Below are 57,671 nucleotides of genomic sequence, written 5' to 3' on the forward strand. Positions count from 1 at the left end.
CTCGCAGTGGGTCACCGTCGGCACCGACGGCTCGGCCGACCTGAACTACTACGCTGAGTACTACGCCACTGCCGCCGCCACCCCGGGCGACGTCACCAGCAGCGTCAAGTACACGATCATCTACAACTGATCGCAGTCGTGCCCGCACTGGCCGGCGTTCGCGCCGGCCGGTGTTCCGCGGCCCCTGGCCACACCCCTCGAGCGTAGTACTTCCGATGAAAGCACTCTTTCCCCGGGCGCTGCTGCTGGCAGCGTTCACGCTGCCCTTCTGCCAGAACGCACTGGCCGGCGTGGTGGTCAATGGCACGCGGGTGATCTACCCGGCACAGGCGCGCGAAGTCACCGTGCAGGTGGACAACGTGGGCGACTCGCCCGCACTGGTCCAGGCCTGGATCGACAGTGGCGACGCCAACCAGACCGCCGACACCAGTGATGCCCCGTTCGTGCTGACGCCGCCGATCGCGCGCGTCGAACCGGGCCGCAGCCAGGCGCTGCGCCTGATCTTCTCCGGCGCGCAGCTGCCGACCGATCGCGAGACCGTGTTCTGGCTCAACGTGCTGGACGTACCGCCGTCGCCGGACAACGCCGACAGCGGCGACCAGAATTACCTGCAGGTCGCGTTCCGTTCGCGACTGAAGCTTTTCTACCGGCCGCAGGGCCTGAAGGGCGTCGCCAACGACGCACCGGCAGCGCTGCGCTGGACCCGCGCCGGCGACCGCCTGCGGGTGGACAACCCGAGCCCCTTCCACGTCACCCTGGCCGAAGTCCATGCCGTGACCGGCAGCAGTGAAAAGGCGGTCGAGGACAAGGGCGCGATGGTCGCGCCGAAGCAGAGCCTGGAGTTCGCCGCACCGGCGGGCACGCAGCAGGTGCGCTTCATCACCATCAATGATTACGGCGGCCGGGTCGAGCACACCGTCCGCCTCGACAGCACCGGGGGCTGAACGCGCCGCGCCGGCCATGGGCCTGCGCATCCCGCCACCGCCGCCGTGCGGCGAATTGAAGGAATGTCAGTGTGATCGGAAACAGATTGACATTGTCGATCCATCAGGCGCTTTGCCTGTTGGTTGTTGGCGCGGCCTGCCCAGGATGGGCGTTGGCGGCACCGACCAATCTCGGCGAACAGGCGCTGATGGCGCAGAGCGGTGCGGCCACTGCGCGTGCACCGGAATCGGCCCAGTTCAATTCCAGCTTCCTGTCCGGCCAGGCCAAGCAGGTCGACCTGGCCGCCTTCAGCAACGGCAACCCGATGGTGGCCGGCAATTACCGCGTCGACGTCTACGTCAACGGCGCTTGGCAGGGCCGCCGCGACCTTCAGTTCAAGGCCGATGCACAGGGGCGCGTGGACGCGTGCCTGCCGCTGCCGATGCTGGAAGAAATGGGCGTGGACAGCGAGGCCGTGCTGCTGCAGCAGGACCCGACGCTGCCGACCGACACCACCAGCTGCGTGCCGGTGCAGCAGCGCATGGCCAACGCCTACGGTGTCTACGACAGCGGCAACCTGCGCTACGACCTCAGCATTCCGCAGGTGTTCCTGCGCCGTGAGGCGCGCGGCTACGTCAACCCGGCGCTGTGGGACCGCGGCATCAATGCCGGCTTCGTCGGCTACAGCTTCAATGCCATCGACAGCAACAGCCGCGTCGAAGGTGGCCAGCGCAACCGCAGCGCCTATCTCGGCCTCAATGCCGGCCTGAACCTGGGCGGCTGGCAGTTCCGCCACGATTCCAACCTGACCTGGTCCGAAGGTGACGGCCGCCATTGGCAGAGCATCGCCACCTACGCACAGCGCGGCATCCCGCAGGTGCGCGGCATGCTCACCATCGGTGAGGCCTACACCACGGGCGAGCTGTTCGACTCGATCGGCTACCGCGGTGCCAGCCTGGCCAGTGACGACCGCATGCTGCCCGATTCGCTGCGCGGCTACGCACCGGTGGTGCGCGGCATCGCCGAGACCAATGCGCGCATCGAAGTGCGCCAGAACCAGCAGCTGATCTACTCCTCCACCGTCTCGCCGGGCAGTTTCGTCATCGACGACCTGTACCCGACCGGCTACGGCGGCGACCTGGAAGTGAGCGTGATCGAGGCCGATGGCCGCCGCCGCGAATTCAAGGTGCCGTTCGGCTCGGTGCCGCAGATGCTGCGTGAGGGCGTGTCGCGCTACTCGCTGACCGCAGGCCAGGTGCGCAACAAGCTGCTGGCCGACGAACCCTGGCTGGTGCAGGGCACCTACCAGCGCGGCATCGGCAACCAGCTGACCCTGTACGGCGGCAGCGCGCTGAGCGATGGCTACCTGTCGCTGCTGTACGGTGTCGGCCTGTCGACCCGGGTCGGCGCGTTCGCTGCCGACGTCACCCATGCGCGTACCTCGTTCGACCACTACGGCAGCCACACCGGCGCCAGCGTGCGGCTGAGCTACAGCAACATGATCGGCGAGACCGGCACCAACCTGACCCTGGCCGCCTACCGTTACTCGACCGAAGGCTTCTACAGCCTGCAGGACGCCCTGTATGGCCGTGATTCGGACGCGCGCGGCATCGATCCGACCACCCGTGGCCGCCAGCGCAGCCAGTTCCAGGTCACCCTGAACCAGCCGCTCGGCCGCCGTGGCGGTGCGCTGTACGTGACCGGTTCGGTGCGTGACTTCTACGACCGTTCCGGCACCTCCAAGCAGTACCAGGTGGGCTACAACAACGCCTGGCGTTCGGTGAACTACGGCTTCTCGGCGCTGCGCACCGAAGAGGGCGTGCTCGGCCGTTCCGATACCCAGTACCTGCTGTCGATGAGCGTGCCGCTGGGCCGGGGTACCCACCCGGTGTCGTTCAGCGCCGATCTGGGCATGCGCGATCGCGGTGGCTACGACAACAGCCGCGTCGGCATCACCGGTTCGGCCGGCGTCGACAACAACTTCAGCTACGGCGTGGCCCTGTCCGATTCCCGCGAGGGTGGCACCACCGCGGTCGGCAATGCCGAGTACCGCAGCCGCTACTCCGCGTTGAACGCCACCTACAGCCACTCGCGTGATTTCCGCCAGGCGTCGGTCGGTGCCAACGGCAGCGTGGTCGTGCATCCGGGTGGCTTCACCTTCACCCCGCAGCGGGGCGACACCATGGTGCTGGTGGAAGCACCGGGCGCGCGCGATGCGATCGTCAGCAATGCCCCGGGCCTGCGCGTCGATGGCCGCGGCTATGCGGTGGTGCCGTACGTGTCGCCGTACCGCCTCAACACCGTCACCCTCGACCCGCAGGGCATGGCCCACGACGTCGAACTGGAAAGCACCAGCCAGTCGATCGCACCGTTTGCCGGCGCCATCAGCTACCTGCGCTTCGACACCCGCAAGGGCAACGCGCTGCTGATCCAGGTGCGCAACCCGGATGGCCGCAGCATGCCGTTCGGTGCGCAGGTCAAGGACGAGCAGGGCCAGCCGGTGGGCATGGTCAGCCAGGGCGGTCGCCTGTACGTGCGCAGTGAAAAGAACCAGGGCCGCCTGCTGGTGGAGTGGGGCGCCGGTGCCGAGCAGCGCTGCACCATCGATTACCAGGTTCCGGCGGGCGCCGATGCGTCCAAGACCGGCTTCATCCCGCTGGAGGCAGCATGCCGATGATCTCTTCCCGTGGCCGCACGCTGCTGGCCGCCTTGACCGTGATGGGGGGCGTGCTGCTGGCGCAGCAGGCCAGTGCATCGTGCCGCATCCAGAACAGCTGGTTCGTGGCCCAGGACGTAACCATGGACATGGGGCAGATCGTGATCCTGCCCAGCACGCCGGTCGGCGGCGTGATCAAGGAGATCAGCGAGCCGATCAACCAGCAGAACAGCGTGGCGCGCTGCGACTGGTCCGGCGGGCGTTCGATCGGTGAGTACGTCAATGCCGCGCAGAAGCGTCCGGTGGCCGGGTTCTCGAACGTCTATGAAACCGATGTGGCGGGCGTGGGCATCCGCCTGTACCGCGACTCCGGCGCGATCCAGACCTACTATCCGCACACCATCAACTTCGCCAGCAACAGCACCATCTCGCTGGTCGGAGGCACGTTCCGCATCCAGCTGATCAAGACAGCGGCACAGACCGGCTCGGGCGTGATCGCACCGAACGGTCGCTTCACCACGTATTACTTCGACGGTGATGGCGCCGGCCGACCGGTGCTGACCTCCACCTTCAAGGGCTCGGGCACCACCGTGGTCAGCCCGACCTGCGAAGTGCAGGCCGGCAGCCGCAACATCGCCGTCGACTTCGGCAGCGTGCCCAACACCACCTTCACCGGTGTCGGTTCCAGGGCCGTCGACCGCGATTTCGAGATCCGGCTGAACTGCCAGGGCAGCAATGTCGCCGCCTACCAGAGCAAGATCGGCATCCGCCTCGATGCCGACCAGGACAGCTCGAACATGCCGGGCGTGCTGAAGCTCAGCGCGGCTGCCAACAGCGCGACCCGCATCGGCATCCAGATGGTCCAGCGCGATGGCACCACCGAGCGCGAAGTGCGCTTCGGCCAGACCATCAACGTCGGCACCACGGCGCCGGGCACCAGCGTCATGGCGCTGCCGCTGCGCGCGCGCTACGTGCAGACCCAGGCCGGCACGGTCGGTGCTGGTGTCGCAAACGGCCAGGCCACGTTCACCATCCAGTACGAGTAAGGCCGCCCCGGCGGCTGCCCTTGCTGCGTTCCACCGCAACGTCGCCCGGCTCACGGGCGGCGTTGACTGCGTCTTGATCTTCCAACGATGAAGATCAGTGCCACGACGCACGTACCATCAATCGAATGTGATGTACGTCGCGATTTTGGAGTTTCCTCATGAGGTGACCGTCTCCTGCCTGCGGGCATTGGACGGTAACGCCGAAAGGATCCAGACGTGGCTACAGCTCCTGGCATTCTCCAGCACCGTCCTTCCGGAGCACCCCGGTGAAGGTCCTGTCGGTGTTCGGCACCCGACCGGAAGCGATCAAGATGGGGCCGCTGGTGCGCGCCCTGGCCCAGGCCGCGGACATCGAATCGGTGGTCTGCATCACCGGCCAGCACCGCGCGATGCTCGACCAGGTGATGTCGCTGTTCGAGATCACCGCCGACCATGACCTCGACGTCATGGTGCCCAACCAGACCCTCAATGGCCTGTGCGCCCGGCTGCTCGAGCGGCTCGATGCGCTCTACACGCAGGTCCGCCCCGACTACGTGCTGGTGCACGGCGATACCACCACGGCGATGACCGCCGCGCTGGCCGCGTTCCACCACCGCATCCCGATCGGCCATGTCGAGGCCGGCCTGCGCACCGGCGACATCCACCGGCCCTGGCCGGAGGAGATGAACCGGCGGGTGATCGATGTGGTCGCCCAGCAGCTGTATGCGCCCACCCCGGGCTCGCGTGCCAACCTGGCCCGTGAACACCTGGGGGGGCAGGTCCTGGTCACCGGCAACACCGTCATCGATGCCCTGCAGCAGACCGTGCAGCGCCTGGATGCTGATCCGGCACTGCGTGCCCGGGCCGACGAACCCTTCCACATGCTCGACCCCGGGCGCCGCCTGCTGCTGGTCACCGGCCATCGCCGCGAGAGCTTCGGCCAGGGCTTCGAGGACATCTGCCGTGCGCTGGCCGAACTGGCCCGGCGGCCGGACCTGCAGGTGCTGTACCCGGTGCACCTCAATCCGAACGTGCAGGGACCGGTCAATGCCCACCTCGGCACGCTCGACAACGTGCACCTGGTGCCGCCGCAGGATTACCTGCGCTTCGTGCGCCTGATGCAGCGCGCCGACGTCATCCTCACCGACTCCGGTGGCGTGCAGGAGGAAGCGCCGGCCCTGGCCAAGCCGGTGCTGGTGATGCGCGACGTCACCGAGCGCCCCGAGGCGGTCGAGGCCGGTGTGGTGACGCTGGTCGGCACCACGCCCTCGCGCATCGTCGCGGGCGTCAACGCGGCACTGGCCCAGCCACCGCAGCCGACCCGCTTCGACCCCGATGCCAGTCCCTACGGTGATGGCCGCGCCAGCGCGCGCATCGTCGCCGCGCTGCGCGGCATGCCCCTTCCCGAGTTCACGCCCGGTCTCCGCAGTGGCGGTGCCGCCCAGCCCCTTCCGCATGAAGTGACGCCATGACCCTGACCGGCCGCTCCTCCCTGTTTGCCTCCGCCGCTGCGTTCGTCCTGTCGGGCGTGGTCGGTACTGCCCATGCCGCTGACACCGTCGCCGGCCAGTTCACCGAATGGAGCAGCGACAGCACGGTGAACCGGCAGATGACCCTGCGCGAACTCGGTTTCCGCCAGCCACTGGTGCTGAGCGGGCAGGAAAGCCAGCGCGAGGTCTACCTGCCGGTGCCGGCCGGAGTCGCCACCCGCGACGCGCAGCTGCAGCTGGATGGGCGCTATGTACGCGGCCACGCCGGGCGTACCTCGGGGTTGTGGTCGGTCGATGGCGACCCGATCGCGGCGCGTTCGATCACCGATGCACAGGGCGATGCCAGCCAGTTGCTGGCCATCGACGGCGAACCCCGCCAGAGCGGCTTCGTGCGCGTCGGCGTCGGCTGGTGGTCGATCGTGTCCGATTACCAGTGCGCCGACCAGAGCGCGCCGGCCAACGTGCTGCGGCTGTCGCCGGACTCGCGTTTCAGCTACCGCTTCGACGGCCGCGCCGTGGATACCGTGGCCAAGGCCTGGGGGGCGCTGCCACCGCGGGTGCGCCTGCTGGTGGATGGCAAGGCGCTGCAGGCACCGGCCTACGATGCGGCCTGGCGCATCGGTACCGCGTTGCAGGCCGGTGGCAAGCAGGTGCAGGTGGTGGCCCTGCCCAAGGTCGGTGACAGCGTCGACCTGGCCGGTATCAGCATCCCGGCCAGCCTGCAGGGCGTGCCGGCCTACGCTGCGCTGGCCACGGGTGAGCGCGCGCATGCGATCAGGGATCTGGCCGAAGTCGGCGCGCTGCTGACATTGCGCGACAGCGGGCCGTTGGCTGCCGATGTGATGATCGGCAGCGATGCACTGCGCGCCGGCGTGCGCGCGGCGCTGGATGCGCTGGGCGCGCAGGTCGGCGCAGCCGGTGCGGATGCAGGCAGCGCGTTCGCCGCGTGGCGCGCGGGTGGCATGGCGGGCCTGGAAAAGCCCGCAGCCACTGCCTCGGTCGGCGTGGTGGCCGTTGCCGGGCGTCCGACGCTGGTGGTCGATCCGGCGGCGGCGGGCAAGGTCGCCGGGCTGCTCGCCGAGCAGTGGCGCAGCTATGCACTGGGCCGCAGCCTGCAGGTCAGCGCAGCGGGCACGCCCAGACTGGACGGTGACCAGGTGCTGCTGAGCCGGCTCGGCAACATCGCCGGCACCATGGATGTGGTGACCCGCGCCGACCGCAGCGCCAGCTTCGACCTCGGCGCACTGTCGGCCGATGGCCGCCTGCCCGAGCAGGTGGTGATCGATGTCTCGGCGGCCCCCAACGCGGCCGGGCAGGGCGCGGTCGCCACGATCTACCTCAACGATTACCTGCTGGGCGGCAAGGTGCTGTCGGCCAACGGCCAGCCGCAACGCCTGGTGGCCAAGGTGCCGGCCTACGCGCTGTCGGCACGCAACGAGATCCGTGTCAGCTTCCTGCGCCAGCCGGCGCGTCCCTACTGCCACGATCCGGCCACGGGCTATCCGGTCTCGATCCTGCCCAGCAGCCATCTGACCCTGGCCAAGCGATCGCTGGGCAATGATTTCGTCGGTGCCAGCAGCCAGCTGTCGCGCGGCAACCAGGTGTTCGTGCCCGGCGCGTGGCTGCAGGATGCGCCGGCCTCGCTGGGCAAGGTCATCGCCGTGACCAGTGCAGTGGGCGCCTCGCCGGAAGCGTCGGAACTGAAGGTGGTCGACGCCGGTGCCGCCGTCAGCCCGGGTACGCCGTGGCTGGCCTTCGCCGTGGCGCCGGCCGGGGTTGATGTGGCCGGCCTGAAGGACGGCCACCTGCGGATCGGTGGCACGTCGCAGCCGTTGCTGGATGTCAGCGGCCTGGATCGCGCCGCCGTGGTGCAGGTGGGCACCTCCGGCGGCCAGCTGGGCGTGCTGTACAGCGACCTGGGCGCACAGGCACCGTCGTTCGGCGCACCGTTCCGGCTGCTGAAGGGCGACCTGGCCGTGCTCGACGGCAGTGACGCCGTGCGCGAATTCGACCGCCAGGATCCCTATGGCACGCGCGTCGCGCAGGACGGCAACCCGCAATCGAAGTGGGAACGGCACATGGTCTGGTTGCTGCTGCTGGTCGGCGTGATCGTGTTCGCGCTGCTGGCCGCCCGCGTCACCCAGGTGCGCCGCCGCAAGTCCGCCAACGCAGGGCACTGATCCACCGTGGACGGTCTGTTCTGGAACATCCAGCTGGCCAACTACTACGCCGCCCTGGAAACCATGGCGGCGGCGGTGGCCGTGCTGATCCTGATCTCCAGCCTCGATGACCTGTTCATCGACGTCTGGTACTGGGTGCGCGAGAGCTGGCGGGCATTGACCATCAAGCGCCGCGACGCATACCGGCCGCTGACCCAGGACGACCTGCTGCAGCGCCCGCAGCAGCCGTTGGCGATCATGGTGCCGGCGTGGATGGAGTACGACGTCATCGCGCAGATGGTGGAGAACATGATCAACGTGCTCGATTACCGCGAGTACGTCGTGTTCGTCGGCACCTATCCCAACGACCAGCAGACCATCGATGAGGTCGAGCGCATGCGTCGCCGCTACAAGCGCCTGCGCCGCGTGGAAGTACCGCACGACGGGCCGACCAGCAAGGCCGACTGCCTGAACTGGCTGATCCTGGCGATCTTCGATTACGAGAAGCGCCACGACATCGAGTTCGCCGGGGTGATCCTGCACGACAGCGAGGACGTGCTGCACCCGATGGAGCTGCGGTTCTACAACTACCTGCTGCCACGCAAGGACATGATCCAGTTGCCGGTGACCTCGCTGGACCGCGAGTGGTACGAACTGGTGGCCGGGGTCTACATGGACGAGTTCGCCGAATGGCACGCCAAGGACCTGGTGGTGCGCGAGAGCGTTTCGGGCATGGTGCCGTCGGCCGGCGTCGGTACCTGCTTCTCGCGGCGCGCGTTGCTGGCCCTGAGTGCGCAGACCGACAACCAGCCCTTCAACACCGACAGCCTCACCGAGGATTACGACGTGGGTGCGCGGCTGGCAGCCATGGGCATGCAGTCGATCTTCGCCCGCTTCCCGGTGCAGTTCCGCGTGCGCCGCCCCTCATGGTTCGGCTGGGGGCCGGTGCGCGAGCGCACCCAGCAGATGGCCCTGTGCGTGCGCGAATACTTCCCCGACAATTTCCGCGCCTCCTACCGGCAGAAGGCGCGCTGGGTGCTGGGCATCGGCCTGCAGAGCTGGGAGTCGCTGGGCTGGCGAGGCTCGCTGGCCACCAAGTACCTGCTGGCGCGCGACCGCAAGGGCATCATCACCTCGTTTGTCAGCATCATTGCCTACCTCATCTTCCTGCAGCTGCTGCTGTTCTGGCTGTTGAAGATGACCGGGGTCTGGACGATGCAGTTTCCCAGCGTGTTCCAGGCCGGCACCTGGCAGATGACGGTGGCGCTGCTGACCACCGCAGCGCTGGCCACCCGCGTCGTGCAGCGCTTCTACTTCGTCAACCGGCTGTACGGCTGGGAGCATGCCTTGATGTCGATCCCGCGGATGGTGGTCGGCAACATGATCAACTTCATGGCCACCGCCCGCGCGTGGAAGGTGTTCCTGGCCTACCTGCTGTTCGGCAAGCGCATGGTCTGGGACAAGACCATGCACGACTTCCCGGACGCGGCGCAGCTGGTGCAGACGCGCAAGCAGCTCGGCGAACTGTTGACCACCTGGCAGGCGGTGGAGCCGGAGCGCCTGCAGCAGGCACTGGAGCAGCAGCAGGACGGCCGGCAGCAGCCGCTGGGGCGCATCCTGCTCACCCAGGGGTGGCTGGATGATGAGACCCTGGCCGAGGCGATTGCCTTCCAGGGCGACCTGCCACGTGCGGTGATCGACGTGGATTACCTGCGGGCCGGCCCGTTCCCGGTCAGCGCCGACGCCTGCGTGCAATGGCGCATGCTGCCATTGCCGCCGCGGCAGCCGGGGACCCTGCGTCTGGCCGTGGCCAGCCCGCTGCCCGAGGAGGCACTGGTGCTGCTCAAGCAGGAAACCCGCAGCGACCACATCGAACAGAGCATCGCCCGCGAGAGCGAGATCAACGCGGGGCTGCGCCTGATCGGCAGTGACCGGGACTGGCAGCTGGACAACGTGCCGCTGCTCGGGGACCTGCTGGTGGAGATGCGCCTGATCGACCACGCGCGCTTCGAGATCGCACTGGATGCCTACAAGCCGCAGCGCGATGGCCGCATCGGCGACTACCTGGTCAAGCAGGGCGTCACCACCGAGGACGCCGTCGCCCAGGCCATGCAGGAGCAGCGCCGGCGTGCGGCCGTGCTGCAGTCGCCGCCTCCCGGAGCCTTGCCGGCATGAAGACCACGCTGCTGTCCACCGTCATTGCCGTGGCACTGGCCACGGCCGCCACGCCGGTACTGGCACAGGCCGATGCGGCCCTGCCGCTGTCCGGCGCTGCATACCGCGTCGCCGAGCAGGCCTTCGCCGCTTACGAGCGCGGCGACTATCAAGCGGCTTACCAGCAGTCCACCGAAGCGATCCGGCTGCGCCCGGACGTGGTGCGGCTGCGCCTGCTGCAGATCTACGCGCTGCAGAAACTGGGCCGGCCGGCGGAGGCGCAGCAGCAGGCGCGCCGTGCACTGGATGCGGGGTTGAAGGATCCGGCCTTGCCGGCGTTGGCCGCTGCCACCGCTGCACGCAGCACGCCCCCGGATGCCAGGGGCGCGCGCGCCCTCCCCACCGCGTGCGGCCGGCAGCGGCGCAGACCGCGCCAGGCATCAGGCCTACACGCTGGCCACCGAGGCCTATGCTGCCTATGACGCCGGGCGCATGGGGGAAGCGGCCAGCAAGGCCGAGCAGGCCTTCCGCCAGCAGCCGAAGCAGGGCGCCTGGGCGATGCTGTGGGTGGCGGCGCTGGAAGCACAGCAACAGGCCGAACTGGCCGACGCGGCCATCGGCACGGCGCTGCAGCTGGGCGCACCGAACGTCGAGGAACTGCGCGCGCGGCGCGTGGCGCTGGATCGACAGCGCGCGCTGCTGCAGGCCCAGCAGGCGTATCGGTCGCTGTCCACGCAGGATGATGCCGCGGCCGTTGCGCAGGCGCGGGCCGCCGTCGAACTGGCGCCGGATGTTGCTTCGTACCGGTGGCTGTTGATCACCGCGCAGCTGCAGCAGGGGCAGCTGGCCGACGCCGAGCGCAGCGCCGACCAGGCACTGCAGGCCGACGGCGGGAATCTCAATGCCCGCGTGATGCGTGGTTATCTGCGCCAGCGCCAGGGCAAGACCCTGCTGGCCAATGAAGACTTCGACGCCGCACTCGCCGCGCCGGGGTCAACCATGCAGCAGCGCAACGTGCGCCTGCTGGCCGTGGATGCGGCCCTGGCCGCTGGGGACCGCACACGTGCGGCTGCACTGCTGGCGCCACTGCAGGGGGCGTCGCCTGCGGATGCGGGCGACGCACGCGCGCAGCAGCTTCTGCAGCAGGGCATCGAACAGCGCGCCAGGGCGATCCGGTCCAGTCGTGCGCCTGCGGGTTTGAGTGCGCAGGCGTATCCGGCGCCGTTCCAGCACTGCCCGCCTGCTGACACCGGTGATGCCTGCACGCTGATGCCGGTCGACCTGCAGGGCGACGGTGGTGCCGCACAGCGCGCGTATGCGGCCTACGCGCGGCAGGACTACGCCGAGGCCATCGGCGAGGCGCGGCAGGCCGTGCAGCTCGCACCGGAGGACGCGAGCCTGCAGGGGCTGCTGACCACCACGCTGGCGGCAGGCAACCGCAGCCAGCAGGACGAAGCACGGCTGCGCCTGGACGCGGCACTGGCGCAACGCCCTGATGACGCCGGGCTGCTGATGCAGCGCGGCTACCTCAACCAGAAGGCCCACGAACCGGCGCGCGCACTGGCCGACTTCCGTGCCGCCGAGTCCACCGGCAGGGCACCGAAGAGCGTGGTGCTTGACCAGGCCTACGCCAGCGCGGCCGGCGGCGATCACCCGCAGGCGGTGGCGCTGCTGCGGACGGCCATTGATCGTGCCGACGCCGGCGAGCTGCCGCTGGATGAGCGCCAGCGCTACAACCTGCGCAGTGCCATCGCCAGTTACTCGCGCGAGTGGGGCGTGATCGCCTCGGCGGGTTTCCGCGGTGCGCGCCAGGCGGCGACCAATGTCGGCGGCGCCGCGATCAGCACGCCGGGCGATTCGGTGTTCAGCACGCTCGAGGCGTTCTGGCGACCGCCGGCCTTCAACGATGCCCATGGCACGCTGGAACTCTACGCGCGCCTGCTCAACACGCTGTACGACCAGGGCGGCACTTATGAATCGATCCGCGCGGTGGACCCGTGCACCGGCGAATCGACGCCCGATGCACGCGCACGCGCCGAACGGCTCAGCCGCTCGCGTTCCACCACCGGCTGGCCGTCCACCATCGCCTCGTTCGGCCTGCGCTATGCCTTCGGCCAGACCGGCCTGAGCGCCGGCATCGAGCGTCGCCAGTTCCTCGGCAGTGCCACCCGTTCGGGTGATGTCTATCCGGCATCGGCGGCCGTGCAGTGCCGCCTGCAGCTGGCCCTGAACCCGCCACTGGAAGCCAGCACGCTGGCCCGCTACCGCCTGGCCAGCGGTTCTGGCGGCTGGATGTCCTACCTGACCTACGGCTATTACCACGGCACCGACCTGCGCACCGACGTCAACCAGTGGTGGATGGTCAGCGGCTACGCGCAGGGCGGTTACACCTGGGACGACAACAGCGCGCATTTCACCCTCGACGCGCTGGATGCCAACGGCACGCCGGTGCGTCGGATCGGCGATGCCCACGGGCGGTTGCATCGCGAGCAGTGGTTCGCGGCCGCTGAACTGCGCGCCGGCCGCAGCGTCCGCTTTGGTGCCGGGCAGACCCACTGGGTGGTCACGCCGTATGTGGTGGTGGGGGCAGACTGGCTCGACCAGCGCTCGCGCGTGCGCGACATCCGTTACCCGCTGTTCCCGGTGCAGTCGTTCGCGCTCAACGATACGCAGCGCAGCTGGTCACTCGGCGCAGGACCGGGCGTGGGCGTGCGCTACTGGTTCCGCGAGGACCACTACAACACCCCGCGTTCCTACCTCGACCTGACCGTGCAGTACCGCTTCGCGATCGGCGGCGGAGATACGCAGCGCGCGAAGGGCCTGTTCGCCACCGCCATCCTGTACTACTGAGCCAGCCCCCAGCGTCGCCGCAGCGCCGCCGCCTGCGGCGTGTCCTGGGTCAGCCAGGGCTCCAGCGCATAGACCAGCACGTGCTGTGCGCCGCTGCCGCGTGCCCATGCCAGCTGCCGCTGGATGCGTGCGGCATCGGCGGTTTCGCCCTTGAATCCGCTGCCATCGGCCGGGCCGCCGGGCAGTTCGCGGAACAGTTCGACGATCGCATCGAAACCGATGCCCTGTGCCTGGAAATGGTCGAGCAGGGGTTGCAGCTGCTGCACGTTGCCGGCGCCGGCCACACCCACCCCGTCCTGCACCATCGGCCGCAGCGTGGCCTGGGCCAGTACCGCCTGCCATAGCGTGACCAGGTTGCCATCGGACTGCAGGCGGCTGAAGTAGCAGGAGATCGCACAGTCACCGCCGCGCGCGCTGGCGGCCTGCGCCAGCCCGTGCAGCCACTGCGCCAGCCATTGCTGGCGGGCCGGATCGGCCCAGTGGAACTGCTCCAGTTCGTAGGGCAGGTACCAGCCGCCGAAGGCCGGCTGCTGCGCCCACGGCGCCTGCGCCAACCAGCTGCGCGCGTGCGCCAGGCTGTCGGCCAGGAACGCCTGCAGCGTGGCGTCGTCGGCGCCGATGGCCTGCCACCAGCGTTGCTGGAAGGGCAGGCCGACGCGGATGCGGAGGTCATTCTCGCGGGCCGCAGTGAACAGCTGCTGCAGGCTGCCGTCGGGCAGTGACCAGTCGCCATCGCTGCCACCGACGATGCCGGTCCATTGCAGCACCAGCTGCCGGCACCCCAGCGCATGGGCCAGCTTCAACGAGCGTTGCCAGTCGGCCAGGCCCCATTGCAGATGGCTGCGCCACGGTTGCAGGAAGGTGCCATCGACGTGCACCGGCAGCGAGCAGCCGGGCAGGGTGGCGAGCGTACCGGCCAGCGGCGCCAGCAACGCCGCGCGCAACAGCCGGCGGCGCAATGGCGAAGACGGATCCGTGGGAAGGCCAGGCCGGAGCATGCCCGCATCATCCCAGAGCACCGTGGCTGGAAGGTGAACCCCGCACCAGGTAGTACCGGCCGCTGGCCACCGCGTGCTCTGGTAGTGCCGGCCGCTGGCCGGCATCGCCTCCGGGTGGCAGGTGAATCACCACCCGGTAGTGCCGGCCGCTGGCCGGCATGGCGCCCCGGATGGCAGGTGAATCACCACCCGGTAGTGCCGGCCGCTGGCCGGCATCGCGCCCCCGATTATTCCAACGCGTAGCGCAGCGCGAACAGCACCGCCACCAGCCACACCGCCGGATGCACCTCGCGCCAGCGCCCGGTGCCGGCCTTCAGCGCGGCATACGCAATGAAGCCGAACGCCAGGCCGTTGGCAATCGAATAGGTGAACGGCATCGCCAGCGCACACAGGGCGGCCGGCACCGATTCGGTCAGGTCGCTCCAGTCCACGTCCACCAGTTCGCGCAACATCAGGCCGGCCACGAACAGCAGCGCCGGTGCGGTGGCATAGCCGGGCACCATCGCCGCCAGCGGCGAGAACAGCAGTGCGGCCAGGAACAGTGCCGACACCACCAGTGCGGTCAGGCCGGTGCGGCCGCCCACCTGCACGCCCGAGGCGCTTTCAGCGAACGCGGTGGTGCTGCTGGTGCCCAGCAGCGAACCGGCCACGATCGCCGTGCTGTCGGCCAGCAGCGCGCGGCCGAAGCGCTTCTGCGCGCCCGGCAGCTTCAGCAGTCCGGCGCGACCGACCACGCCATACAGGGTGCCGGTGGCATCGAACACTTCCACCAGCACGAACACCAGCACCACCTGCAGCAACACGGCGATCGGCGCGCCACCGTTGTGGTGCAGCAGGCCCGGCAGGTCCAGCTGCAGGAAGGTCGGCGCCAGGCTCGGCGGCAGCGAGACCAGGCCCTGGTACTGCACGTCGCCCAATGCCCAGCCCGCGCCGGTCACCGCCAGGATGCCGATCAGGATCGCGCCGCGGATACGGCGCGCTTCCAGCACGGCAATCAGCAGGAAGCCGGCCAGCGCCAGCAGCGGCGGCGCCGTGTTCAACGGGCCCAGCGCCACCAGCGTGTCTTCATTGCCGACGATCACGCCGGATTTCTGCAGCGCGATGATCGCCAGGAACAGGCCGATGCCGGCCACGATCGCCGAACGCAGCGAGGCCGGGATGCCCGACACCAGCCACGCCCGCACACCGGTCAGCGACAGCACCAGGAACACCAGGCCGGAGATGAACACCGCAGCCAGTGCCTGCTGCCACGGCAGGCCAGCGGCACCGACCACGGTGAAGGCGAAGAACGCGTTCAGGCCCATGCCCGGTGCCATGCCCACCGGGAAGTTGGCCGCCAGCGCCATGACCGCCGAACCCAGCGCAGCGGCCAGGCAGGTGGCCACGAACACCGCACCCGCATCCATGCCGGTGGTGCCGAGGATTTCCGGGTTGACGAAGACGATGTAGGACATCGTCAGGAAGGTGGTGACACCGGCCAGCAGCTCGGTGCGCACGGTGGTGCCGTGCTGCTGCAGCTGGAACAGGCGTTCGAACAGGGACATGGGGCGTCTCGCAACAATAAGGTGTCACGACCAACGGTCGTGACCTACCCGAATGCAGAACGGCCGCGCAGAGCGCGGCCGTTCTTCCTTTCTTACTTCAGCGCCTTGAAGCGCAGGCGCTTCGGCGCGGCATCGTCGCCCATGCGGCGCTTCTTGTCTTCCTCGTACTCGCGGTAGTTGCCCTGGAAGAACTCCACGTGCGAGTCGCCTTCGAACGCGATGATGTGCGTGGCGATGCGGTCCAGGAACCAGCGGTCGTGCGAGATCACGAAGGTGTTGCCCGGGAACTCCAGCAGCGCGTCTTCCAGCGCACGCAGCGTTTCGATGTCCAGGTCGTTGGACGGTTCGTCGAGCAGCAGCACGTTGCCGCCCTGCAGCAGGGTCTTGGCCATGTGCAGGCGGCCACGCTCACCACCGGACAGCGAGCCGACCATCTTCTGCTGGTCCTGGCCCTTGAAGTTGAAGCGGCCGATGTAGGCGCGCGACTGGATCTCGATGCCGTTGATGTTGAGGATGTCCAGGCCACCGGCGATTTCCTGGAAGACGTTGTGGTTGCCTTCCAGCTTGTCGCGGCTCTGGTCCACGTAGGACAGCTGCACGGTCGGGCCGATCACGATCTCGCCCGAATCCGGCTTCTCCTGGCCGGTGATCATCTTGAACAGCGTCGACTTGCCGGCGCCGTTCGGGCCGATGATGCCGACGATTGCGCCCGGCGGAATCAGCATCGACAGGTTGTCGATCAGCAGGCGGTCGCCGAACTTCTTGGAGACGTTCTTGAACTCCATCACCATGTTGCCCAGGCGCTCGCCCGGCGGGATGAAGATTTCGTTGGTCTCGTTGCGCTTCTGGTAATCCTGCGACTGCAGCTCTTCCAGGCGGGCCAGACGGGCCTTGCCCTTGGAGCGGCCGCCCTTGGCGTTCTGGCGCGACCACTCCAGTTCCTTCTGGATCGCCTTCTGGCGGGCCTTTTCCTGGTTCTCTTCCTGCTTCAGGCGCTCATCCTTCTGCACCAGCCATTCGGTGTAGTTGCCCTTCCACGGAATGCCGCGGCCGCGGTCCAGTTCCAGGATCCACTCGGCGGCGTTGTCCAGGAAGTAGCGATCGTGGGTGACGGCCACCACGGTGCCGGTATAGCGCGCCAGGAACTGTTCCAGCCATTCCACCGACTCGGCGTCGAGGTGGTTGGTCGGTTCGTCGAGCAGCAGCATGTCCGGCTTCTGCAGCAGCAGGCGGCACAGTGCGACGCGGCGCTTTTCACCGCCGGACAGGTTGGCGATCTTGGCATCCCACGGCGGCAGGCGCAGTGCATCGGCGGCCACGTCCAGCTGGTTTTCCAGGGTGTGCGCGTCGCCGGCGGCCAGGATCGCCTCCAGGCGCTCCTGTTCCTTGGCCAGCGCGTCGAAGTCGGCGCCTTCCTCGGCGTAGGCGGCATACACCGCCTCCAGCGCAGCCTGGGCCTGCAGCACTTCGCCCACGCCTTCCTCGACCGACTCGCGCACGGTCTTGTTCGGGTCCAGTTCCGGTTCCTGCGCCAGGTAACCGACCTTGATGCCGGGCTGCGGACGGGCTTCACCCTCGAAATCGGTGTCCACGCCGGCCATGATCTTCAGCACGGTGGACTTGCCGGCGCCGTTCAGGCCCAGCAGGCCGATCTTCGCGCCCGGGAAGAAGGACAGGGAAATGTCCTTGATGATCTGCCGCTTGGGCGGGACCACCTTGGACACGCGGTTCATGGTGTAGATGTATTGCGAGGACATGCGGTCTCCGTAGGCGCGGCCCTGCGCCCGACCCGTCACGGGAACATCCCGTTGCGGCAGCGGGCACAGACTGGAATGGAATACCGCCAATTATAGCCGGAACCGGTTCCGGCCCGCGCCCGGCCGGAGCCGCGCAGGCTGGCCGTGGCCTGAATACTCCGTCACAGTCCTGCAGCGGGAAGCGTTTCCAGCCGGAAACGGTTCAGATCGGTTGCGCAATATGGGCTCACCACCCACCCAAGCAGAGGTCTGACATGCGCATCAATCGAGTAATGGCCGGAGCCGTGGCCTCTGTGCTGGCGCTCGGCGCGGTGGCCCCCGCCTTCGCCGACAACGACCACCGTGACCGCCGCGAATGGCGGGAAGATCGCCGCGAGTGGCGCCAGGACCGCCGTGACTGGGAACGCGACCGCCGTGAGGCCCGGCGCGACTGGGAACGCGACCGCCGCGACTGGCACCGCGACCACGACCGCTACTACCGCCCGGCACCGCCGCCGCCGCGCGTGGTCTACCGCCCGGCCTATGGCCCGGGCTACGGCTGGAAGGTCGGACACCGCTACCGTGATTACTACCGCGGCCCGATCTACGTGGTGAACGACTACCCGCGCTACCACCTGCGCCGCCCGCCGTACGGCCACCAGTGGATCCGCGATGACCGCGGCAACATGCTGCTGGTGGCCATCGCCAGCGGGATCATCGCCGACTATATCGTCAGCAGCCGCTGACGATCGCGGCCGGGGTCGGATCCCTTTCCAACGGAAAGGGCTCTGACCCCACAACTGTCGATTGAAACCATACGGGGCCGGATTCCTTCGGGAATGCCGGCCCCGTCTGTTTCGGCCCCGGCAGGCCGGTGCGGGGCTACAATCAGGGGCTGAGTCGTACCCCTTTCCCTGCCTGCTGGAGTACCCGATGTTCCCGCGTGACGTCCGCATCGAAACCTACGATCCCGAACTGGCCAAGGCCATCGCCGCCGAAACCCAGCGCCAGGAAGACCATGTCGAGCTGATCGCCAGCGAGAACTACACCAGCCCGGCGGTGATGGAAGCGCAGGGCAGCCAGCTGACCAACAAGTACGCCGAAGGCTACCCGGGCAAGCGCTACTACGGTGGCTGCGAATACGTGGACATCGCCGAGCAGCTGGCGATCGACCGCCTGAAGCAGCTGTTCGGCGCCGACTACGCCAACGTGCAGCCGCACAGCGGCTCGCAGGCCAACCAGGCCGTGTACTTCGCCCTGCTGCAGCCGGGCGACACCATCCTCGGCATGAGCCTGGCCCACGGCGGCCACCTCACCCACGGTGCCAAGGTCAATGCGTCGGGCAAGCTGTTCAACGCCGTGCAGTACGGCGTCAACGACCAGGGCCTGATCGACTACGACGAAGTCGAGCGCCTGGCCCTGGAACACAAGCCGAAGATGGTCGTGGCCGGCTTCTCGGCGTACTCGCAGGTGATCGACTGGGCGCGCTTCCGTGCCATCGCCGACAAGGTCGGTGCCTACCTGTTCGTCGACATGGCCCATGTCGCCGGCCTGGTCGCCGCTGGCGTCTACCCGAGCCCGCTGGACCACGCCCACGTGGTCACCTCCACCACCCACAAGACCCTGCGCGGCCCGCGCGGCGGCATCATCATCGCCAAGGGCGCCGACGAAGACCTGGTCAAGAAGCTGCAGTCGATCGTGTTCCCGGGCATCCAGGGCGGTCCGCTGATGCACGTCATCGCCGGCAAGGCCGTGGCCTTCAAGGAAGCGCTGGAGCCGGGCTTCAAGGCCTACCAGCAGCAGGTGGTGAAGAACGCCCAGGCGATGGCCAACACGCTGATCGCGCGCGGCTACAAGATCGTTTCCGGTGGCACCCAGAACCACCTGATGCTGGTCGACATGATCGGCAAGGACGTGTCCGGCAAGGACGCGGAAGCCGCGCTGGGCAAGGCCCACATCACCGTCAACAAGAACTCGGTGCCGAACGACCCGCGTTCGCCGTTCGTGACCTCGGGCCTGCGCCTGGGCACTCCGGCGGTGACCACCCGCGGCTACGTCGAACAGGACTGTGTGGACCTGGCCAACTGGATCGCCGACGTGCTCGATGCGCCGAACGATGACGCCGTCATCGCCCGCGTGCGCGACGCCGTCAGCGCGCAGTGCCGCAAGTACCCGGTCTACGGCTGATCGGGGCAGGGGTCGGATCCCTTCCCGCACGGAAGGGCTCTGACCCCGTCATCAGGAACCCCGCGCATGGATGAGCGCCGCCTCAAGTACCTGTACATCGCGCTGGCGGTGCTGTTCGGCCTGCCCAGCCTGTTCTTCGGCGGTGCCGGTGCATGCATCGCCGTGGTCATGGGCGTGATCGGGCTCGTCTCGCTGGACGCGGACAAACTGGGGTTTGCCGCTGGCATGTTCGCGTGGGGATCGTGCGCGATCGCCGGCCTCGTGGCCTGGGTCGCACTCAGCATCGTCTGGCTGCGCGATGGCGCACGCGGGCTGCACAGGGCTTCACGCCGCTGGTGGCTGCTGCTGGGCCTGGGCGTGCTGGCAGGCCTGCCCTTGCTGGCGATGGCGCTGTACTACTTCGCCGAGCTGGGTTCGTCCGTGCTCAGCGGGCTGTTCGCCGGGCCGTCCCTGCTGGTGCCCACCGGTATGTTGATCCTCCTGCGGCTGCGTGCTGACGCGGTGGGCGAGCCATCCGGCCCGGCACGGTCAAAGGAGTAGGCCCGCGTGGATGAGCGCCGCGCCCGGTATCTGTATGCCGTCCTGGCGGTGATCTTCGGCCTGCCCAGCCTGGTGGCGGGTGGTGCCGCGGCGACGATGCTGCTGCTGACGGGGCTGGGCCAGTTCGGCCATGGCACGCTGGCCGCGGTGACCCTGATGCCGCTGTGGGGCCTGGCCGGTATTGCCGGCTGCCTGGCCTGGTTGTGGCTCAGCGCCGGGTATCTGCTGCAGGGACGTGCCGGGCTGCAGGTGCATCGCCTCTGGTGGTGGATGCTGCTGGTCGGCAGTCTTGCCGCCGTGCCCCTGCTGGGGCTAGCGCTGTGGTGGAGCATCACCGTGCACGCCGAAGGCATCGCCCTGTTGCTGCTGGGCCCGTCGATGCTGGTACCGGCCGCGAGGCTGGTGTGGATCAAACACCGCGGCCGGGCACAGCCCATCGAAGGAAACGGAACGCATGGATGAGCGTCATCACAAACGCTGGATGGCCATTGCCGGCCTGCTGGTGGGCCTGCCCGTCGTGGCGGCAGGCGGCACGGGGGCCGTGCTGGGGCTGATGGTCGTCTGGGAGGGCAAGTACCTGACGGGCGACGAGTACACCTTGTTGCTGCTGTGGTCGTCGGCCGGCCTCATCGGCCTGCTGTCATGGTTGTGGCTGAGCGGCCTGTTCCTGTGGCGCGGTGTTGCCGGCCTGCGCCAATCACCGGCTGTGGCCTGGGTCGGCCTGGCGCTGGGCAGCCTGGCCGCGTCGGGCGTGGTCGTCGCCACGCTGTACTTCACTATCAGCAATGGCGAGATCTCGACCTTGGGCCTTCTCGGGTTTGGTCCGCCGCTGCTGCTGATGGCCGGGCACCTGGCCTGGCTGCGCTGGGCACGCGCCGCATCGCCGCCACCCGCATCCGGTTGAGCGGCGCGTCGCGGCCTCGCCGGGCTGGCGGGCTGAATTGCAGGCGCTTCCGTGCAGGCAGCATTTGCTGCTGCGCCCCTTCTCAGGTACCTTTGCGACGCTGCCATGACCGTGGCAATAGGTACTTCCCTGAGCCAGGCGTTTCATGCATTGCCCCTTCTGCCAACATGCCGATACCCGGGTCATCGACTCGCGCGTCTCCGAAGACGGCGCGACGATCCGTCGTCGGCGGGAATGCGAAGCCTGCGGCGAGCGCTTCAGCACCCTGGAAACGGTCGAACTGAAACTGCCGGCCATCGTCAAGAGTGACGGCACCCGCGAGGCCTTCGACCAGCGCAAGGTCCGCGCGGGGTTCGACCGCGCGCTGCAGAAGCGCGCGGTGCCCGAAGACAAGATCGAGGCGGCGGTACGGGCGGTGGTGCACCAGCTGCGCATCAGCGGCGAGCGCGAAGTGCCCTCGATCAAGGTCGGCGAGTTCGTCATGAACGAACTGCGCAAGCTCGACCACGTGGGCTACGTGCGCTTCGCTTCGGTGTACCGCAGCTTCGAGGACGTGGCCGATTTCCGCGAGGAGATCGAGAAGCTCGAGCGCGATCTGCCGTCCAGTACCGAACAGCTGCAGCTGCTCGGCGATGTGATCGCCCTGACCAAGAAGAAGAAGGGCTGACCGCCTCTGCCTGGGTGAGCGCCCGCCTTGGTGGGCACTGATGGCGTGCATCGCCACCGGCAGCGTTACCATGGCCGCATGACCACCCCGTTCTCCGTCCTCGATCACCTGCACATGGCCAACGCGCTGCGCCTGGCCGAGCGCGCTGCCTATACCACCCGCCCCAACCCGATGGTCGGCTGCGTGATCGCCCATGGCGAACGCGTGGTGGGGCAGGGCTGGCACCAGCGCGCCGGTGGCCCGCATGCGGAAGTGTTCGCGCTGCGCGAAGCCGGCAGCGAGGCGCGCGGTGCCACCGCCTACGTCACCCTGGAGCCCTGTGCCCACTACGGGCGCACACCGCCGTGTGCATTGGCACTGATCGAAGCGGGCGTGTCGCGCGTGGTGGCGGCGATGCGCGATCCGTTCCCCAAGGTGGATGGCGGTGGCTTCGATCTGCTGCGCAACGCCGGCATCGAGGTTGCCGAAGGGCTGATGGCGGCGCAGGCGCGCGAACTCAACAAGGGCTTCCTGTCGCGCGTGGAGCGCAACCGCCCGTGGCTGCGGGTGAAGCTGGCCGCCAGCCTGGATGGTCGTACCGCGATGGCCGATGGCAATTCCAAGTGGATCACCGCTCCGGCCGCGCGCGAAGACGTGCAGCACTGGCGGGCACGCGCCGGTGCGATCCTGACCGGCGCCGACACGGTGCTCGCTGATGACCCGATGCTGACCGTGCGCCTGGCCGATACCGAGGTGATGCCACCGCTGCGGGTGGTGCTCGATTCGCACCTGCGTTCGCTCGAATGCAGCCGCGTGCGCGAGGGCGGGGCACCGACGCTGTACCTGCACGCTGCGGCGGTGAGCGCACCGGACGCGGCCGATGCCGAATTCGCCAGCGTGCCCAGCGTTGATGGGCGGTTGGATCTGGGCGCGGTGCTGGCGCTGCTGGCCGAGCGCGGCATCAATGAAGTGCACACCGAAGCCGGTGCCACGCTGGCCGGTGCGCTGCTGCGCGGCGGCTGGGTCGATGAGCTTCTGCTTTATCAGGCCCCCACGCTGCTGGGCGACAACGGACGCCCGCTGCTGGCTGGCCTCGGCATCGAGGCGATGGACCAGCAGCGTCGCCTGCGCGTGGTCGACCAGCGGCAGGTGGGCGAGGACATCCGGCTGCTCCTGCGCCCATGAGGGACTAACGCAGAGCAGGCGCTATGCCCTCGGCGTCAGGTCGCTTCGTCGTCCTCTTCGCCAACGGGGCATTGGCCTTTCCATTGCTGCTTCCACAGCACATGCAGGTCGCGGCAGTACGCGCCCAAGGCCTCGCCCGGCAGCTGCCTGGCCTTCAATCGCAGCTGGTGGCGGGTGAAACCGTCGTCGTACTGATCCGGCAGTACCAGCACGGCACACTGGTCGTGGTACATCAGGAAGTCGCGGCAGTGATCATCCTCACTCATCCACGCATCCAGGTGCCTGTCGCTCAGCTGCGTTGACTCGAAGGCGACCGAGGGTTGGACGACGATGATCTTCGTGGCTTTGAACCTGGACGCCTCGGCCTGCCAGCACGCCATCAGCGCCAGCACCATGATCGCGGTCGACGTCATACGGTGTTTCATGCGGTTGCCCCCGGGGAAGAGGGCAACAGCATTGACCATGCAGGTCGCGCAGGGCCATGCAACGGTTCTGAAAATGCAGTTGCCCTTGCCGTCGGCAACGCTGAGCAGCGCGTGGGCTCGGCGTTACATCGCGCTTACGCGCATTCGTCGGTCCACATCATCTCGGCGACCGGGCGCAGTGCCTTGCATTCCTGCGTCATGTCTTTGGCCGACTTCACCTTGGCCTTGGCCTTCAGTTCTTCGGCCATCGCGTCCACGCCACTGATCTGGTCCGGCGCGATCTTCGCCACGCAGGCGCGATGCTGCTGCAGCAGCAGGTCGCAGCCCGGTACGCCGGTGACCTTCGGCGCGGTGGCCGCCTGCGCGTCCTGCATCCAGTCTTCGAACGGTGCCAGCGCGCCGGCCACGGTGCCCACCAGATCATCGAAATTGCCGCTGTACCAATAGCCGTTGTCCTTGGCCGGGTACAGGGTGAAGGTGCCGCTGACCGCCACGCGCGCGCCACTCTGCAGCGCCTGCGTGTAGGCGTCGGTGAACTGCTTGCGCGCGGCCGGGCTGGCATCGGCTGCAAGGCTGGCGGCGAACAACGGGCGCACGTTGCCCAGGTCGGGCACTTGGCAGCTGAAGGCGATGCGCGCCAGCTTCTGGCCTTCGACGTATTCGTTGTCTTCGATCACGCTCTTGGTCGCGCGGCACTTCGAATCACGCAGGGCCTTGGCATACAGCGCTTCGGTGGCGGCTGCGTCGGCCTTGGCACCGGCGCTGGCAAGCACCACCTGCCACGGTTCGGCCAGCGCCTTGGCCAGTGCGCCCGGGTTCGGGGTTACCGCATCCTGGCCTTCAAAGGCGGGTTTCAGCGCATCGTTGAGCGTGCGGGTCGCGGCGGCATCGTCTTCCAGCAGCACGCGTGCATACAGGTCGAAGGCCTGTTCGGGCGTCAGCGTGGCCGGGGCGGCGGCGGCCAGCAGCGGGGCAGCCAGCAAGGCGCTGGCCAGCAGGGTACGCAAGGGGGTCTTCATGACAGTGTTTCCGGTTCCAGATGCGCGCAAGCCTAGCGCATCTCTTCGCGGGCGTGATGACGCCCGGTCGCCACGGGCCGGTACGCGCGGGCCAAAAAAAACGGGCCCCTCGCGGGGCCCGTTCGATCGCACGACGAGGAGCGATCGTTGGATCAGAAGCTGGCGCGCACGCCAACCGAGTACTGGGTGACGTCGCGATAGCCGGCGATCTCGCCCACCAGACCCCAGGTCTTGGTGAAGTTGATCTGGCCGCCGACGGTGCCGACCCAGGTGCCCTTGAAGTTGTTGCCGCCATCCATGTAGCCGGCCTTGGCCCAGGCTTCGGTCATGCGCGAGGGCTTGCCGCGGATACCCAGGGTGACGCGACCCAGGTTGGTGTGGTCCTTGTTGCGCAGGCGGCCGTAGAAATCGGAGTTGACGGTGATTTCGGCCTGCTGGCGGACCCAGGCCGCGTCAGCGGTGAAGTCCACGCGGTCGGTCCACGGCATGTGGTAGCCGATGCCCAGCTCGGGCTGGTTCAGCTTCAGCTTGTAGGAACCGTAGTCGTAGTTGTACGACTTGCTGGCGTAGGTCCAGCCACCGAACACATGAACCTGTTCGGAGAGTGCGACCGAGCCACGCAGGTAGCCGCCGTCAACCTTCGGATCATCCAACAGGTCGTCGTTGGTCTTGACCTGCGTCCAGCCGCCTTCGACGTAGGTGTAGCTCAGGGCGTCGGCCGAGGCCGAGAACGGGGCAGCGGCCAGCAGGGCAGCCACGATCAGGATCTTGCGCATGGGAATTCCTGTGAATTTCAGTCCATTGGCGGGCCTGCCATCGCAGCTGCCCGTGGCGACCTCATGTCGTCCGCTGCGGATTTTAATGAAAGTTTTACAAAATGCGAGAGACCGTCGTCACAGGCTGGCCAGACGTGGCCGGGGTCGGATCCGTTTTCCCTTGGGAAAACGGCTCTGACCCCTCCGCGATTCCGAGAGGCCCAGGGGCACAGCCCTTTCCTGCGGAAAGGGATCCGACCCCGGGCATCCCACCCCGTTCAGCCCGGGCTGGTACACTAGCCACGCCGGTTCGCCGGTACACAAACGTCTTCAGGGCGGGGTGCAATTCCCCACCGGCGGTAGGTGCGCAAGCACGAGCCCGCGAGCGCCCCGGCCCACGGCCGGGGGTCAGCAGATCCGGTCCGATGCCGGAGCCGACGGTATAGTCCGGATGAAAGAAGACGGTGCCACAGGGCCTTCGCGGCCCTGCGCCCGCCTGTTTGCCTTGCGGCGTTTTTCGCTCACTTTTCGCGGAGAACGTTACTTGTTTACTGGAATCATCGAAGGCGTCGGCCGTCTGGCCGCACGCGAATCCATCGGCGGCGATGTCCGCTTCACCTTCCATGTCGGGAATCTGCCGTTCGACCACGTGCAGATGGGCGAGAGCATTGCCATCAACGGCGTCTGCCTCACCGTCATCGCATTCGACGCCAACAGCTTCCAGGCCGATGCCTCCACCGAGACCCTGGGCCTGACCACGCTGGGCCAACTGGGCGAAGGGGCGGTCATCAACCTGGAGCGCGCCATGCGCCCGACCGACCGCCTGGGCGGCCATCTGGTCAGCGGCCACGTCGACGGCCTCGGCCAGGTGCTGTCCATCCACGACGACGCGCGGGCCCAGCGCTGGCGTTTCGCCGCGCCGGCCTCGCTGCGCCGCTACATCGCCAAGAAGGGCTCGATCTGCGTGGACGGCGTCAGCCTCACCGTCAACGAAGTGGACGACGAAGGTTTTGAAGTCGCCCTGATCCCGCACACCGTGGCCAACACCGCCTTCTCCGCCACCGGCGTGGGCAGCGCGGTCAATCTGGAAATCGATCTGGTGGCCCGTTACGTCGAACGCCTGTTGGGCGAAGGAGCACGCGCATGAACTTCGCCCCGATTCCGGAAATCCTGGAAGACATCCGCCTGGGCCGCATGGTGGTCATCGTCGATGACGAAGACCGCGAGAACGAAGGCGACCTGATCATGGCCGCCGAGCTGGTCAAGCCGTCGGACATCAACTTCATGGTCACCCACGGCCGTGGCCTGGTGTGCCTGCCGCTGACCCGCACCCGCGCCGCCGACCTCGGCCTGGCGCCGATGGTGCAGGCCAACACCGCGCAGTTCCAGACCAACTTCACGGTCAGCATCGAGGCCGCCGAGGGCGTTACCACCGGCATCTCGGCACACGACCGCGCGCACACCATCCGCACCGCAGTGAAGCCCAATGCCAAGCCGTCGGATCTGCACCAGCCGGGCCACATCTTCCCGCTGATCGCCCAGCCGGGCGGCGTGCTCACCCGCGCCGGCCATACCGAAGCCGGCGTCGACCTGGCCATGTTGGCCGGGCTGGAGCCGGCCGGCGTGCTGGTGGAGATCCTGAACCCGGATGGCAGCATGGCGCGCCGCCCGGAGCTGGAAGTGTTCGCCCGCGAGCACGGCCTGAAGATGGGCTCCATCGCCGATCTGATCGCCTACCGCCTGGCTACGGAAAAGACCGTTGAACGCGTGGACGAGCGCGAGATCGACACCGAATTCGGCCCGTTCAAGCTGGTGACCTACCGCGACCGCATCGCCCACGACCTGCATTTCGCGCTGGTGCGCGGCACGCCGGATGCGGAGACACCGACCCTGGTGCGCGTGCAGGTGGAAAACCCGCTGGCCGACCTGCTGCACTGGCGCCGCGACGACTTCGGCGTGGCCGCCACCGATGCCCTGCGTGCGATCGATGCCGAGGGCGCCGGCGTGATGGTGGTGCTGTCGGCCCCGCGCGATGGCGAAGCCCTGCTGGCCCGCCTGCGCCAGCAGCCGGCGCCGGTGGTGCCGGGCAAGGACAAGGACGTGGGCCAGTGGCGCCGCAACGGTGCCGGCGCGCAGATCCTGTCCGACCTGGGCCTGGGCAAGCTGCGCGTGCTGGGCACCCCGCGCCGCCAGGTTGGCCTGGCCGGTTACGGCCTGGAAGTGGTGGAGACGGTCACCCTGTAATGGGGATTGCCGGCCAGCGGCCGCCACTACCGGTGGGTGCCGACCGCTGGTCGGCAGCCCCTGCGGGCCCCCGCCAGCCACGGCCGGGGCCCATCCACGCTAGAATTACCCCCTTATCGAGTTCCCCAAGCCGCATATGAGCCACTACGAAGGCGATCTTCGCACTCCCGAGTCGGCGCGCTTCGCCATCCTGGCCAGCCGCTGGAATGCCCGCATCACCGACACGCTGGTCGCTGGCGCCCGCCAGAGCCTGGCCGGCAACGGCATCACCGAAGCCAACATCGACGTGATCCGCGTGCCGGGTGCCTGGGAACTGCCGCTGGTGGCCGCACGCCTGGCCGCCGCCCATGAACACGCTGCCATCCTCACCCTGGGCTGCGTGATCCGTGGCGACACCCGCCACTACGAACACGTGGCCGACCGCTGCGCCGAAGGCCTGATGCGCGTGCAGCTGGATTTCGGCGTGCCGGTGCTGAACGGCGTGCTGGCGGTGGAACGCGTGGAAGACGCCGAGGCCCGCGCAGGCGGCAGCCACGGCAACAAGGGCGAGGAAGTCGCACTCGCCGCACTGGAAATGGTCAATCTGCTGGAGCAACTGCCATGAACAAGAACACCCAGGGCAAGCCCTCCGGTAAACCCGTCCGCCGCGATGGCGTCGATCCGGTGCTGCGCTCGCGCGCCCGCCGTCGTGCCGTGCAGGCCATCTACGCCTGGCAGATCTCCGGCGGCAACGCCCAGTCGCTGATCGCCCAGTTTGCCCACGAGCAGGCCCGCGAAATTGCCGACCTGGCGTACTTCGAGGCGCTGGTGCACGGCGTGCTCGACAACCGTCGCGACATCGACGAAGCGCTCGGCCCGTACCTGGACCGTGGCATCGAGGAAGTGGACGCGATCGAGCGCGCAGTGCTGCGCCTGGCCGCCTACGAGCTGCGCTACCGCCTGGACGTGCCGTACCGCGTGGTGATCAACGAAGCCATCGAATCGGCCAAGCGCTTCGGTTCCGAACACGGCCACACCTACGTCAACGGCGTGCTGGATCGTGCCGCCGTGGAATGGCGCAAGGTCGAATCGGGTCACTGACCCGCCTGTGGTAGTGCCGGCCGCTGGCCGGCAGCTGCAGGGATCCTGAGGTTGCCGGCCAGCGGCCGGCACTACCGCCCACCGCGCGATGCGCGGCAAGAACAACAGCGGGAACGCCCCATGTCCCTGGCCGAATTCGCCCTCATCGACCGCATCCGCGCCCGTACCCTCGAGCGCGACGACATCCTGCTCGGCATCGGTGACGACGCCGCGCTGCTGCAGCCGCGTGCCAACGAACAGCTGGTGGTCACCGCCGATACGCTCAACAGCGGCGTGCACTTCCCGGTGGAAACCCCGGCCTTCGACATCGGCTGGAAGACCCTGGCGGTCAACCTGTCGGACCTGGCCGCGATGGGCGCGCGCCCGGCGTGGTGCACGCTGGCGCTGTCGCTGCCGGAAGCATCTGAAGACTGGATCGAGGCCTTTGCCGATGGCTTCTTCGCCCTGGCCGACCAGCATGACATCGCGCTGATCGGTGGCGACACCACGCGCGGTCCGCTGTCGCTGTCGGTGACCGCGATGGGACAGGTCGGGCGTGGCCAGGCCCTGCGGCGCGACCGCGCGCAGGTGGGTGATGATGTCTGGGTCAGTGGCACGCTGGGTGATGCCGCCGGCGCACTGCGCCTGTGGGAACAAGGTGCGTTGAGCATCGCCACCGCCACGCTGCTGGCCGACTACGAAAGCCTGCGCCTGCGCCTGCTGCGGCCGACGCCGCGCGTGACCCTGGGCCTGCGCCTGCGGGCCTTCGCGCACGCGGCGGTGGATGTGTCCGACGGCCTGCTGGCCGACCTCGGTCATATCGCCACGCGCAGCAACGTGGCCGCGCATGTGGATGCCGATTCGCTGCCGATCTCGCACGCGCTGCGTGAGCTGCTCGGCCGCGACGCTGCACGCGACTGCGCATTGCGCGGGGGCGACGACTACGAGCTGTGTTTCACCGCGGCTGCCGACCAGCGCGATGCGCTGCACTACCTGGCCGAATCGCTGGACGTGCCGCTCACCCGCATCGGCCGCATCGCCGAAGGGCAGGGCGTGCACGTGGACGGCGAAGCCGCCGACGGCGGTTACCAGCACTTCGCGTAGCCGCAGCGGTACTGCACTGGGGTGCCGAGCTTCGGGGTGGGGTCAGATCCCCTTGCGCCGCAAAGGGCTCTGACCCCGAGTGAAGCACCTCGGCATCGCTCGGGCAGGTGCCAACCTGGGTTGGCACGAAGGTGTCAGCCGCCCGTGGCAACACAGTGTCGACCAGGGTCGACACCTGCCAACGCGTGGCGATTACACGTGCGGAACGGGCGCACCGAAGCGGTTGTCGCCCGGGGTGCTCGGCAGCAGCATGAACACCAGCACCACCAGGCCCACAATCGGCACCAGCATCAGCAGGTACCACCAGCCGGAACGGTCGGTGTCATGCAGGCGGCGCACGGTCACTGCAATCATCGGCACGATGATCGCCAGCCACACCAACGCGCCCACGCCCGTCGATATCAGTACCAGCGTGCCTGAACCGGTGTAGCCAGCAATGAAGCCCAGCACATTCGACGGTATCAATGCGATCACGACGAACAACTGGAACCACCAGAACTCGCTGCGGCTGGCGCGCCCGCTGAACTGGGTGTAGCGGGTGAGCGGAGTCATCATCCTTTTCATGCTGTGCGTTTCTCTCTGTAGGTAGCGCCGAGCCATTGCCCGGCGTCAATCAGTGAATGACCTTTGCCTGGGCATCGCGCGTGGTGCCGTAGTCGTCCAGCCACTGGAATTCCAAGGTTCCCGGCACCGATGCACCCGACGGAAGTGGCAGGTCCAAGCGCTCACCCGGTGCCACCATGTCCACCTCGATCGTGCTGCCATCGGGCAGCGTCAGGCGGCTCAGCGTCACGTGGTAGAACCCGGGGTTGTACACCTGCAGGGCTTGCCCCTCGGCACGCCATTGCAGTGCTGCGGCAGTGTCACGCGCATGTCCGGGGAGGCCGGCAGGGCGATAGAACAGCTTCACCCGGGTGCGGATGGCGAACTGCAGCAGATTCTGGCCTTCCACGTTCTCGGGCTTGGGCGGTATGTCCAGTAGGTTGAAATACAACAGCGACTCGCGGTCGCTCGGCAGTGCCGCCCCGGCCATTGGCGCATACGTCAGCCGGAAGGCCTGTGCGCCGCCCGCCTCGATGCGGCGCGTGGTCGGTGTCAGCACGAATGGCAGCTTCTGGCTGCCGGCCTTGGCGCTGGCATCGCCATCGTCCAGCCACACCTGGGCAAGGGCGACTTTGTCGCCGCGGTTGTTGGTGTTTACCGTCACCGCGCCCTTGCTGCCGTCGTAGATCACGCGTGTGCCCTGCAGAGTCACTGCCGCTGCGGCGGGGAAAGCGTGGCCTGTACAGACGAGCATCAGCGCCAGCGCGCATGCGCGAATTTTCATGAGAGCGTCCTCTGGAAGAACCACCCGGCAGTGCACTGCCGGGTGGGCGCGCTTACTTGTAGGCGATGTCCATCTGCGCGGTTGCGTTGGCCGTGCCGGCCACCACATCGGCGGCAGCACCGGTCTTGGTGTACCAGACGCTGTGCTTCACAGTTTGCGGTGCAGTATCGGTGACAGTGACGAACTGCGTCGGTGCGCTGTTGATCTTCAGCAGCGTATCGGTGCTGTCATAGATCTTGTACGCCACGCCTTCGGCGTCACTGGCTGCCGTCAGTGCAAGACCACCATCTGCTGTTGATGAACCGCTGAACTTCACCGCCACATCGTGCGAACCAGCGGCGCCTGGGCAGGCCACGGCCACGTCCAGGTCGCGACGGCCGATACGGTCATTGCTCTTCAGATCTTCCAGATCCATCTTGCCCATTGCCACGGCAACGCCACCGTTGATGGTGGCAGTGCAGGTGGTCTCGACAATCTCGCCGGTAATGGTCAGGTCGGCCGCATTAACGGTCGGGGCAGCGGCCAGCAGGACGGCCAGGGCCATCGGGGTCTTCAGGCTCTTCATGGGTGTGCTCTTCAAAAAGTGATGGAATCGGGATCGCCACTGGCATCTGAGCGATGGGTGGACGCGGCAGGAGGGCGCGATGTCCGCCGGCAGGTTCTTTGCCGCCATGGGACAAGGCATGCCCGTTCTTCTGCCCGGCGCATGTTCGGCCTGATCACCGCCACGAGCCATACAACTTGTTGCAAACGCTTACATGCTTGGGAAACTGCAAGTAGTTGCATATTCGACTGCGTGATCGCGCCCTAGTCTGCATCCCCTCCCATCACTACCGGGGCTGCACTGCGGCCGCGTCGACGCCATGCGCCTGACTTCCTCCCCCTGTCAAAGCGGCGCGCAGCATTCCCTGCGCCACACCGCGCTGGCTATGGCCATCAGCACCACGCTGGTGCTTGTAGGCGGGCTGCCTGCGCACGCGCGCACCGGTGGCGAAGTGGAATTCAGCGAAGGCTTTGCGACCGGCTTCGGCAGCGACGACCTGGCGCGCTTCAGCGTGGGCAACCCGGTCGAACCCGGTCACTACAACGTCGATATCCATCTCAACGGCGAGTTCGTGCGCCGCGATGACATCGAACTTGTCGAATCCGATACGCCCTATGTGGCAACGCCCTGCGTGCCCGCGCAGCTGCTGCTTGCACTGGGCCTGAGCGATGCCGCGCGCGACGCCGTGGAGGCGTCCGGGAACCCGCAGTGCGTCGATCTGCAGGCAAGCATCAATGGCGCACGCGTCACCTACGACGACAGCCAGTTGCGCTTGGACATCTCGCTGCCGCAGGTGGCGCTGCAACGCCAGGCGCGCGGCTTCGTCGCACCGGAATTGCGCAACTACGGCATCACCGCCGCGTTCATTGGCTACACCGTCAACCACTACCGCAGCCTGGGCCAGCAGAACAGCTACGCCGGCATTACCAGTGGCGTGAACCTGGGCGCGTGGCGGCTGCGCCACCGCAGTTCCATCAGCCACAACGCGCAGGGTACGCACTTCAGCACGCTCAACAGTTACCTGCAGCGCGACCTGCCGCACTGGAACAGCCAGTTCACTCTGGGCCAGAGCAACACCGGTGGCGAGCTTTTCGACAGCGTCGGCTTCACCGGCGTGCGCGTGGCCACCGACGAGCGCATGCTGCCGGATTCGCTGCGTGGCTATGCCCCGGTAGTGCGCGGCGTGGCGCAGAGCAATGCGCGGGTCACCATCCGCCAGAACGGCGCGGTGCTGTACGAAACCACCGTAGCGCCCGGCCCGTTCGCCATTGATGATCTCTACCCCAACGCCGGCAGTGGCGATCTGGAAGTGGCCGTCACCGAGGCCGACGGCCGCGAGGAGCGCTTTACCGTCGCCTTCTCCGCCGTGCCGCAGGCGCTGCGCGAAGGCAGCCAGCGCTTCAGCATCACCGCCGGTGAGCTGCGCAACACGGGCCTGTACCAGCAGGCGCTGCGCTTCACCGAAGGCACCTATGCGCGTGGCGTCAGCAACCGCATGACCCTGCTGGGCGGCGTGCAGGTGGCCGAGCACTACCAGGCCGGTCTGGCAGGCGCGGCGTTCAACACGCCGTTCGGCGCCATCGGTGCCGACGTCACCTACGCGCGCGCGAACGTGCCCGGCGCGCCCGCACAATCGGGCCGCAGCTACCGCCTCAACTACCAGCGCAGCGTGGCGCGCACCGGCACCAACCTGGGCCTGGCTGCGTACCGCTACAGCACCGAAGGCTTCCTTACCCTCACCGACGTCTCGCAGCTGTCGTTCGACCGGCCGCAGGCCGCCGATGCGTTCGTCATGCGCACCCGCCAGCGTTTCCAGATGAACTTCTCGCAGCGCGTGGGCACGCGCGGCCAGCTGTACCTGGCCGGTGGCCATGTGACCTACTGGAATCGCGCGGGCAAGCACAACGACCTGCAGCTGGGCTTCCACAGCAGCTACCGCAGCGCCAACTACACGGTTTCCGCCACGCGTTACCGCATGGCCAGTGGAGCGCCCGATACGCGCCTTTCGTTCATGCTCAGCCTGCCACTGGGACGCGCCACCAACGCGCCGCGCGCCACCGCTACGTACAACGACAGCCGCTTGGGCAGCCAGCAAGAGCTGGGCATCCACGGCAATCTGGGCGAGGCCCGCGCGCTGTCCTACAGCCTGTCGGGCAATCGCGGCCAGGGTGGCAGCGGCTACAACGCCTATGCCAGCTACCAGGGAAGCCGTGCCGATGTGAGCGCGGGCTTCGGCCGCACCAACGGCAGCAGCAGTGTCAACGCGGGCGCCACCGGCGGCGTGGTGCTGCACCCTGGCGGTATCAACTTCGGCCCGGCGCTGGGCGACAGCTTCGCGCTGGTAGAGGCGCAGGGCGCACAGGGCGCCATGGTCGGCAGCGGCCGCAACGTCACTGTGGCGGGCAATGGCTACGCGGTGCTGCCCTATACCAGCCCGTACCGATGGAACCAGATTCATCTGGACACCGCCCACCTGCCGCTTGACGTCGACGTACAGGGTAGCTCGCAGCGTGTGGCACCCAGTGCCGGCAGCATCGTCAAAGTCCGCTTCCAGTCACGCAACGATCGCGTGTGGCTGATCGATGCCAGCCATGCCGACGGCACTCCGTTGGCTTACGGCGCGCAGATCAGGCATGCCGATGGGCACACCCTGGGCCAGGTGGGGCAAGGCGGTGTGCTGGCCCTGCGCGGACTGGAGCCGGCCGGCTTCGTGCACGTGCAGACCGAAGACGGCATGGCTTGCCGACTGCACTACGCCATGCCCGAGGTGCCGGACGGACACGGCCAGTACTGGGCGCAGGCACGCTGCGTGACCATTCCGTCGGCACTGCGGGTTGACGACGCCTCTTCTTCAACTTCTGGAGCTTCCCAATGAAATCCTCCTATCTCATCGCATCACTGCTCATGCTCGGTGTTGCCGCGCAGGCCCATGCCGATTCGGCCACCATCACCGTCACCGGCAAGGTGCTGCCTGGCACATGCACCATGGCCAATGTGCCGGTGACGCTGGCCGATATTGATGCCACCGATCTCAAGACCGGGCATGACAACGGGTTGAGGCCGGCGGTGCTGAACTTCACCGGCTGCGTGGGCGTGACCAGCGTTGATCTGACCTTTGAAGGCACCGCCGACGCCGCGCAGGACGGCCACTGGCTCAACCAGGCCACCGGTGGCGCCACCGGCGTGGCCGTTGCGCTGCTGGATGGCACCACCGGCAACGATTTCCTGCAGAAGGGCGCGAAGAAGACGGTCGCCGTCAATGGTGCCGCCACCGCCAAGCTGGACATGCGCGCCGGCTACTACCGCAAGGCCGGCACATCGCTGAAAGCGGGCGATGTCAGTACGCAGATCACTGTGACGGCGGATTACAAATGAAGCGCGCGAACGAGCCACGGGGCAGCACGATGCCTGTTGCACGGGTTGCGCTCTACGCTCTACTGCTCACCAATGCTGGCGGGGCGATGGCCTGCACCAGTTTGGGTCAGAGGGCGAGTCTCGATATTGACCAGGAGGTGCTCAATGACCCCGCGCCCGGAGTTGTGTTGACGGGGTGGATTGGTTTCATTCCGGGGAATGTCGCACAGATACTCGGATGCGCACAGGACGCGCTGCCGATGGAGATCAACCCGAGCTTCACCGGGCTGACCGCGGTCGGCACCGTGAACTACCAGGGCGAGACCTATGTGACCTATCAGTTCAGCCCGACGTCTCCTCTGCTGATCTTCAGGCACGCAGGGTACGCGGGAGGTGGCACCGGTGGCTCCGGGTTCCACTATACGCCGCTGACGATTGGTACACGGGTGAGTATCGAGGGACTTCGACGGGGCACCAACTTAGCGATCAACTCCACGTTCCATGTCGCGGTAGTCTCGCGCGGTGGTCCGATGCAGGCAGCCTCGGCGAGTCTCGGAACGGGCACCACGTGGCTGCGTGATTTCCCATCGCTCGTCATGCAGCACCCCATTCGCGTTACTCTCCAGCTCCGTAATCCAACCTGCGCGCTCAGCGATGCCGGTTTCAGCATGAACGATGTTTCCGCCGATGTACTGGACGCAGCGGGCAGTAGCAGCCCCGAGCAGACGTTCCAGGTGAAGCTGCAGTGCGAGGCCGCTGGCGCGCCGTTGAAACTGACGCTGACCGACGCCAATGCGCCTACGGCCACCGGCAGCCTGTTGAGGCCCACAGCCAATGCCACCGCGCAGGGCGTCCATGTGGAACTGCTGCGCAATGGCGTGCCGGTGGTGCTCGGGCAGCAGTGGAACCACGGCGTGTCTGGCGCGGGTGCGCAGAGCATCGATCTGCAAGCGCGTTATGCGCGGGTGGCCGGCACGTTCAGGATCGGGGTGGTGGAAGGGCAGGCAGTACTCACCGCCGACTATCGCTGATACTGTGGATCAGGCGCGGGATGGGATGACCGGCGACGCCGGACCAAGCCCAGCGATACCTGGATTACGCCGCCCGCAACTGCACATCCACATATTCGGCCAGCCCACGGCAGGCCAGCAACAGCCCTTCGCGCGCGCCGTCATCCATGTGCTGGTCGATATCCCCGTCCACGCGGACGCGTTCGGTGGCGTGCAGCAGTTCCAGCAGGAAACTGAGCCCTGCATTGGCGCGGTCGATGCGCGCCAAGGCCAGGCGCTGGCCCGGTGTGCGGTTGCTGCCGGGCCACGGCTGGCCATCGGCGGCATCGCCTTGGCGGATGTACTGCAGGCAGGCCTGCAGGGTGATGGCGCCAGGACTGTGACCGGTCTGCAGCGCAACGAAGGTGTCTTCCAGCGTGCGGGCCAGGTCATCGGGCAGGCGCGTGGCGGCCTCGCCCAGGGTGGCGAACAGGTGCGGGTAGGCGGAAGCGGTCATGGTGGCGTCCTTGTGCAAACGGCAAGGGGCCACCCTGCTTAACAGCGAGGGTGGCGGACGGTGCGTGGTTCCAATACCGGTGGTAGCTCTGCGAAACGCCGGCGGGCACGAGGCCCCCACGCACCGCCCGCCATAGGTGCGCGGACAGAATGCCTGCCGACGCCACCCAACAAGGAAAGGGTGACGCCGGCAGGCAAGCGTAAACAACAGAGTTACCTAACGGGATTGGAAGCCCGTGCCACCCGTTTCCGGTGGCGCTACATGATTTGCATGAAGCGCCAATGCTGCCAATGAGAATTGTTGGAAAGTTCGAAAGCGTTGCAACTTTGTCGCTGGCAGGTAGCGGATGGTGATTCTTGCCGAATGCGACATTCCCTGTAGCGTCGAGCCATGCTCGACTCTACAGCGGCATCGCGCAAGGAAGACGGTGCCGGAGTCATTCCGTGCGGTATGCATTTCCACTTCCGCCACGTATGCGACATGGCGCTACCCGTGATCACCACACATCATGCCGAGCGCAGGCAGATGCCGAGCTGAAGCTGGGCTGCGTTGGCGCGTGGGGCGGCGCAAGCGTGCAACGCGGCTACTGCCATCTGGTTGGTCGGCGGGCTTGTGCATGGCCTGGCAATGGGCGATGACCCCATAGAGTCCGAGCCATACCTGGCGTCGGTGAAGTCGGTCATTGCCGCAATCGAATGAATCTGGGCGTGTCTTTGCAATTTGTTGCATTCAAGTACGGGGTTGGGGCTGCCACATTGCCGTCCGCGACGGATACAGCCGCGTTCCCAATCAGCCTAGACAGAGAATTGAATGTCCATCACACCCCCACGTCATTTGTTGGCCATCGCGTTGGCCAGTGTTCTATCGACCGCCGTACCTGCGATGGCCCAGCAGGTCATTGCCGATGGCGACAGCCCCGGCGAAGAACTGAAGCAGCCGCCTGAAGGAAGCTACGCGACCAGTGGTCCAGGCGAGTTTGTTTTCCATGCCCGCAATGGCGGTGCAATCATCCCTCTGGCGCCGACGCATCTTTCAACCTCCGGAGAGGATGCCGCTGCCGTACGTGTTGAGGGCGTCGGCAGTATCGTCACCCTGCGGCCAGATAGCAGCATCCTCACCACGGGCACGACCTCAGCAGGTGTGTCAGTCACCGCCGCGGACTTCTCGGCATATGGCACACGCATCGAGACACGTGGGGCGGCATCTGCGGGCGTCGAAATTGACGGCGTCTCCGGTGCGGATCTGATCGACAGCGCCGTACACACCACCGGTGCGGCGTCGCACGGTCTGGTGGGCGCGGGCGGGGGCTATCTGTTCCTCCGCGACAGTCATGTTCACGTGGAAGGTGAAGGCTCCTGGGCTGCGGTCCTGAGTGACGACAGCTGGTTGCAGATCCACGGTGGCTCGCTGGTCAGCCAGCAGCATGGTGGGGTGTGGATACGGGGTGCGCGCATTCCCGGCATGACCCTGGCCGATGGTGCAGTGCTGTACGGTGGCAACCGGGTTGCCCTGCAACTGGACGCTGCCGTGACCGGGCGCTTCGATGTGGCACTGGAGAACAATGCCGTGATGGTGGGTGACATTGTCATCAATCCTGACGACCTGGCGGCCGGCCTGGTGCCGCAGTCGGAGGTGCATGTGCAGCTCGGCAGCGGGACCGCATGGAACGGCACCTCGGATCTGGTTCAAGCGATCTCAATGGAGACGGGTAGCCGCTGGATGCTGACGGGCGACGCACGTGTCGGCGAGCTGTCGGCCATGGGGAGTGAGCTGGTGCTTTCCGATCCCTGGCAGATCGGCTTCAACACGCTGACGGTGGATGGCAATCTGCACAGCGAGGCTGCGACGTTCGTTTTCCGCGGCGCCCTTGAAGGTGATGACTCGGCAATGGACCGCCTGCACGTGCGCGGCGACAGCAGCGGCGATGCAACGGTGGTTGTGCAGAACATCGGCGGCCTGGGTGCGCAGACGCTGGAGGGCATCACACTGATCCAGGTGGACGGGGCGTCGTTGGCCAACTACGCGCTGGCCGGTCGCGCGGTGGCGGGTTCGTATGACTACTTCCTGCACAAGGGAGGCGTTGCCGGTGGCGAAGGCAACTGGTACCTGCGGTCGCAGTTGCCAACCGCCCCAGACCCGTGCGCGATCGACCCATCGCTGCCGGGATGCGTGCCGGTGGATCCGACGGATCCGACGGATCCAATCGATCCGATCGATCCGGTCCTGCCGCCGCCGGTGTTGCGCCCGGAAGCGGGCGCCTACCTGGCCAACCAGTCGGCTGCGATCAGCATGTTCTCCCATCGTCTGAACGACCGCATCGGTGCCGTCTCGCGGGATGAAGGCCGTGCCGCCTGGGCACGCGTGGGCCGGCAGCAGGCGGACTTCAGCGCGGTCGGCGGCCAACTGTCGATCGATGGCACCACCTCGGTGCTGCAGATCGGTGCTGACCTGCTGCGGCGTGGCAATGCGGTTGCCGGTGTGATGCTGGGCAGCGGCCGCGCCGACAGCAGCGCAGTGTCCGATCTGACCGGCTACAGCGCCAAGGGCCGGGTGCGTGGCAGCGCGGTGGGTGTGTACGGCACCTGGCTGCAGGAAGCAGACGGCACGCGAGGCGCGCATGTGGACGCCGCCCTGCAGTACGGCCGCTTCGATAATCGCGTGCAGGGCATCGGCCTGGCGCCGGAGCATTACGACTCGCGCATGACCAGCGCGTCAGTGGAGTCCGGATACACCTTCAACGTGTGGCAGGGCAGCGCCAGCGCGCTGTACGTGCAGCCGCAGCTGCAGCTGAGCCATGTCGATTTCCGCGCCGATCGCCACGTGGAGAGCAACGGCACCGTGATCGATCACGCCGACGCCGGTGGCCTGAGCGGGCGCCTGGGCGTGCGTGTGTTTGGCCATGGCACGGCCGCCGGCAACACCGTGCAGCCGTACCTGGGCGTGAACTGGCTGCGTGGCAGCGGCAGCAGCACGTTGCAGTTCAACGGTGCCACGCTGGGCGCAGACGTGCCGCGCAACCGTTATGAGGTGCAGGCCGGTGCCGAGTTGAGGCTGGGCCAGCGCTGGGGCGCGTGGGGTGGCGTGAGCGTGCAGCGTGGTGATTACGGCTACCGCAACGTGGGTGGCCAGCTGGGCCTGCGCAGGGCCTGGTAAGCGGGCCTGCGGCGGGTCGGAGCCCATTGCCACGGCAATGGGTTCCGACCCCGCTGCTGCTTGAGAGCTGGGCCCAACAACGTCCGCTATGCCGCCCGCAACTGCACATCCACATACTCGGCCAGCCCACGGCAGGCCAGCAACAGCCCTTCGCGCGCGCCGTCATCCATGTGCTGGTCGATATCCCCGTCCACGCGCACGCGTTCGGTGGCGTGCAGCAGTTCCAGCAGGAAGCTGAGCCCCGCATTGGCGCGGTCGATGCGCGCCAAGGCCAGGCGCTGCCCGGGTGTGCGGTTGCTGCCGGGCCACGGCTGCCCATCGGCGGCATCGCCCTGGCGGATGTACTGCAGGCAGGCCTGCAGGGTGATGGCGCCAGGGCTGTTACCGGTCTGCAGCGCAACGAAGGTGTCTTCCAGCGTGCGGGCCAGGTCATCGGGCAGGCGCGTGGCGGCCTCGCCCAGGGTGGCGAACAGGTGCGGGTAGGGGGAAGCGGTCATGGCGGCGTCCTTGTGCAAGCGGCAAGGGGCCACCCTGCTTAACAGCGGGGGTGGCGGACGGTGCGTGGTTCCAATACCGGTGGTAAGCATGCGAAACGCCGGCGGGCACGAGGCCCCCACGCACCGCCCGCCATAGGTGCGCGGACAGAATGCCTGCCGACGCCACCCAACAAGGAAAGGGTGACGCCGGCAGGCAAGCGTAAACAACATGCTTATCAAACGGGATTGGAAGCCCGTGCCACCCGTTGTCGGTGGCGCTACATGATTTGCATGAAGCGCCAATGCTGCCAATGAGAATTGTTGGAAAGTTCGAAAGCGTTGCAACTTTGTCGCTGGCAGGTAGCGGATGGTGATTCTTGCCGAATGCGACATTCTTCGCCGCTCGCACCGTAGAGTCGAGCGCGCTCAACCACTTCGTCGAAGTGGCATCAGCTTCAGTGGGGGTTGCCGCGCTCAGCGGTGCCGCTAGGCTGGGTAGATGAAAATTCTCTTGATCGCCTTCTTGCTGGCCTCTTCGCCGGACGTCATAGAGCCCGGCTACAGAATGGGAGGCTACAACGAAAATCCGTCGCCGATGCCGGGCACGCTGAAGGCATTGGGCGCGCGATGGGAGATGGACTACAGAACACTACGCCCTGCCTTGTTGAAAGCGGGGTGGGGCGGAATACGACGCGAGTACTCGCATGCGACCGTGCTTGGATTTCCCGAGGTCAATTGTGGCCTCGGCTGGCAGGCGGTCTGCTGGTCCATGTTCCACAAGAATGGCCGGGATGTTTTTCTGCAACTGCATCCTACAGACGATGGCCGCCTTATCCTGATTGGCGCAGAGTGACACTTTCGCCATCGCCATCGCCATCGCCATCGCCATCGCCATCGCCATCGCCATCGTCGAGCTGTTTGTTGATACCCAGGCATTCATTGGTCGGGATGCCGGAGGCACTACCGGTTTTCGGGGTTCCCGCTGCTGAACTGTGAAGCGGTGCAGACGGGGCACGTGGGAGGCCCCATCCTGATTGCTCCTCTGGCCGGATCAGCCCGGATCAGCCCGAAAGAGTGGATCGCTGCCGGAAGAAAATACTGACCAGACAGGTCCATGGTTCCTTGCCATCGGCGCCGAGCTTGCTTGGCTGATGCAGAACGTAGCCGAGCGTTGGCCCGGTTCTACACGAGCAAAGTAAAGCGGCGCCGGAATCATCCGGCGCCGTGCATGTTTCTACATTACCAGCGGTACGACATGCTCAGATTGGCCGTCGCTTCGCGGTAACCATGGTCACCGCGCAACACGCCGAAGCCACCCCACGCACTCAGCCCGGAACGGAAGTCCACGCGCGCACCGGCATTGAGCTCGTAGCGGTTGCGCGGCACGCTGGCCTTCAGCGCTTCATCGTCGAACGCCATGCCGTTGCTGGCGCCATCGCGGTACCAGTTGGTCACCACATACGGGTTGACCGAGACACCCGCTGCCGAGCGGGATTCGCCCTGCAGGCGCAGGCCCACGCGGCCGGACAGGCCGCTGTCGCCCAGGCTGCGCACCACCGTGCCGTTGGTTTCTTCGTGGCGATCGGTGTTGGCGTCGGTGTAGACCAGCTGCAGCTCCGGCTGCAGGCTCAGCGCGGTGCGGCCGATCTGGCCGACGCCGAAGCGGTAGCCGGCTTCCAGCGAGCTCTGCCAGATGTCCGAGTCGTAGCGTTCCTCGGCCAGGCCTTCGCCCTGCACGCGGTTGCGGAACTGGCCGCGCTGCACGCTGGCATCCACATACAGTGCATCGTTGCTCCAGTTGCCGTACACGCCCAGCGCGCCACCGTTGACCTTGCCGCGTGCGCTGTAGCCGGTCAGCTGCGAACGCGAAGTAGCATCGGACTTGGCCAGCGTACCCATCACGCCGACGCGGCCCTGGCTGTTGTCGAACACGCCGATGTCCGCACCCAGCTGCAGGCGCGAGCGGTCCACGCGCAGGTCCAGCTGGTCTTCCACCGCCGACAGCTTGCTCTGCGCAGCGTCCACGCGGGCCCAGCCACGCACGCCATCAACGGCGGAGGTGTTGCCGCCCTGGCGGTCGCGCCAGCCGTGGCGCAGCAGCTGGTCCATCGCGAACTGGTTGGCCAGGTAGGCGCCGGCCTCCGGGCGCAGCACCGGCGTCGGGTCGATCGGATCAACGGGATCGACCGGGTCCACCGGATCGACCGGCGTGCACTCCGGCAGCGTGGGATCCACCACGCACGGGTCCGGCGTGCCGGCCAGCTCCGAGCGCAGGTACCAGCCGCCGTTGGTGGCGTCCTTGAACAGGAAGTACTCGTACTGCCCGCCCACCGCGCGGCCTTGCAGGTCGAACTGCGCATTGGAGGCACCGCCCACGCGGATCAGCTCGATGCCCTTGTCGGTCTTCGCGCCCGCGCCACCGGCATTGAGCACGTTGGCCTGGCCGTTGGCATCGCCCTTGATGATCAGCTTGTCGGTGGCCGAGCTGTCGTCACCCAGCTGGGTGTTGAACAGCAGGGTGCCGCCGGCACCGTCGAAGGTATCCACGCTGAGCGTGTTGAACGTGCTGCCATTGCCCAGCGCCACCGTGCCGGTACTGCCCAGCGCCAGGTGGCCGACGTTGCTGTCACCGATCATCAGCCAGGTGCTGTCGCTGTCGATGCTGGCCGAGCTGACGTTGATGAAACGGCCGTCGATCTGTGCCTTGTTGCGCAGGATCACGTCCAGCGTGCCGTTGGGCACCGAGGTTCGGTCATAGGTGATGTCGCCTGCCAGGCGCGAATCATCCACCGTGAAGTGGACCTCAGGCGTGGCAGTAGAGGGAGTCGCTTCATAGGCTTGCACCAGCAGCAGATTGCCATCGCCACCGGTGACGTGCGAATCATTGGCGATCGTAATGTCATAGCGCTGATCCTCCCTTCGCGGAGCGACGCGAAGGGCTGCGCCACGCCGGGAATTGATGGTTGAGGCATCCACACGCAGTGTGTTGTCAAAAGGCCCGACCGAACCCAGGAACAGGACGCCAACATTGTCTGCGTCGATGAAGGAGCCATTGACGATGTCCACTGTGCCAAAGCCCATGCGAACACCTATGCCGCTACTGCTGTCCCGGGATGCGTCCGGCGCGTCGCCCACCCGGACGTGGGTGCGGTCCAGCACCCCGCGTGGATCGATTGGCGTGGCGGGCACGGTCGGATTGTGGAACAGGTCCAGACCCACCGACAGCTGACGCCCCGCTTCGCCACCCGGGATGTTGATACTGCTGTTGACCAGTCGCGCCGTAGCACTACCGTTGGACAAGGTAATGCCTCCTCCCTGGAACAGCGTGCCGACCGCTTCAAGGGATGCGTCGTCCTGCAAAGACACGTTGTAGTACTCGCCGCTGACGCTGGGGTCGCGGGTGATCACAGCATTGTTCAGCGTAACGCGGGAGTCCTCACTTGCACTGATCTGGTTGGCCTCACCCCCATTGATGGTCAGCGCACCGCCGTTGCGCACACGCCACTGCTCGACCGGATCGCCCACGACAACCTCGGCACTTCCGCCATCGAGATCGCCGGCCCAGGCGGCGCCGATGGGCATCATCAGCGCCAACAGCAGGCAGCGCGCCAGTGGGCGCAGAGAAGGTGTAGCTGCAGGGAAAGATTGAACGCGCATGGTCGGGTCCTCCAGGTGGAATGGTCGGGACACTGCACTGCTGCGACACCCTGTTCAGGCTGGTGACGTATAGGCCTTGATCCTGTGAATGGCAGGTGATGGCGGGTGTATCACGTCAGTGCATGTCTTGATTGGTTCCCAGTGTCCGTGCGTGGCATACCCGTTCCCATGCAATTAGTTGCAAAGCCTGCTTGGCGAGGTCGAGGACGAGGGTCGCGGTTCAGTTCAACGCTGGAGGCATGCGACGTCTGGTCGCACCAGTTGTTGCAACACTTTCGATGGTGATGCCGGTCGCGTCTGCGGAGCATGGCCGCTCTTTCAGGAGAGCTGTCATGTCGATCCATCATGCACGCCGCAGTCATCTATCGCTGGCGCTGGCCAGTGTCTTGATTGCATCCCCCGCGCTGGCACAGCAGGTTGTTGCCGACGGCGACGAACAGAACCCGGCGGCGGGTGACTACGCCACCACCGAGCCGGTGGAGCCGGGCAACCCTGCCGGATATGCGTTCCATGCCATCAATGGCGGCAGCATCGTGCCGCTGGGCGAGGTCAATCTCACCACCGGGGGCATGTATGCCGCCGCTGCACGGGCGGAGGGCGCGGACAGCCGCATTGAACTGGTGCAAGGACGCGTGACCACCTCTGGTTATGGCGCAGCGGGCCTTTCCGCCGCTGCGGGTGGAGAGGTGCATGCCACTGGCGTAGAGATCCTGACCCTGGGCACTGCTTCCAATGGTGCTGAGGCTATCGACGGCAACCTGGTGCTTGATGGGGTTCAGATACGAACCCAGGCCGGTCTGTCACACGGCGTTTTCGTAAAGGACGGCAATGCGCGGGTGTCCGACAGTGTGATCCAGGTTGTTGCCAATCAGTCCAACGGGCTGGACGTGCGCGGCGGTACGCTGCAGGCCGAACGCGTGCGCATCGATGTGGGCGGGGGCGGGTATGGCGCGTGGGTGCAGGATGGCGCTAACGTCCACCTGCGCTCGGTGCAGATCAATGGCGTGGGGGCAGGTGCAAACGGCGTGTTGGCGGGCATCGGAACAACCGTGCTTGAGGACGTCGACATCAACCTCACCCACGAACGTTCAGGGGCAGGCCTGTACATCGGAGGCGACGTGGAGATGCGTGGCGGCCGCATCCACGCCGGTGGAGCAAACGCCAGTGTTGCCACTTTCGCGCCTGGCAGCAGCGCAACGTTGCTGTTGGATGGCGTTGAGATGTCCGGGCACCACGGGATCAACATGACCGCGGGTTCGGAGCTGACCATGCTCAACAGCCGCCTCGAAGCCACTTCGGTGGGCATCAACATCAACGGACGCGATGGTGTGGCCAGCGTCCAGGGCTCATCCATCACTACGCACAATGGTGTTGGCATCCTGATGATCGGCAAGGGCGAGCTGGATGTGGAAGGTTCGGAGATCACGGCAGACGGCAATTCCTGGCAGGCCATCTCGGTCCTGGATGGAGCCGCACGGGTGAGCTCCAGCCGATTGCGCACGCTCGGCCAGAATGGCCATGGCCTGTATGCAGAGGGTTCCGGCGGAAAGAATCCGCAGGTGAGCGCCGTCATGACCGATATCCTGACCGAAGGTGATGGCGCCATCGGTGCGATCGCGCGCGTGGGTGGCACCGTGCATCTGGCCGACAGCGTGGTGCGCACCACCGGCATCAACTCGCACGGTGTGCTGTCTGGCGGGACCGGTGAAATGACGTTGAGCAACACCCATGTACGCACCGAAGGCGAGGGCGCGTGGGCGGCGGTGATCAATGACAACGGTCGGATGCGCATCGACGGCGGCTCGCTGGTGAGCGCCCAGCATGGTGGCGTATGGCTGCGCAGCAGCCGCGAGCCGGGCCTGACCCTGTCCAACGGTGCGGTGGTATCGGGCGGCAATGGCATCGCCCTGGCGTTGGATGCCGCAGTGGCCGGGCGCTTCGATGTGGCACTGGACGGTGGCTCGCAGCTGGTGGGCGACATCGTCATCACGCCGGAGGACGAGGATGCGGGGCTGGTTCCGCTGTCCGACGTGCATGTGCGCCTGGCCGATGGATCGCTCTGGCAGGGTTCGTCGGATCTGGTGCAGACGATGGCCATCGAGAGCGGCAGCCAGTGGACGTTGACCGGTGACGCCACGGTGGGCGGGCTGCAGGTGCTCAAAAGCGGCGTGGCCCTGTCCGATGGCAGTGGTCGCTTCAGTACGCTCACCGTGGATGGCGATCTGCACAGTGAGGGCGCGACATTCCTGTTCCAGGGCGCGCTGGCCGGCGATGACAGCGCGATGGACCGCCTGCACGTGCGCGGCGACACCTCCGGTGACGCGCTGATCGCGGTGAAGAACATCGGTGGCGTGGGCGCGCCGACGGTGGATGGCATCCCGCTGATCGAGATCGACGGCGCATCGCGGGCGAACTACGCACTGAGCGGCCGCGCGGTGGGCGGATCGTATGAGTACTTCCTGTTCCAGGGCGGCCTGGCCGATCCTTCCGATGGCAACTGGTACCTGCGTTCGCAGTGGTTCGATGTCTGCCAGGACAACCCGGCTGCGCCGGGATGCGCGGTCGATCCTGGCCCGGATCCGATCGATCCGACGGACCCTGTGGATCCGCTGGACCCGGTCGATCCAGTCAATCCGATCCTGCCGCCGCCGGTGCTGCGCCCGGAAGCGGGGGCCTACCTGGCCAACCAGTCGGCTGCGATCAGCATGTTCTCCCATCGTCTGAACGACCGCATCGGTGCCGTCTCGCGGGATGAAGGCCGTGCCGCCTGGGCACGCGTGGGCCGGCAGCAGGCGGACTTCAGCGCGGTCGGCGGCCAACTGTCGATCGATGGCACCACCTCGGTGCTGCAGATCGGTGCTGACCTGCTGCGGCGTGGCAATGCGGTTGCCGGTGTGATGCTGAGCAGCGGCCGCGCAGACAGCAGCGCAGTGTCCGATCTGACCGGCTACAGCGCCAAGGGCCGGGTGCGTGGCAGCGCGGTGGGTGTGTACGGCACCTGGCTGCAGGAAGCGGACGGCACGCGGGGTGCGTATGTGGATGCCGCCCTGCAGCACGGTCGATTCGACAACCGGGTGCAGGGCATCGGCCTGGCGCCGGAGCATTACGACTCGCGCATGACCAGCGCGTCAGTGGAGTCCGGCTACACCTTCAACGTGTGGCAGGGCAGCGCCAGCGCGCTGTACGTGCAGCCGCAGCTGCAGCTGAGCCATGTCGATTTCCGCGCCGATCGCCACGTGGAGAGCAACGGCACGGTGATTGACCACGCCGCCGCCGGTGGCCTGAGCGGGCGCGTGGGCGTGCGTGTGTTCGGCCATGGCACGGCCGCCGGCAACACTCTGCAGCCCTACCTGGGCGTGAACCGGCTGCGTGGCAGCGGCAGCAGCACGTTGCAGTTCAACGGCGACACGCTGGGTGCGGACGTACCGCGCAACCGCTATGAAGTGCAGGCCGGTGCCGAGCTGAAGCTGGGCCAGCGCTGGCGTGCGTGGGGTGGCATGAGCGTGCAGCGCGGCGATCATGGCTACCGCAACGTGGGCGGCCAGCTGGGCCTGCGCAGGGCCTGGTAAGCGCGTGAAGCGGGGTCGGATCCCTTTGCCATGGCAATAGGATCCGACCCGACGGCTGCTGTAGAGCCGAGCCTATGCTCGGCTCACTGAGGTCTGGACGAAGGGCAGCCGAGCATGGCTCGGCTCTACAACCGCGTCGCGCTGTGACCAGACCTGAACGATGCCCAGCTCTGTCGCAATTGACCATTGAATGACTGCGGCGACGGTGGCGATGCTGGCCAATTGCTCGCTTCCGGTTGCCCGCGTGTCCCCTCCCGAACGTTCCCACAACGCCGCAATTGACGGCCTGCGCGCATTGGCGGTGCTGGCCGTCGTCCTCTTCCACACCAACGCCACCTGGCTGCCCGGTGGCTTCACCGGGGTGGATCTGTTCTTCGTGGTGTCCGGCTTCGTGATCAGCCAGTCGCTGGCCTCGCGCACCCATGCGTCGCTGGGCGCGATGCTGCTCGACTTCTACCGGCGCCGCGTGCTGCGCCTGTTGCCGGCGCTGCTGGTGATGCTGATGGCGACCTTCGTGCTGTCGGCGTTGTTCATTCCCCGCGCGTGGCGCAACGAGCAGTTCGACCAGACCGGCTGGGCCGCGCTGGTCGGCTTGAGCAACATCGTACTGGCCGGCCAGCAGGACGATTACTTCTCACCCGGTGCTGAACTCAATCCGTTCCTGCATACATGGACGCTGGGCGTGGAGGAGCAGTTCTACCTGGTCTTCCCGCTGTTGTTCTTCGCGTGGCTGCGCGGGCGTGAGCGCTGGCCGTGGTCGCGTTGGTTGTTGCCGGTGCTCACCGTGCTGTCGCTGGCGTGGGCGGGCTGGCAGGCGCAAACGGCACCGGCGGCAGCGTTCTATCTGCTGCCGGCGCGGTTCTGGGAGCTGGCCGCGGGCGCGCTGCTGTACCAGTGGATGCGTACGCGTACACCGGGCCGGAACGGTGACGCGGTTGCAGTGGCCGGGCTGGCGCTGCTGGCCGCAGGCGTGGTGATTGCCCCGCAGCTGGCGATGCCAGTGCCGGGTGTGCTGGCCACCGTGGCAGGTACCCTGCTGCTGTTGGCGAGCGTTTCGACAGCGGGGACATCGCGCATCGCCGGTGCGCTGGGCTGCGCACCGCTGGCCTACCTGGGCCGGCTGTCCTATTCGCTGTACCTGTGGCATTGGCCGCTGCTGGTGCTGCTGCGCTGGACGTATGGCCTGCATGGCGTCGCGCTGTGGCTGTATCCGGTGCTGCTGCTGGCGGTGTCGGCCGCGTCCTACCACGTCATCGAGCGCCCGCTGCGCAGTGCGGCGCCGCTGCTGCGGCTGGCACCGGCCAAGGTGCTGGCGATGGCGTTTCCGCTGGTGGCGCTGTGCGGTGCCGGCGCCTGGGCCACGGTGGAGTACCACGAGCAGGTCTCGCTGAGCGTCACCCGCGACGGCTACGCATGGCAGGCGTGCCGCTACCCGGCGTGGCGCCCGCTGGAGCCGGTGCGTGCGCCGGCGCTCGAAGGGCGGCGCCTGTTCGTGGCCGGTGATTCGCACGCGGCGGCGTATCGCACGATGACCAGCATGGTCGCGCGGCAGACCGGCATGGAGGTGCGCCAGCAGGATCGCGGCGGCTGCAGCTTCGTCAACCTGCTGCGGGCCAGCCCGGCTGGCTGCCAGGACTTCATTGAAGACACGCTGTCGACCATCGAACGCGAGGCGCGCCCGGGTGACATTGTGCTGCTGGCGGCCTTGCGCATGCCGGAACTGCGCGGCTTCGACTGGCAGCAGCAGGACGCACCGCCGATCTATCAACAGCTGCTGGCCGAGCGCACGCCGGCGCACGCACAGGCGGCACGCGACGAAGCCGATCGCGTGCTGGGGCGTTTGCAGAAGCTGGGCGTACACGTGGTGATCGACGCACCGCTGCCATTGTTCAAGGCCGGTGCGTACCGCTGTTCGGACTGGTTCAATCGCCGCAATCCGGCGTGTGCCGGCGGTCTGAGCATGCCGCGTGCGGATCTGGAAATGCTGCGCGTGCCGCAGATGGCACTGCTGGATGACCTGGCGGCACGTTACCCGTCACTGACCGTGTGGGATCCGCTGCCGCTGCTGTGCGGGCCGCAGACCTGTTCGGCGGTGGAAGAGGGCGAACCGCTGTTCTTCGACAACGATCACCTGAGTGGCCATGGCAACCGCGTGCTGCTGCCCAGCTTCCGGCAGACCCTGATCGATATCGCAGCCGACAAGACGGTGTAGCGCCGAGCTTACGCTCGGCTTGTGCGCGCGCAGTGCGGGCTTCATCGCGATCTGGTCGAAGAGCAGCCGAGCATGGCCCGGCTCTGCAGGAGAGCGTTCGGTCTATGCCGGCGGCAGCACCTTGCCTGGGTTGAGAATGCCGTCCGGGTCCAGCGCGGCCTTGATCGCGCGCATCGTCGCCAGCGTTTCCGGGGTGAAGGCCTGCGCCATGAAATCGCGCTTGGCCAGGCCAATGCCGTGTTCGCCCGACAGCGTGCCACCCAGCGCCAGCGTCAGCGCGAAGATCTTTGGCAGCGCGGCCTGCGCGCGTGCGTTTTCGTCGGCATCGTCCGGGTGGTAGAGGATGTTGACGTGCAGGTTGCCATTGCCGGCATGGCCGAAGGTGACGATGGTCAGCGTGTAGTCGCGTGCCAGCGCCTGCACGCCGGCCACCAGCTCCGGAATGCGCGACACCGGGACCACAACGTCTTCATTGATCTTGCCCGGCGCCACGCTGCGCAGCGCAGGCGACAGTGCCTTGCGCGCCGCCCACAACTGGTCGCGCGCGCGGCCTTCCATCGCCACGTCCAGTTCGATCATGCCGTCGCCTTCGGCGGCGCTGGCCAGGGCCTGCAGCAGATAGGGCAGGGTGTCATGGTCGCCATCGGCCTCGACCAGCAGCATCGCACCGGCCTCCGGCACGTCAGCACCATTGAGCCGCAGCAGCTCCAGGCTGCGCGCGTCCATGAACTCCAGGCGGGTCGGCACCACTGGCTGCGACATCAAGCGTGATACGGCGGCGGCGGCGGCATCGGCATCGCGGTACAGCACGCGCAGCCCGGCCTGGCTGACCGGCAACGGGGTCAGCTTCAGCGTGGCTTCCACGATCAGCGCCAGCGTGCCTTCGCTGCCCACCAGCAGATGGGTGAGGTCGTAGCCGGTGGCGTCCTTGGTGTAGGCACCACCGCAACGGATCACCTCGCCGGTGCCGGTCACCGCCACCAGGCCCAGCACGTTGTCGCGGCTGGTGCCGTACTTCACCGCGCGCGGGCCGCCCGCATTGCAGGCCAGGTTGCCGCCGATGCTGCAGATCTCGGCGCTGGAAGGATCCGGTGCCCAGAACAGGCCGTGCGGGGCCAGGGCCTGCTGCAGGGTGCCGTTGAGCACGCCCGGCTGGACGACAGCGCAGCGATCACCGGCGCGGATCTCGATGATGCGGCCCATGCGGGTGAACGACAGCACGATGCTGCCCGGTTGTGGGACGGCGGCGCCGGTGGTGCCGGTGCCGGCACCGCGCGCGACCAGCGCCACGCCATGTGCGCGACAGGCGCGCACCAGTGCCTGCACCTGTTCGATGTCGGCCGGCAGCGCGACCGCCGCCGGGCGCTGGCGGCGCCATGAGTTGTCCTGCGCGTTGGCCTCCAGCGCGCGGTCATCCATGCGCCAGCCCTCCGCGCCCAGCAGGGCGGACAGTTCGGCAACCAGGGCAGCAGGCAGTGCGGTACTCATGATGGATCTCGCGGGGCAGCAGGAGCGGGTTGGATCAGTTTCCAGGCGACAACGGCGCCGGCCAGCGGCAGCCACACCCAGCGCAGTTCGGAGAGCAGGGTAGCCAGGCCGCGTGCGCTGAAGAACTGTGGGGCAAACGGTGAAACCCGGATCGGTCGCCACGGTGCGAAGAAGCGCTGTTCGCTCCACGGCCAGGCCAGCGCGACGCCGAGGCCGCCGGAGGTCATCGCATCGAGCAGTGGATGGCTGGCGGCACAGATGAACACGAATACAGCGGCTTGTACGGTCGATGCCGCCGTTGGCCCTGCCTTGGCAGGTGCCAACCTTGGTTGGCACGAAACCGCCGACCAAGGTCGGCCGCTACCAAAGAATGCCAACACCGCCGCTACCGCCGCCAGCACGAACGCAAACAGCAGTGAATGGCTGGCGCCGCGATGGCCGAAGGCATCCGCATAGGGAATGTGCAGCGCAAAGGCCAGTACATCGGCATCGGGCAGCATCGCTGCGATCACGCCGGCCGCCAGCAGGCGCGACGGGATGCGGCCATGATCAGCGGCGCACCACAGCGCCAGCGGCACAGCGGCATGGGTGATGATCGACGGCATCAGTCACGCACCATGGTAGTGCCGGCCGCGGACCGGCTGCAGGCCCGACGGGTAGTGCCGGCCGCTGGCCGGCTGCAGGTCCGACGGGTAGTGCCGGCCGCTGGCCGGCTGCAGGCCCGACGGGTAGTGCCGGCCGCTGGCCGGCAAACAGTAACCATCAGCAGTCATCCAATCGGAACGCATCCCGCAGCCAATGCAGCTGCGGCGGTTCGCCGGTGGCTTCGACCACGTCGAAGCGGCAGGGCGCATTGGCCAGCGCCGGGTGGTCCTGCAGGTACAGCTGCGCGGCATGGGCCAGGCGCCGGCATTTGCGCGCATCGACCGAAGCGGCGCCACCGCCGAAATCCGATCGCGCACGGTAGCGCACTTCCACGAACACCACGGTGCCGGCATCGTCCATCACCAGGTCCAGTTCACCGCCGCGATAGCGCACGTTGCGTGCACGCGGCTGCAGTCCGGCCAGTTGCAGGTGCTGCTCGGCGGCGGCTTCCACCGCCGAGCCCCGTTGGCTGCGCTCAGCGACCACCGACGATCGGCATCGGCCGGCCGCCACTGAAGGTCGACCATGCCGGCTGGCGCAGGATGTTGCCATTGCTGTCCAGGAACAGGGTGCCGGTGGCACCGTCCAGGCCGCCTTCGTTGGACAGCTTGTCCAGGTAGGCGGTGATCTTCCACGCGTCGGCACCGAAGGCGAACAGGCGGCCGGCCGCACCGCGTGCGCTCGGCAGGGTGCTGGCCACCTGGCTGGCCGACGGCAGGCCGGACACGCTGCGCACGTTCCAGGCTTCGTTCGGGTAGACGATGCCGTCCAGCGCCACGTCTTCTTCCACCTTGCCGCTGCCGACGGTCAGCTGCGAGGTGCCGACGCGGGTCGCGCCACCGGCACCGGCCAGCGCCAGCTGCGGCGCCAGCAGGCGGGCCTGCGGCGCACGCACGGCGAGGAACACGGCATCGACCTGGCCGGCGTTGCGCACCTGGGCGCTGACGTCGCCCACCGCATCGCTGACGCCGACCGTGGCCACGACCTGGCCACCGCGCTGGGCGAAACGCTGGGAGAAGGCGGCGGCGGCACGGCGGCCGGTGTCGTCGGCGCTGTTGATCACCAGCGCCTTGCCGCGCTCGCGGCCGCGCAGGTACTCGGCCGCGACGATGCCATCGTCTTCCGGTGCCAGCGAGAAGCCGGCGCTGCCGGCCGGCGGTGCGTCCTTGCCACGGTTCAGGGCCAGCACCGGCACCTGCAGCTGCTGGCGGCCGTACACCGCGTCCACTTCGTCGCGGCCCAGCGGGCCGACCACGAAGTCGGCACCGGAGGCAACGGCCTTGTCGTAGGCGGCGAGGGCACCGGCCGGGGTGCCGGCGGTGTCGAAGAAGTTGATGTCCGGGCGGCGGCGGCTTTCACCGTAGTAGGCGCTCAACAGGCCATCGCGCACCGGCTGTGCGGCGGTGGCCAGGCGGCCGCTGAGCGGCAGCAGCACGGCCAGCTTGGCCGGCGGGCGGTAACCGTCGCTCATCGCCGGCGGGCGCTTGCTGGTGTCGAACTGGGCCGCGCCATCGCGGTCGAACGGGCGCGGCAGCGGCAGGCCACGCGCGATCAGTGCGCGGCCGGCGAAGTTGTAGAGCGGGTCGTTGGCCGGCAGGGCGGCGGCGCGGCTGCGCAGCGTGGCGTCGTCGAGGGTGCCGAGCAGGCCGGCAATGGCGGCCTGGTTATCGCTGCGCGCACTGCCGGTCAGGCTGGCATGGGCGCGGGCGCGCTCGGTGGCGGCGCCGAAGGCATCGCCGGTGCCCTGCAGGGCGCCGGCCCGGGCCAGGTACCAGCGCGTACGCAGGGCTGGCAGCACGTTGTCGCCATGGTCCTTCAGCAGGGCCAGCGCCTGCGCCGGCTGCTTGTCGGCCAGGGCCAGCTCGGCACTGGTCAGCTGGTAGCGCTGCAGGCTGGCGCCGGACAGCTGGCGGGCGGTGAGCTGGCCGAGCAGGCTGCGCGCGCGGGCACTGTCACCGGCGAGGTGCCAGGCCCAGGCCGCATCGGCCAGTGCGTTGCTGCGGGCACCGCCACGCAGCGTGGCGGCCAGGCCTTCCAGCTGCAGTGCGGCGTCGCGCGGCTTGCCCTGTTCGATCAGCGCCAGCGCCTGGCCCTGGGCCGGCGAATCGGGGGTGCTGGTCAGGCTGGTGGTGGCACAACCGGCCAGCAGCATCAGCGACAACGACAGGGCGGAGATCCGTGCGGCGGGCTTGTTCATGATCGGGTCCATGCGATGAGGGCAGCGGCCTTGGCCGGGTACACGCTACGATTCTACCCTTGCCCCGTGAGTACCGCTGAAATGAGTGTCCCAACCCTGTACGTCGTCGCCACCCCGATCGGCAACCTGGCCGATCTGAGCCCGCGCGCGCAGGAGGTGCTGCGCTCGGTGGCGGCCATCTGTGCCGAGGACACCCGCCGCAGCGGCCAGCTGCTGTCCCATTTCGGCATCCAGCAGCCGCTGGTGGCCCTGCACGAACACAACGAGGAGGCGCTGGCGCAGCGACTGGTCTCGCGCCTGCAGGCCGGCGAGTCGCTGGCGCTGGTCAGTGACGCCGGTACGCCGCTGGTCAGCGATCCGGGGTTCCGCCTGGTGCGTGCCGCGCGCGCGGCGGGCATCAAGGTCAGCCCGGTGCCCGGCGCCTGCGCCGCCATCGCCGCGCTGAGCGTGGCCGGCCTGCCCAGCGACCGTTTCAGTTTCGAGGGCTTCCTGCCGGCCAAGGCCAGCGGCCGCCGCGACCGCCTGCAGGCGCTGGCCGGCGAAGTGCGCACGATGGTGTTCTACGAATCCTCGCACCGCATCGCCGAATCGCTGGCCGACATGGCGGCGATCTTCGGCGGCGAGCGCCCGGCGGTGCTGGCCCGCGAGCTGACCAAGCTGTTCGAGACCGTGCTTGATGGCGACCTGGCGGGCCTGCTGACGAAGGTCGAGGCCGACGAGAACCAGCGCAAGGGCGAGTTCGTGGTGATGGTGCAGGGCGCCGGCGATGACGAGGAAGCGCAGCTGGCACACGGCCGCCGCGTCTACGCGAAGCTGAGCGAGCACCTGCCGCCGTCGACCGCCGCCAAGCTGGCCGCGGAACTGACCGGTGCGCCGCGCAAGGCGTTGTACGGCAGTTGATGGATAGCTCCGGGCCATGTCCCGGAGCGCGCGGCGCGAAATGCGAAACGGTTCGGATCCGCCGGAGGGGCACCAACCTCTGGCGCGTGAACGTGCCCACGTGCGCGGCTGAGGGACGAATCCGGGGACGGACAATGTCGTGATGAGCAGCAACGACCGACCCACTGATGATCGTACGAAGCCAGCAGCCTTGGGTATTAGGGGACGTCCTGCAGAGCGACATTGAGATCAGTCGAGCCCGTGCGGATACTCCCGATGCGGAAGGGTTTCCGTAGTGTGACCCCATTTCCGCGGCCTCTGAGGCGTGAGGACCGGTGCTCGGGATGTCTGTCCTGGACGAAGACGCCCCTGCACACGCCTCTTCATCCCCCCCTTGGGAGTAATTGTTCGAGATGGCATTGACAGCCTACCTTCAAGCTCATTTCCTGCCAAAGGATGCGTTCGCCGCATTCTGCAATGTGTCAGAAGAAAGACTCAGTCACCTGATTGCAGTGGGCGCGGTGCCGCAGCCCACCTACACCTGCGAAGGTGGCACCATCCGATCTGCAGTGTTCGGCTCCATTCCCATCAGCGAAGACCTTGTGGGGGAGTACTTCCGTACCGATTGCGCACGCTGGATACGCATTGCCGATCATGCACCACCGGGCAGTGAGCGGGCGGCTGTGGTCGACGTTCTGCTGCAGGAGCTCGAGGGCTACATGACAGCCGTGCTTGGGGATGCCAACGCTGCGCACGACAAGGCGCAACTGCTGCTCCCGCACTTCTTCAACGGGACCTTCGGTCTGTGTATCGCAGATCCGTCCACCGGCACCGGCATCGCAAGAAAGGAGCTGGAACAACTGGTCGCACTCGCCAGTGACACCCACACTCCTCTCGACGCGCGTGTCGACAGGCAGGCGCTGCTGGCACTGATTGACGATTATGCGCGTGCGTCGATGCCGTTCTCGCCGGCCGAGTATGACCGTAGCAGCAGAAAGCGATGGGTCGACGATCTTCGCCGGGAGCTGGACGAAAAGTCCTGAAAAGCGTGCAGGCCTGCATGGGTCATTCACAGCCTGGGACGCTGGAACGCGAATGAGCGGCGGAATTCCGGAGGTGAAGGAGTGAAGCTCTCAAATTTACTTGAGGGAGGGAAGACAGATGCTGGAAAAGGGACTGTTCCTGCTGTTCGCTCTGGCCGACGTGCCAGCTCCTGCAGCTGAAGGGCCGCCACCTGCGGCCATTACCGAAGCCGATCTGGGCCCGGACTATGTTGGCTACCTGCTGTTCGATCCGGGGTTGGTCGAATTCAATCGGCTGCAGTCGGTCCGCGATTACAGCAATTACCTGACCTATCGCGCGGCACGTGACGCGTTGGAGAACTACGAGGGATGTCTGCAGTTGGGGGCCGACAACCATGCACAGATCGAGGCGGCCTACCAGCAATTGGTGAACAGCCAGCAGCGGTACGTCAGCGCAGCGCAATGGCGCGACCTGCGGCAGGCCCTTCGTGCGGGGCGCGAGCCGGTGCCCGAGCGCGCGTCGTGGCAATGCGCCGCATTCGTGGACAACGCGCCGTATTTCGATGCGGGGTTGGACGATGCACTGCTGGGCGCCACCGAATTGGCGCGCGAGCAGGCCGGGGAAGGGGATTCGCGTAGCGATGCGCTGCGCCCGGTCCTCGGCGTTCAAATGGGGGGCGCGACCGTGATCGAATCCGAGCCTGACGAAGGTCCGGCCCATCGCGCCGGCCTGCGCAAGGGGGATGAGGTGCTGGCCGTGGCGGGTACCCGAGTGAAGACCGTCTTCGGTATCGGCCAAGCGTTGAAAGCCCACGCGCCGGGCGATCGCGTGGACGTGCGCGTCCGCCGCATTGAATGGGACGGTTCGCAACCGCAGGTGCGGGAATTGATCGTCGGGGTGGTGCTGGAGTCGCGGGCGGCGGTGATGGCGAGGGCGAAGGGCCGCTAGAGCCACGCCACGCGTGGATGAACCGGACGCCGCGATCGGCACGGCAGGAAGGGCGTGCGTACGCTAGAATATGCGCTGGCGGAGTCGGCCAGACAGTCGCGTCATCCCTTCGGGGGTGCCGAGGAAAGTCCGGGCTCCATAGGGCAAGGTGCCAGGTAACGCCTGGGCGGCGCAAGCCGACGGAAAGTGCAACAGAAAGATACCGCCTACGTCTTCTTCGGAAGGCCGGTAAGGGTGAAATGGTGCGGTAAGAGCGCACCGCGAGTCTGGCAACAGACCGGCACGGCAAACCCCACCTGGAGCAAGACCAAATAGGGATCCTTTGGCGCGGCCCGCGTTGGATCCGGGTAGGTTGCTTGAGCGTTGCGGTGACGTAACGCCTAGAGGAATGACTGTCCACGACAGAACCCGGCTTATCGGCCGGCTCCGCCTCTTTCTTCCATGGGCATGAACTGCGCATCGGTAGTGTAGGCCGCTGGTAAGCAGCTTCACGATGCCCGCAGCGGCGGACAGAATGCTGTAGCCGGCCAGCGGCACTACCTCGACGTCGCGCGGTCCTCAGCCCGGCGTGCGGTACTGCCCGGCGGAGATGAACTGCGAGAAGCGCTCGCACCACACCACGACGGTGGTGTAGTCGTCCACATCCACGTTCGCGGGCACCTCGACCAGGAAGCGGTTGAAGGTCTTCACTTCGCCGATGCGCTGAGCCTGCGCCTTGATCTTAAGGAAGTCGGCCTTGTTGTCGACGAAGTCACGGACCAGGTACACCTTGTAATCCGGGCCCGGTCCCATCTTCCCGTCGAAGGCGACCTGGGTGGCACTGACACTGACCTTGCCTTCGGCCCAGTGCACTGCGTCGCTGCCCTTCAGGTCGCGGCGGAAGGTGGTGCGGTAGGCGGCGTCTTTCATGGCGGCCTGTACCTGTTCCACCGGCGGGTCATCGGGGGCGATCAGGATCGGCAGGAGGTAGATGCCCAGGCCGAAGCCCAGGCCGAGGGTGAGCAGGTGGGTGGCGAGCAGGATGAGGATGCGGCGCATGGGGCCTCCTTGTGGTTGCGGTCGATCGCGCGGCGAAAGGCCGGGCGCGAC

The 57,671-nt window shown here is 67.3% G+C and carries 48 protein-coding genes, 1 other RNA gene and 1 riboswitch (1 of these 50 only partly in view); of the genes, 32 read left to right on the forward strand and 17 right to left on the reverse strand.

The genetic code is table 11. The annotated features are described in order from the left end of the window. The 9 genes from NSQ78_RS03150 to NSQ78_RS03190 all read left to right on the forward strand — a co-directional run. Positions 1-130 carry the 3' portion of a fimbrial protein gene (locus NSQ78_RS03150; RefSeq protein WP_005415238.1) on the forward strand. The gene continues 410 nt to the left of window position 1, outside the view, so 130 of the gene's 540 nt are visible here — the last part of the coding sequence; its start codon lies beyond the left edge, outside the window; it ends in the stop codon at positions 128-130. 85 nt (positions 131-215) lie between these two features. After that, the gene (locus tag NSQ78_RS03155; protein ID WP_049468303.1) at positions 216-944 is read left to right on the forward strand and encodes a molecular chaperone; all 729 of its coding nucleotides are present in this window, start codon (positions 216-218) and stop codon (positions 942-944) included. Between the two features lie 92 nt (positions 945-1,036). Then, a complete protein-coding gene (locus NSQ78_RS03160) occupies positions 1,037-3,601 on the forward strand; it encodes a fimbria/pilus outer membrane usher protein (RefSeq protein WP_064237631.1) in 2,565 nt (854 codons plus the stop codon). Beyond that, the gene (locus NSQ78_RS03165; RefSeq protein ID WP_057493413.1) at positions 3,592-4,626 is read left to right on the forward strand and encodes a fimbrial protein; all 1,035 of its coding nucleotides are present in this window, start codon (positions 3,592-3,594) and stop codon (positions 4,624-4,626) included. The genes NSQ78_RS03160 and NSQ78_RS03165 overlap by 10 nt, the downstream gene beginning before the upstream one ends. Positions 4,627-4,892: 266 nt before the next feature. Further along, complete coding sequence (gene wecB, locus NSQ78_RS03170; protein WP_064237632.1) at positions 4,893-6,077, forward strand: UDP-N-acetylglucosamine 2-epimerase (non-hydrolyzing); 1,185 nt, start codon at positions 4,893-4,895, stop codon at positions 6,075-6,077. Continuing rightward, a complete protein-coding gene (locus NSQ78_RS03175; RefSeq protein WP_064237633.1) occupies positions 6,074-8,275 on the forward strand; it encodes a hypothetical protein in 2,202 nt (733 codons plus the stop codon). Before wecB ends, NSQ78_RS03175 begins: the two co-directional genes overlap by 4 nt. A gap of 6 nt (positions 8,276-8,281) precedes the next feature. Beyond that, the gene (locus tag NSQ78_RS03180) at positions 8,282-10,429 is read left to right on the forward strand and encodes a glycosyl transferase family protein (protein ID WP_064237634.1); all 2,148 of its coding nucleotides are present in this window, start codon (positions 8,282-8,284) and stop codon (positions 10,427-10,429) included. Next, positions 10,426-10,890, forward strand: a complete 465-nt coding sequence (locus tag NSQ78_RS03185; protein ID WP_064237635.1) for a hypothetical protein — start codon at positions 10,426-10,428, stop codon at positions 10,888-10,890. The genes NSQ78_RS03180 and NSQ78_RS03185 overlap by 4 nt, the downstream gene beginning before the upstream one ends. After that, a complete protein-coding gene (locus NSQ78_RS03190; protein ID WP_238585482.1) occupies positions 10,784-13,258 on the forward strand; it encodes a hypothetical protein in 2,475 nt (824 codons plus the stop codon). The genes NSQ78_RS03185 and NSQ78_RS03190 overlap by 107 nt, the downstream gene beginning before the upstream one ends. On the opposite strand, the gene NSQ78_RS03195 is transcribed toward NSQ78_RS03190, so the two are convergent. From NSQ78_RS03195 to ettA, 3 genes are all read right to left on the reverse strand, one after another. Continuing rightward, entirely contained in the window at positions 13,252-14,217 is a 966-nt protein-coding gene (locus NSQ78_RS03195) for a DUF4434 domain-containing protein (protein WP_064237637.1), read from the reverse strand. The genes NSQ78_RS03190 and NSQ78_RS03195 overlap by 7 nt on opposite strands. A 266-nt stretch (positions 14,218-14,483) precedes the next feature. Further along, positions 14,484-15,800: an NCS2 family permease gene (locus NSQ78_RS03200; RefSeq protein ID WP_053462142.1), complete on the reverse strand. Its 1,317-nt coding sequence runs from the start codon at positions 15,798-15,800 to the stop codon at positions 14,484-14,486. Positions 15,801-15,892: 92 nt separating this feature from the next. Then, entirely contained in the window at positions 15,893-17,557 is a 1,665-nt protein-coding gene (ettA, locus tag NSQ78_RS03205; protein ID WP_005415249.1) for an energy-dependent translational throttle protein EttA, read from the reverse strand. A gap of 254 nt (positions 17,558-17,811) precedes the next feature. Between ettA and NSQ78_RS03210 the strand changes: the two genes are divergently transcribed. From NSQ78_RS03210 to ribD, 7 genes are all read left to right on the forward strand, one after another. Beyond that, positions 17,812-18,282 carry an RcnB family protein gene (locus tag NSQ78_RS03210; protein ID WP_049468289.1) on the forward strand — a complete coding sequence of 157 codons (471 nt, stop codon included), beginning with the start codon at positions 17,812-17,814 and terminating at the stop codon, positions 18,280-18,282. A gap of 187 nt (positions 18,283-18,469) precedes the next feature. Then, entirely contained in the window at positions 18,470-19,723 is a 1,254-nt protein-coding gene (gene glyA, locus NSQ78_RS03215) for a serine hydroxymethyltransferase (protein WP_057494411.1), read from the forward strand. Positions 19,724-19,789: 66 nt separating this feature from the next. After that, entirely contained in the window at positions 19,790-20,263 is a 474-nt protein-coding gene (locus tag NSQ78_RS03220; RefSeq protein WP_064237638.1) for a hypothetical protein, read from the forward strand. Between the two features lie 6 nt (positions 20,264-20,269). Further along, positions 20,270-20,725 (forward strand): hypothetical protein, encoded by a 456-nt coding sequence (locus NSQ78_RS03225; RefSeq protein ID WP_064237639.1) that lies wholly within the window; start codon positions 20,270-20,272, stop codon positions 20,723-20,725. Further along, positions 20,718-21,167, forward strand: a complete 450-nt coding sequence (locus tag NSQ78_RS03230; RefSeq protein WP_064237640.1) for a hypothetical protein — start codon at positions 20,718-20,720, stop codon at positions 21,165-21,167. The genes NSQ78_RS03225 and NSQ78_RS03230 overlap by 8 nt, the downstream gene beginning before the upstream one ends. A gap of 145 nt (positions 21,168-21,312) precedes the next feature. Then, positions 21,313-21,834, forward strand: a complete 522-nt coding sequence (gene nrdR, locus NSQ78_RS03235; RefSeq protein WP_005415256.1) for a transcriptional regulator NrdR — start codon at positions 21,313-21,315, stop codon at positions 21,832-21,834. Positions 21,835-21,912: 78 nt separating this feature from the next. Then, positions 21,913-22,998: a bifunctional diaminohydroxyphosphoribosylaminopyrimidine deaminase/5-amino-6-(5-phosphoribosylamino)uracil reductase RibD gene (gene ribD, locus NSQ78_RS03240; RefSeq protein WP_064239605.1), complete on the forward strand. Its 1,086-nt coding sequence runs from the start codon at positions 21,913-21,915 to the stop codon at positions 22,996-22,998. Positions 22,999-23,033: 35 nt separating this feature from the next. Here ribD and NSQ78_RS03245 read toward each other — a convergent pair whose 3' ends face one another. From NSQ78_RS03245 to NSQ78_RS03255, 3 genes are all read right to left on the reverse strand, one after another. After that, positions 23,034-23,423, reverse strand: a complete 390-nt coding sequence (locus tag NSQ78_RS03245) for a hypothetical protein (RefSeq protein WP_064239606.1) — start codon at positions 23,421-23,423, stop codon at positions 23,034-23,036. Positions 23,424-23,557: 134 nt separating this feature from the next. Beyond that, positions 23,558-24,442 (reverse strand): hypothetical protein, encoded by an 885-nt coding sequence (locus tag NSQ78_RS03250; protein ID WP_064237641.1) that lies wholly within the window; start codon positions 24,440-24,442, stop codon positions 23,558-23,560. A gap of 152 nt (positions 24,443-24,594) precedes the next feature. After that, complete coding sequence (locus NSQ78_RS03255) at positions 24,595-25,218, reverse strand: hypothetical protein (protein WP_064237642.1); 624 nt, start codon at positions 25,216-25,218, stop codon at positions 24,595-24,597. Between the two features lie 301 nt (positions 25,219-25,519). Beyond that, positions 25,520-25,664, forward strand: a riboswitch (FMN riboswitch). 77 nt (positions 25,665-25,741) lie between these two features. Here NSQ78_RS03255 and NSQ78_RS03260 point away from each other — a divergent pair. The 5 genes from NSQ78_RS03260 to thiL all read left to right on the forward strand — a co-directional run bounded on the left by NSQ78_RS03260 (position 25,742) and on the right by thiL (position 29,604). Next, positions 25,742-26,344, forward strand: coding sequence for a riboflavin synthase (locus NSQ78_RS03260; protein WP_049468273.1), 603 nt, complete (start codon positions 25,742-25,744; stop codon positions 26,342-26,344). Further along, positions 26,341-27,441 (forward strand): 3,4-dihydroxy-2-butanone-4-phosphate synthase, encoded by a 1,101-nt coding sequence (gene ribB, locus NSQ78_RS03265; RefSeq protein WP_049468272.1) that lies wholly within the window; start codon positions 26,341-26,343, stop codon positions 27,439-27,441. Before NSQ78_RS03260 ends, ribB begins: the two co-directional genes overlap by 4 nt. A gap of 136 nt (positions 27,442-27,577) precedes the next feature. Continuing rightward, complete coding sequence (gene ribH / locus NSQ78_RS03270; RefSeq protein ID WP_010481977.1) at positions 27,578-28,045, forward strand: 6,7-dimethyl-8-ribityllumazine synthase; 468 nt, start codon at positions 27,578-27,580, stop codon at positions 28,043-28,045. Next, positions 28,042-28,521 carry a transcription antitermination factor NusB gene (gene nusB / locus NSQ78_RS03275; protein ID WP_005415268.1) on the forward strand — a complete coding sequence of 160 codons (480 nt, stop codon included), beginning with the start codon at positions 28,042-28,044 and terminating at the stop codon, positions 28,519-28,521. Before ribH ends, nusB begins: the two co-directional genes overlap by 4 nt. A 120-nt stretch (positions 28,522-28,641) precedes the next feature. After that, positions 28,642-29,604: a thiamine-phosphate kinase gene (gene thiL / locus NSQ78_RS03280; RefSeq protein ID WP_064237643.1), complete on the forward strand. Its 963-nt coding sequence runs from the start codon at positions 28,642-28,644 to the stop codon at positions 29,602-29,604. A 192-nt stretch (positions 29,605-29,796) separates the two neighbouring features. On the opposite strand, the gene NSQ78_RS03285 is transcribed toward thiL, so the two are convergent. Genes NSQ78_RS03285 through NSQ78_RS03295 form a run of 3 tightly spaced genes read right to left on the reverse strand, consistent with a single transcriptional unit; the run spans position 29,797 to position 31,496 of the window. Further along, positions 29,797-30,168 (reverse strand): DUF805 domain-containing protein, encoded by a 372-nt coding sequence (locus tag NSQ78_RS03285; protein ID WP_064237644.1) that lies wholly within the window; start codon positions 30,166-30,168, stop codon positions 29,797-29,799. Between the two features lie 49 nt (positions 30,169-30,217). After that, positions 30,218-30,931, reverse strand: coding sequence for a fimbria/pilus periplasmic chaperone (locus NSQ78_RS03290; protein WP_064237645.1), 714 nt, complete (start codon positions 30,929-30,931; stop codon positions 30,218-30,220). A gap of 52 nt (positions 30,932-30,983) precedes the next feature. Then, entirely contained in the window at positions 30,984-31,496 is a 513-nt protein-coding gene (locus NSQ78_RS03295; protein ID WP_064237646.1) for a fimbrial protein, read from the reverse strand. 298 nt (positions 31,497-31,794) lie between these two features. On the opposite strand from NSQ78_RS03295, the gene NSQ78_RS03300 reads away from it, so the two are divergent. The 3 genes from NSQ78_RS03300 to NSQ78_RS03310 are packed head-to-tail and all read left to right on the forward strand — an operon-like array spanning position 31,795 to position 35,860. After that, on the forward strand, positions 31,795-34,350 hold the full coding sequence (locus NSQ78_RS03300) for a fimbria/pilus outer membrane usher protein (protein WP_064237647.1): 2,556 nt from the start codon (positions 31,795-31,797) through the stop codon (positions 34,348-34,350). Beyond that, positions 34,347-34,850 (forward strand): fimbrial protein, encoded by a 504-nt coding sequence (locus tag NSQ78_RS03305; RefSeq protein ID WP_064237648.1) that lies wholly within the window; start codon positions 34,347-34,349, stop codon positions 34,848-34,850. Before NSQ78_RS03300 ends, NSQ78_RS03305 begins: the two co-directional genes overlap by 4 nt. Next, entirely contained in the window at positions 34,847-35,860 is a 1,014-nt protein-coding gene (locus NSQ78_RS03310; RefSeq protein ID WP_080473099.1) for a fimbrial protein, read from the forward strand. Before NSQ78_RS03305 ends, NSQ78_RS03310 begins: the two co-directional genes overlap by 4 nt. Before the next feature lie 64 nt (positions 35,861-35,924). Here NSQ78_RS03310 and NSQ78_RS03315 read toward each other — a convergent pair whose 3' ends face one another. After that, the gene (locus NSQ78_RS03315) at positions 35,925-36,335 is read right to left on the reverse strand and encodes a hypothetical protein (RefSeq protein ID WP_064237649.1); all 411 of its coding nucleotides are present in this window, start codon (positions 36,333-36,335) and stop codon (positions 35,925-35,927) included. 810 nt (positions 36,336-37,145) lie between these two features. Here NSQ78_RS03315 and NSQ78_RS03320 point away from each other — a divergent pair. Beyond that, entirely contained in the window at positions 37,146-39,488 is a 2,343-nt protein-coding gene (locus NSQ78_RS03320; RefSeq protein ID WP_064237650.1) for an autotransporter outer membrane beta-barrel domain-containing protein, read from the forward strand. An 86-nt stretch (positions 39,489-39,574) separates the two neighbouring features. On the opposite strand, the gene NSQ78_RS03325 is transcribed toward NSQ78_RS03320, so the two are convergent. After that, entirely contained in the window at positions 39,575-39,985 is a 411-nt protein-coding gene (locus tag NSQ78_RS03325; RefSeq protein ID WP_064237651.1) for a hypothetical protein, read from the reverse strand. Between the two features lie 478 nt (positions 39,986-40,463). Between NSQ78_RS03325 and NSQ78_RS03330 the strand changes: the two genes are divergently transcribed. Next, positions 40,464-40,817, forward strand: a complete 354-nt coding sequence (locus NSQ78_RS03330; RefSeq protein WP_154803397.1) for a hypothetical protein — start codon at positions 40,464-40,466, stop codon at positions 40,815-40,817. Positions 40,818-41,203: 386 nt separating this feature from the next. On the opposite strand, the gene NSQ78_RS03335 is transcribed toward NSQ78_RS03330, so the two are convergent. Continuing rightward, entirely contained in the window at positions 41,204-43,621 is a 2,418-nt protein-coding gene (locus NSQ78_RS03335; protein ID WP_064237653.1) for an autotransporter outer membrane beta-barrel domain-containing protein, read from the reverse strand. Positions 43,622-43,953: 332 nt separating this feature from the next. Here NSQ78_RS03335 and NSQ78_RS03340 point away from each other — a divergent pair, with 332 nt between their 5' ends. After that, on the forward strand, positions 43,954-47,190 hold the full coding sequence (locus tag NSQ78_RS03340) for an autotransporter outer membrane beta-barrel domain-containing protein (protein ID WP_188238363.1): 3,237 nt from the start codon (positions 43,954-43,956) through the stop codon (positions 47,188-47,190). Between the two features lie 190 nt (positions 47,191-47,380). Next, the gene (locus NSQ78_RS03345) at positions 47,381-49,402 is read left to right on the forward strand and encodes an acyltransferase family protein (protein WP_064237655.1); all 2,022 of its coding nucleotides are present in this window, start codon (positions 47,381-47,383) and stop codon (positions 49,400-49,402) included. A gap of 102 nt (positions 49,403-49,504) precedes the next feature. On the opposite strand, the gene NSQ78_RS03350 is transcribed toward NSQ78_RS03345, so the two are convergent. The 4 genes from NSQ78_RS03350 to NSQ78_RS03365 form a co-directional block, all read right to left on the reverse strand. Further along, positions 49,505-50,890: an FAD-linked oxidase C-terminal domain-containing protein gene (locus NSQ78_RS03350; RefSeq protein WP_064237656.1), complete on the reverse strand. Its 1,386-nt coding sequence runs from the start codon at positions 50,888-50,890 to the stop codon at positions 49,505-49,507. Beyond that, complete coding sequence (locus tag NSQ78_RS03355; RefSeq protein WP_064237657.1) at positions 50,887-51,495, reverse strand: metal-dependent hydrolase; 609 nt, start codon at positions 51,493-51,495, stop codon at positions 50,887-50,889. The genes NSQ78_RS03350 and NSQ78_RS03355 overlap by 4 nt, the downstream gene beginning before the upstream one ends. A 157-nt stretch (positions 51,496-51,652) precedes the next feature. Next, positions 51,653-52,021: a YraN family protein gene (locus tag NSQ78_RS03360; RefSeq protein WP_049468249.1), complete on the reverse strand. Its 369-nt coding sequence runs from the start codon at positions 52,019-52,021 to the stop codon at positions 51,653-51,655. After that, positions 52,011-53,732, reverse strand: a complete 1,722-nt coding sequence (locus NSQ78_RS03365) for a penicillin-binding protein activator (RefSeq protein ID WP_064237658.1) — start codon at positions 53,730-53,732, stop codon at positions 52,011-52,013. Before NSQ78_RS03365 ends, NSQ78_RS03360 begins: the two co-directional genes overlap by 11 nt. A gap of 81 nt (positions 53,733-53,813) precedes the next feature. Between NSQ78_RS03365 and rsmI the strand changes: the two genes are divergently transcribed. The 4 genes from rsmI to rnpB all read left to right on the forward strand — a co-directional run bounded on the left by rsmI (position 53,814) and on the right by rnpB (position 57,014). Continuing rightward, on the forward strand, positions 53,814-54,632 hold the full coding sequence (rsmI, locus tag NSQ78_RS03370) for a 16S rRNA (cytidine(1402)-2'-O)-methyltransferase (RefSeq protein ID WP_064237659.1): 819 nt from the start codon (positions 53,814-53,816) through the stop codon (positions 54,630-54,632). 392 nt (positions 54,633-55,024) lie between these two features. Further along, complete coding sequence (locus NSQ78_RS03375) at positions 55,025-55,654, forward strand: DUF6058 family natural product biosynthesis protein (protein ID WP_154803398.1); 630 nt, start codon at positions 55,025-55,027, stop codon at positions 55,652-55,654. A gap of 118 nt (positions 55,655-55,772) precedes the next feature. Then, on the forward strand, positions 55,773-56,582 hold the full coding sequence (locus NSQ78_RS03380) for a PDZ domain-containing protein (RefSeq protein ID WP_064237661.1): 810 nt from the start codon (positions 55,773-55,775) through the stop codon (positions 56,580-56,582). A gap of 80 nt (positions 56,583-56,662) precedes the next feature. Further along, positions 56,663-57,014: RNase P RNA component class A (gene rnpB / locus NSQ78_RS03385), an RNA gene on the forward strand. A 126-nt stretch (positions 57,015-57,140) separates the two neighbouring features. On the opposite strand, the gene NSQ78_RS03390 is transcribed toward rnpB, so the two are convergent. After that, entirely contained in the window at positions 57,141-57,620 is a 480-nt protein-coding gene (locus tag NSQ78_RS03390; RefSeq protein ID WP_064237662.1) for a DM13 domain-containing protein, read from the reverse strand. Positions 57,621-57,671: the final 51 nt, after the last annotated feature.

Origin of the sequence: Stenotrophomonas sp. FSL W7-1447 (assembly GCF_037966425.1) — a bacterium.
GTDB lineage: Bacteria > Pseudomonadota > Gammaproteobacteria > Xanthomonadales > Xanthomonadaceae > Stenotrophomonas > Stenotrophomonas pavanii.

Coding starts and splice junctions, on each gene's coding strand:
- NSQ78_RS03155 (WP_049468303.1), top strand. CDS start 216: ATGAAAGCACTCTTTCCCCGGGCGCTGCTGCTGGCAGCGTTCACGCTG.
- NSQ78_RS03165 (WP_057493413.1), top strand. CDS start 3,592: ATGCCGATGATCTCTTCCCGTGGCCGCACGCTGCTGGCCGCCTTGACC.
- NSQ78_RS03175 (WP_064237633.1), top strand. CDS start 6,074: ATGACCCTGACCGGCCGCTCCTCCCTGTTTGCCTCCGCCGCTGCGTTC.
- NSQ78_RS03185 (WP_064237635.1), top strand. CDS start 10,426: ATGAAGACCACGCTGCTGTCCACCGTCATTGCCGTGGCACTGGCCACG.
- NSQ78_RS03190 (WP_238585482.1), top strand. CDS start 10,784: ATGCCAGGGGCGCGCGCGCCCTCCCCACCGCGTGCGGCCGGCAGCGGC.
- NSQ78_RS03200 (WP_053462142.1), bottom strand. CDS start 15,800: ATGTCCCTGTTCGAACGCCTGTTCCAGCTGCAGCAGCACGGCACCACC.
- ettA (WP_005415249.1), bottom strand. CDS start 17,557: ATGTCCTCGCAATACATCTACACCATGAACCGCGTGTCCAAGGTGGTC.
- NSQ78_RS03210 (WP_049468289.1), top strand. CDS start 17,812: ATGCGCATCAATCGAGTAATGGCCGGAGCCGTGGCCTCTGTGCTGGCG.
- glyA (WP_057494411.1), top strand. CDS start 18,470: ATGTTCCCGCGTGACGTCCGCATCGAAACCTACGATCCCGAACTGGCC.
- NSQ78_RS03220 (WP_064237638.1), top strand. CDS start 19,790: ATGGATGAGCGCCGCCTCAAGTACCTGTACATCGCGCTGGCGGTGCTG.
- NSQ78_RS03230 (WP_064237640.1), top strand. CDS start 20,718: ATGGATGAGCGTCATCACAAACGCTGGATGGCCATTGCCGGCCTGCTG.
- nrdR (WP_005415256.1), top strand. CDS start 21,313: ATGCATTGCCCCTTCTGCCAACATGCCGATACCCGGGTCATCGACTCG.
- ribD (WP_064239605.1), top strand. CDS start 21,913: ATGACCACCCCGTTCTCCGTCCTCGATCACCTGCACATGGCCAACGCG.
- NSQ78_RS03245 (WP_064239606.1), bottom strand. CDS start 23,423: ATGAAACACCGTATGACGTCGACCGCGATCATGGTGCTGGCGCTGATG.
- NSQ78_RS03250 (WP_064237641.1), bottom strand. CDS start 24,442: ATGAAGACCCCCTTGCGTACCCTGCTGGCCAGCGCCTTGCTGGCTGCC.
- NSQ78_RS03255 (WP_064237642.1), bottom strand. CDS start 25,218: ATGCGCAAGATCCTGATCGTGGCTGCCCTGCTGGCCGCTGCCCCGTTC.
- ribB (WP_049468272.1), top strand. CDS start 26,341: ATGAACTTCGCCCCGATTCCGGAAATCCTGGAAGACATCCGCCTGGGC.
- ribH (WP_010481977.1), top strand. CDS start 27,578: ATGAGCCACTACGAAGGCGATCTTCGCACTCCCGAGTCGGCGCGCTTC.
- nusB (WP_005415268.1), top strand. CDS start 28,042: ATGAACAAGAACACCCAGGGCAAGCCCTCCGGTAAACCCGTCCGCCGC.
- thiL (WP_064237643.1), top strand. CDS start 28,642: ATGTCCCTGGCCGAATTCGCCCTCATCGACCGCATCCGCGCCCGTACC.
- NSQ78_RS03285 (WP_064237644.1), bottom strand. CDS start 30,168: ATGAAAAGGATGATGACTCCGCTCACCCGCTACACCCAGTTCAGCGGG.
- NSQ78_RS03290 (WP_064237645.1), bottom strand. CDS start 30,931: ATGAAAATTCGCGCATGCGCGCTGGCGCTGATGCTCGTCTGTACAGGC.
- NSQ78_RS03295 (WP_064237646.1), bottom strand. CDS start 31,496: ATGAAGAGCCTGAAGACCCCGATGGCCCTGGCCGTCCTGCTGGCCGCT.
- NSQ78_RS03300 (WP_064237647.1), top strand. CDS start 31,795: ATGCGCCTGACTTCCTCCCCCTGTCAAAGCGGCGCGCAGCATTCCCTG.
- NSQ78_RS03305 (WP_064237648.1), top strand. CDS start 34,347: ATGAAATCCTCCTATCTCATCGCATCACTGCTCATGCTCGGTGTTGCC.
- NSQ78_RS03310 (WP_080473099.1), top strand. CDS start 34,847: ATGAAGCGCGCGAACGAGCCACGGGGCAGCACGATGCCTGTTGCACGG.
- NSQ78_RS03315 (WP_064237649.1), bottom strand. CDS start 36,335: ATGACCGCTTCCGCCTACCCGCACCTGTTCGCCACCCTGGGCGAGGCC.
- NSQ78_RS03320 (WP_064237650.1), top strand. CDS start 37,146: ATGTCCATCACACCCCCACGTCATTTGTTGGCCATCGCGTTGGCCAGT.
- NSQ78_RS03325 (WP_064237651.1), bottom strand. CDS start 39,985: ATGACCGCTTCCCCCTACCCGCACCTGTTCGCCACCCTGGGCGAGGCC.
- NSQ78_RS03330 (WP_154803397.1), top strand. CDS start 40,464: ATGAAAATTCTCTTGATCGCCTTCTTGCTGGCCTCTTCGCCGGACGTC.
- NSQ78_RS03335 (WP_064237653.1), bottom strand. CDS start 43,621: ATGCGCGTTCAATCTTTCCCTGCAGCTACACCTTCTCTGCGCCCACTG.
- NSQ78_RS03340 (WP_188238363.1), top strand. CDS start 43,954: ATGTCGATCCATCATGCACGCCGCAGTCATCTATCGCTGGCGCTGGCC.
- NSQ78_RS03345 (WP_064237655.1), top strand. CDS start 47,381: ATGACTGCGGCGACGGTGGCGATGCTGGCCAATTGCTCGCTTCCGGTT.
- NSQ78_RS03350 (WP_064237656.1), bottom strand. CDS start 50,890: ATGAGTACCGCACTGCCTGCTGCCCTGGTTGCCGAACTGTCCGCCCTG.
- NSQ78_RS03355 (WP_064237657.1), bottom strand. CDS start 51,495: ATGCCGTCGATCATCACCCATGCCGCTGTGCCGCTGGCGCTGTGGTGC.
- NSQ78_RS03365 (WP_064237658.1), bottom strand. CDS start 53,732: ATGAACAAGCCCGCCGCACGGATCTCCGCCCTGTCGTTGTCGCTGATG.
- rsmI (WP_064237659.1), top strand. CDS start 53,814: ATGAGTGTCCCAACCCTGTACGTCGTCGCCACCCCGATCGGCAACCTG.
- NSQ78_RS03375 (WP_154803398.1), top strand. CDS start 55,025: ATGGCATTGACAGCCTACCTTCAAGCTCATTTCCTGCCAAAGGATGCG.
- NSQ78_RS03380 (WP_064237661.1), top strand. CDS start 55,773: ATGCTGGAAAAGGGACTGTTCCTGCTGTTCGCTCTGGCCGACGTGCCA.
- NSQ78_RS03390 (WP_064237662.1), bottom strand. CDS start 57,620: ATGCGCCGCATCCTCATCCTGCTCGCCACCCACCTGCTCACCCTCGGC.